Source organism: Corallococcus praedator (genome assembly GCF_003612125.1).
Classification (GTDB): domain Bacteria; phylum Myxococcota; class Myxococcia; order Myxococcales; family Myxococcaceae; genus Corallococcus; species Corallococcus praedator.
In genome coordinates this window covers 1-51,539 of record NZ_RAWI01000022.1, presented here as the reverse complement: position 1 = coordinate 51,539, position 51,539 = coordinate 1, and the positions used below count along the sequence as shown (strand labels likewise).

51 protein-coding genes are annotated in these 51,539 nt (G+C 70.4%); 24 read left to right on the top strand and 27 right to left on the bottom strand.

Annotated elements, in window-relative coordinates:
• Both D7Y13_RS05065 and D7Y13_RS05060 read left to right on the top strand, forming a co-directional pair.
• Positions 1 to 716, top strand: a 716-nt coding sequence (locus D7Y13_RS05065; RefSeq protein WP_439329227.1) for a DnaJ domain-containing protein, incomplete at its 5' end; no start/stop codon positions are given.
• A 27-nt stretch (positions 717 to 743) separates the two neighbouring features.
• Complete coding sequence (locus D7Y13_RS05060) at positions 744 to 1,505, top strand: CvpA family protein (protein ID WP_120532085.1); 762 nt, start codon at positions 744 to 746, stop codon at positions 1,503 to 1,505.
• Here D7Y13_RS05060 and clpX read toward each other — a convergent pair.
• The gene (clpX, locus tag D7Y13_RS05055) at positions 1,495 to 2,568 is read right to left on the bottom strand and encodes an ATP-dependent Clp protease ATP-binding subunit ClpX (RefSeq protein ID WP_120532084.1); all 1,074 of its coding nucleotides are present in this window, start codon (positions 2,566 to 2,568) and stop codon (positions 1,495 to 1,497) included. The two genes, D7Y13_RS05060 and clpX, sit on opposite strands and share 11 nt — an antisense overlap.
• Before the next feature lie 236 nt (positions 2,569 to 2,804).
• Here clpX and speA point away from each other — a divergent pair, with 236 nt between their 5' ends.
• Positions 2,805 to 4,814 carry a biosynthetic arginine decarboxylase gene (speA, locus tag D7Y13_RS05050; RefSeq protein WP_120583016.1) on the top strand — a complete coding sequence of 670 codons (2,010 nt, stop codon included), beginning with the start codon at positions 2,805 to 2,807 and terminating at the stop codon, positions 4,812 to 4,814.
• Between the two features lie 12 nt (positions 4,815 to 4,826).
• Here speA and D7Y13_RS05045 read toward each other — a convergent pair whose 3' ends face one another.
• The 3 genes from D7Y13_RS05045 to D7Y13_RS05035 form a co-directional block, all read right to left on the bottom strand.
• Complete coding sequence (locus tag D7Y13_RS05045) at positions 4,827 to 5,354, bottom strand: hypothetical protein (protein ID WP_120583017.1); 528 nt, start codon at positions 5,352 to 5,354, stop codon at positions 4,827 to 4,829.
• A gap of 134 nt (positions 5,355 to 5,488) precedes the next feature.
• Positions 5,489 to 5,926, bottom strand: coding sequence for an OsmC family protein (locus D7Y13_RS05040; RefSeq protein WP_120532081.1), 438 nt, complete (start codon positions 5,924 to 5,926; stop codon positions 5,489 to 5,491).
• 47 nt (positions 5,927 to 5,973) lie between these two features.
• Positions 5,974 to 7,197, bottom strand: coding sequence for a deoxyhypusine synthase family protein (locus D7Y13_RS05035; protein WP_120532080.1), 1,224 nt, complete (start codon positions 7,195 to 7,197; stop codon positions 5,974 to 5,976).
• A 197-nt stretch (positions 7,198 to 7,394) separates the two neighbouring features.
• Here D7Y13_RS05035 and D7Y13_RS05030 point away from each other — a divergent pair, with 197 nt between their 5' ends.
• Positions 7,395 to 8,222 carry a PHP domain-containing protein gene (locus tag D7Y13_RS05030; protein ID WP_120532079.1) on the top strand — a complete coding sequence of 276 codons (828 nt, stop codon included), beginning with the start codon at positions 7,395 to 7,397 and terminating at the stop codon, positions 8,220 to 8,222.
• Positions 8,223 to 8,236: 14 nt separating this feature from the next.
• Here D7Y13_RS05030 and D7Y13_RS05025 read toward each other — a convergent pair whose 3' ends face one another.
• Positions 8,237 to 9,784, bottom strand: a complete 1,548-nt coding sequence (locus D7Y13_RS05025) for a methyl-accepting chemotaxis protein (RefSeq protein ID WP_120532078.1) — start codon at positions 9,782 to 9,784, stop codon at positions 8,237 to 8,239.
• 242 nt (positions 9,785 to 10,026) lie between these two features.
• Here D7Y13_RS05025 and D7Y13_RS05020 point away from each other — a divergent pair, with 242 nt between their 5' ends.
• Both D7Y13_RS05020 and D7Y13_RS05015 read left to right on the top strand, forming a co-directional pair.
• Positions 10,027 to 10,395 carry an NADH-quinone oxidoreductase subunit A gene (locus D7Y13_RS05020; RefSeq protein WP_120532077.1) on the top strand — a complete coding sequence of 123 codons (369 nt, stop codon included), beginning with the start codon at positions 10,027 to 10,029 and terminating at the stop codon, positions 10,393 to 10,395.
• A gap of 6 nt (positions 10,396 to 10,401) precedes the next feature.
• A complete protein-coding gene (locus D7Y13_RS05015; RefSeq protein WP_120532076.1) occupies positions 10,402 to 10,965 on the top strand; it encodes an NADH-quinone oxidoreductase subunit B in 564 nt (187 codons plus the stop codon).
• Positions 10,966 to 11,048: 83 nt separating this feature from the next.
• Here D7Y13_RS05015 and D7Y13_RS05010 read toward each other — a convergent pair whose 3' ends face one another.
• Together D7Y13_RS05010 and D7Y13_RS05005 are read right to left on the bottom strand one after the other, a co-directional pair.
• Positions 11,049 to 11,417: a PaaI family thioesterase gene (locus tag D7Y13_RS05010; protein ID WP_233595406.1), complete on the bottom strand. Its 369-nt coding sequence runs from the start codon at positions 11,415 to 11,417 to the stop codon at positions 11,049 to 11,051.
• Complete coding sequence (locus tag D7Y13_RS05005; protein ID WP_120532074.1) at positions 11,407 to 13,650, bottom strand: sulfatase-like hydrolase/transferase; 2,244 nt, start codon at positions 13,648 to 13,650, stop codon at positions 11,407 to 11,409. The genes D7Y13_RS05010 and D7Y13_RS05005 overlap by 11 nt, the downstream gene beginning before the upstream one ends.
• A 113-nt stretch (positions 13,651 to 13,763) precedes the next feature.
• Here D7Y13_RS05005 and D7Y13_RS05000 point away from each other — a divergent pair, with 113 nt between their 5' ends.
• The 7 genes from D7Y13_RS05000 to D7Y13_RS04970 all read left to right on the top strand — a co-directional run bounded on the left by D7Y13_RS05000 (position 13,764) and on the right by D7Y13_RS04970 (position 21,736).
• Positions 13,764 to 15,077, top strand: a complete 1,314-nt coding sequence (locus D7Y13_RS05000) for an adenylate/guanylate cyclase domain-containing protein (protein WP_233595407.1) — start codon at positions 13,764 to 13,766, stop codon at positions 15,075 to 15,077.
• Positions 15,078 to 15,247: 170 nt separating this feature from the next.
• The gene (locus D7Y13_RS04995; RefSeq protein ID WP_120532092.1) at positions 15,248 to 15,766 is read left to right on the top strand and encodes an NADH-quinone oxidoreductase subunit C; all 519 of its coding nucleotides are present in this window, start codon (positions 15,248 to 15,250) and stop codon (positions 15,764 to 15,766) included.
• Positions 15,767 to 15,777: 11 nt separating this feature from the next.
• Positions 15,778 to 17,037 (top strand): NADH dehydrogenase (quinone) subunit D, encoded by a 1,260-nt coding sequence (gene nuoD / locus D7Y13_RS04990; RefSeq protein WP_120532073.1) that lies wholly within the window; start codon positions 15,778 to 15,780, stop codon positions 17,035 to 17,037.
• The gene (locus tag D7Y13_RS04985; protein ID WP_120583018.1) at positions 17,034 to 18,926 is read left to right on the top strand and encodes an NADH-quinone oxidoreductase subunit G; all 1,893 of its coding nucleotides are present in this window, start codon (positions 17,034 to 17,036) and stop codon (positions 18,924 to 18,926) included. The genes nuoD and D7Y13_RS04985 overlap by 4 nt, the downstream gene beginning before the upstream one ends.
• A gap of 2 nt (positions 18,927 to 18,928) precedes the next feature.
• The gene (locus D7Y13_RS04980; protein ID WP_120583019.1) at positions 18,929 to 20,374 is read left to right on the top strand and encodes a complex I subunit 1/NuoH family protein; all 1,446 of its coding nucleotides are present in this window, start codon (positions 18,929 to 18,931) and stop codon (positions 20,372 to 20,374) included.
• A gap of 48 nt (positions 20,375 to 20,422) precedes the next feature.
• The gene (locus D7Y13_RS04975; RefSeq protein ID WP_120532070.1) at positions 20,423 to 21,199 is read left to right on the top strand and encodes a NuoI/complex I 23 kDa subunit family protein; all 777 of its coding nucleotides are present in this window, start codon (positions 20,423 to 20,425) and stop codon (positions 21,197 to 21,199) included.
• Between the two features lie 174 nt (positions 21,200 to 21,373).
• A complete protein-coding gene (locus D7Y13_RS04970) occupies positions 21,374 to 21,736 on the top strand; it encodes a (2Fe-2S) ferredoxin domain-containing protein (protein WP_120583020.1) in 363 nt (120 codons plus the stop codon).
• Here the strand turns inward: D7Y13_RS04970 and D7Y13_RS04965 are convergent.
• Positions 21,733 to 24,339, bottom strand: coding sequence for an adenylate/guanylate cyclase domain-containing protein (locus tag D7Y13_RS04965; protein WP_233595408.1), 2,607 nt, complete (start codon positions 24,337 to 24,339; stop codon positions 21,733 to 21,735). The two genes, D7Y13_RS04970 and D7Y13_RS04965, sit on opposite strands and share 4 nt — an antisense overlap.
• Positions 24,340 to 24,446: 107 nt before the next feature.
• On the opposite strand from D7Y13_RS04965, the gene D7Y13_RS04960 reads away from it, so the two are divergent.
• Positions 24,447 to 25,313 carry a hypothetical protein gene (locus D7Y13_RS04960; protein ID WP_199732719.1) on the top strand — a complete coding sequence of 289 codons (867 nt, stop codon included), beginning with the start codon at positions 24,447 to 24,449 and terminating at the stop codon, positions 25,311 to 25,313.
• Positions 25,314 to 25,321: 8 nt separating this feature from the next.
• Here the strand turns inward: D7Y13_RS04960 and D7Y13_RS04955 are convergent, their stop codons facing one another.
• From D7Y13_RS04955 to D7Y13_RS04920, 8 genes are all read right to left on the bottom strand, one after another.
• Entirely contained in the window at positions 25,322 to 26,230 is a 909-nt protein-coding gene (locus tag D7Y13_RS04955; protein ID WP_120532089.1) for a hypothetical protein, read from the bottom strand.
• A gap of 302 nt (positions 26,231 to 26,532) precedes the next feature.
• On the bottom strand, positions 26,533 to 26,841 hold the full coding sequence (locus tag D7Y13_RS04950) for a YtxH domain-containing protein (protein WP_120532068.1): 309 nt from the start codon (positions 26,839 to 26,841) through the stop codon (positions 26,533 to 26,535).
• A gap of 60 nt (positions 26,842 to 26,901) precedes the next feature.
• Positions 26,902 to 27,285: a hypothetical protein gene (locus D7Y13_RS04945; RefSeq protein WP_120583021.1), complete on the bottom strand. Its 384-nt coding sequence runs from the start codon at positions 27,283 to 27,285 to the stop codon at positions 26,902 to 26,904.
• A gap of 35 nt (positions 27,286 to 27,320) precedes the next feature.
• Positions 27,321 to 27,518 (bottom strand): hypothetical protein, encoded by a 198-nt coding sequence (locus tag D7Y13_RS04940; RefSeq protein WP_120532066.1) that lies wholly within the window; start codon positions 27,516 to 27,518, stop codon positions 27,321 to 27,323.
• A 72-nt stretch (positions 27,519 to 27,590) separates the two neighbouring features.
• Entirely contained in the window at positions 27,591 to 27,800 is a 210-nt protein-coding gene (locus D7Y13_RS04935; RefSeq protein ID WP_120532065.1) for a DUF3618 domain-containing protein, read from the bottom strand.
• Positions 27,790 to 28,263 carry a phage holin family protein gene (locus D7Y13_RS04930; protein WP_120532064.1) on the bottom strand — a complete coding sequence of 158 codons (474 nt, stop codon included), beginning with the start codon at positions 28,261 to 28,263 and terminating at the stop codon, positions 27,790 to 27,792. The genes D7Y13_RS04935 and D7Y13_RS04930 overlap by 11 nt, the downstream gene beginning before the upstream one ends.
• A gap of 175 nt (positions 28,264 to 28,438) precedes the next feature.
• A complete protein-coding gene (locus D7Y13_RS04925; protein WP_120532063.1) occupies positions 28,439 to 29,203 on the bottom strand; it encodes an endonuclease/exonuclease/phosphatase family protein in 765 nt (254 codons plus the stop codon).
• A 25-nt stretch (positions 29,204 to 29,228) separates the two neighbouring features.
• On the bottom strand, positions 29,229 to 29,729 hold the full coding sequence (locus tag D7Y13_RS04920) for a hypothetical protein (protein ID WP_120532062.1): 501 nt from the start codon (positions 29,727 to 29,729) through the stop codon (positions 29,229 to 29,231).
• 314 nt (positions 29,730 to 30,043) lie between these two features.
• Here D7Y13_RS04920 and D7Y13_RS04915 point away from each other — a divergent pair, with 314 nt between their 5' ends.
• Positions 30,044 to 31,132, top strand: a complete 1,089-nt coding sequence (locus D7Y13_RS04915) for a M23 family metallopeptidase (RefSeq protein ID WP_370450719.1) — start codon at positions 30,044 to 30,046, stop codon at positions 31,130 to 31,132.
• A 7-nt stretch (positions 31,133 to 31,139) separates the two neighbouring features.
• Here D7Y13_RS04915 and D7Y13_RS04910 read toward each other — a convergent pair whose 3' ends face one another.
• The 10 genes from D7Y13_RS04910 to D7Y13_RS04865 all read right to left on the bottom strand — a co-directional run bounded on the left by D7Y13_RS04910 (position 31,140) and on the right by D7Y13_RS04865 (position 42,488).
• Complete coding sequence (locus D7Y13_RS04910; RefSeq protein WP_120532061.1) at positions 31,140 to 31,922, bottom strand: enoyl-CoA hydratase/isomerase family protein; 783 nt, start codon at positions 31,920 to 31,922, stop codon at positions 31,140 to 31,142.
• Positions 31,871 to 32,650, bottom strand: a complete 780-nt coding sequence (locus D7Y13_RS04905; protein ID WP_120532060.1) for a TetR/AcrR family transcriptional regulator — start codon at positions 32,648 to 32,650, stop codon at positions 31,871 to 31,873. The genes D7Y13_RS04910 and D7Y13_RS04905 overlap by 52 nt, the downstream gene beginning before the upstream one ends.
• Before the next feature lie 149 nt (positions 32,651 to 32,799).
• Positions 32,800 to 33,150, bottom strand: a complete 351-nt coding sequence (locus D7Y13_RS04900; RefSeq protein ID WP_014398120.1) for a helix-turn-helix domain-containing protein — start codon at positions 33,148 to 33,150, stop codon at positions 32,800 to 32,802.
• A gap of 65 nt (positions 33,151 to 33,215) precedes the next feature.
• Entirely contained in the window at positions 33,216 to 35,906 is a 2,691-nt protein-coding gene (locus tag D7Y13_RS04895) for an LPS-assembly protein LptD (RefSeq protein WP_120583022.1), read from the bottom strand.
• Positions 35,907 to 35,957: 51 nt separating this feature from the next.
• Positions 35,958 to 37,454: an AMIN domain-containing protein gene (locus D7Y13_RS04890; protein ID WP_120583023.1), complete on the bottom strand. Its 1,497-nt coding sequence runs from the start codon at positions 37,452 to 37,454 to the stop codon at positions 35,958 to 35,960.
• A gap of 92 nt (positions 37,455 to 37,546) precedes the next feature.
• Positions 37,547 to 38,818, bottom strand: coding sequence for an alpha/beta fold hydrolase (locus tag D7Y13_RS04885; RefSeq protein ID WP_120532057.1), 1,272 nt, complete (start codon positions 38,816 to 38,818; stop codon positions 37,547 to 37,549).
• Positions 38,819 to 38,827: 9 nt separating this feature from the next.
• Positions 38,828 to 40,141 carry a bifunctional folylpolyglutamate synthase/dihydrofolate synthase gene (locus D7Y13_RS04880; RefSeq protein ID WP_199732720.1) on the bottom strand — a complete coding sequence of 438 codons (1,314 nt, stop codon included), beginning with the start codon at positions 40,139 to 40,141 and terminating at the stop codon, positions 38,828 to 38,830.
• Positions 40,142 to 40,160: 19 nt separating this feature from the next.
• Positions 40,161 to 41,012 (bottom strand): acetyl-CoA carboxylase, carboxyltransferase subunit beta, encoded by an 852-nt coding sequence (gene accD, locus D7Y13_RS04875; protein ID WP_120532056.1) that lies wholly within the window; start codon positions 41,010 to 41,012, stop codon positions 40,161 to 40,163.
• Positions 41,013 to 41,080: 68 nt separating this feature from the next.
• Positions 41,081 to 41,836, bottom strand: coding sequence for an MBL fold metallo-hydrolase (locus tag D7Y13_RS04870; RefSeq protein WP_120532055.1), 756 nt, complete (start codon positions 41,834 to 41,836; stop codon positions 41,081 to 41,083).
• Position 41,837: 1 nt separating this feature from the next.
• Positions 41,838 to 42,488 carry a Crp/Fnr family transcriptional regulator gene (locus D7Y13_RS04865; RefSeq protein WP_120532054.1) on the bottom strand — a complete coding sequence of 217 codons (651 nt, stop codon included), beginning with the start codon at positions 42,486 to 42,488 and terminating at the stop codon, positions 41,838 to 41,840.
• Between the two features lie 174 nt (positions 42,489 to 42,662).
• Between D7Y13_RS04865 and purM the strand changes: the two genes are divergently transcribed.
• From purM to D7Y13_RS04850, 3 genes are read left to right on the top strand one after another with little or no spacing between them, the layout of a single operon-like run.
• Positions 42,663 to 43,700 carry a phosphoribosylformylglycinamidine cyclo-ligase gene (gene purM / locus D7Y13_RS04860; RefSeq protein ID WP_120583024.1) on the top strand — a complete coding sequence of 346 codons (1,038 nt, stop codon included), beginning with the start codon at positions 42,663 to 42,665 and terminating at the stop codon, positions 43,698 to 43,700.
• Positions 43,697 to 44,362 (top strand): phosphoribosylglycinamide formyltransferase, encoded by a 666-nt coding sequence (gene purN / locus D7Y13_RS04855; protein ID WP_120583025.1) that lies wholly within the window; start codon positions 43,697 to 43,699, stop codon positions 44,360 to 44,362. The genes purM and purN overlap by 4 nt, the downstream gene beginning before the upstream one ends.
• The gene (locus D7Y13_RS04850) at positions 44,359 to 44,889 is read left to right on the top strand and encodes a 2-thiouracil desulfurase family protein (protein ID WP_233595410.1); all 531 of its coding nucleotides are present in this window, start codon (positions 44,359 to 44,361) and stop codon (positions 44,887 to 44,889) included. The genes purN and D7Y13_RS04850 overlap by 4 nt, the downstream gene beginning before the upstream one ends.
• A gap of 29 nt (positions 44,890 to 44,918) precedes the next feature.
• Here the strand turns inward: D7Y13_RS04850 and D7Y13_RS04845 are convergent, their stop codons facing one another.
• Positions 44,919 to 45,992, bottom strand: a complete 1,074-nt coding sequence (locus D7Y13_RS04845; RefSeq protein ID WP_120583026.1) for an enoyl-CoA hydratase/isomerase family protein — start codon at positions 45,990 to 45,992, stop codon at positions 44,919 to 44,921.
• Positions 45,993 to 46,075: 83 nt separating this feature from the next.
• Here D7Y13_RS04845 and D7Y13_RS04840 point away from each other — a divergent pair, with 83 nt between their 5' ends.
• The 6 genes from D7Y13_RS04840 to D7Y13_RS04815 form a co-directional block, all read left to right on the top strand.
• Positions 46,076 to 46,765 carry an HAD family hydrolase gene (locus tag D7Y13_RS04840; protein ID WP_120532050.1) on the top strand — a complete coding sequence of 230 codons (690 nt, stop codon included), beginning with the start codon at positions 46,076 to 46,078 and terminating at the stop codon, positions 46,763 to 46,765.
• Positions 46,766 to 46,851: 86 nt separating this feature from the next.
• Positions 46,852 to 48,372, top strand: a complete 1,521-nt coding sequence (locus tag D7Y13_RS04835; RefSeq protein WP_120532049.1) for an NAD(P)-binding protein — start codon at positions 46,852 to 46,854, stop codon at positions 48,370 to 48,372.
• A gap of 105 nt (positions 48,373 to 48,477) precedes the next feature.
• Positions 48,478 to 48,669 carry a 50S ribosomal protein L28 gene (gene rpmB / locus D7Y13_RS04830; RefSeq protein ID WP_120532048.1) on the top strand — a complete coding sequence of 64 codons (192 nt, stop codon included), beginning with the start codon at positions 48,478 to 48,480 and terminating at the stop codon, positions 48,667 to 48,669.
• Between the two features lie 17 nt (positions 48,670 to 48,686).
• Positions 48,687 to 49,649, top strand: a complete 963-nt coding sequence (murQ, locus tag D7Y13_RS04825) for an N-acetylmuramic acid 6-phosphate etherase (RefSeq protein WP_120583027.1) — start codon at positions 48,687 to 48,689, stop codon at positions 49,647 to 49,649.
• 65 nt (positions 49,650 to 49,714) lie between these two features.
• The gene (locus D7Y13_RS04820) at positions 49,715 to 50,878 is read left to right on the top strand and encodes an anhydro-N-acetylmuramic acid kinase (RefSeq protein ID WP_120583028.1); all 1,164 of its coding nucleotides are present in this window, start codon (positions 49,715 to 49,717) and stop codon (positions 50,876 to 50,878) included.
• Positions 50,875 to 51,539: GTP-binding protein (locus D7Y13_RS04815; protein ID WP_244222320.1), on the top strand; the 665-nt coding region annotated here is incomplete at its 3' end. The genes D7Y13_RS04820 and D7Y13_RS04815, both read left to right, overlap by 4 nt.

Sequence of the window (51,539 nt, the reverse complement as noted above, 5' to 3'; positions counted from 1 at the left end):
GCCCTGGCAACCGGCCCACGGTGTCACTGCCCGCCATCGCGCCCGCCGGCTCCGCGCGTCCGCCCACGCCGCCGCCCGTGCCCGGCAACGTGCCGTCGGTCGCCGCGCTCACCCCGCCGCCTCCGCCCTCTGCGGCCGGAGGCCCGGCGCTCACCCTGGAGCAGCTCGCGGAGCTGGAGTCCCGCTGCGCGAAGCTGGACCAGACGGACTACTTCGAGCTGCTCGGGTTGGAGCGCTCCGCCGTGCCCTCCGACATCAAGAAGGCCTTCTACCGGGAGAGCCGCGTCTACCACCCGGACCGCTTCTTCCAACTGGAGTCCAAGGCGCTCAAGGAGCAGGTGCACGAGCTCTACAAGCGCATCACCGAGGCCTATTACGTCCTGCGCGACGACACCAAGCGCAAGAAGTACCTCGTGGACATCGCCGGTCCGGACCGCGCGCAGAAGCTGCGCTTCACCGACGCCTCCGAAGCAGAGACCAAGGCCGCGGTGAAGAAGGAGCAGGAAGAGCAGATCGGCACCCACCCCAAGGGCCGTCAGTTCTACACGCAGGCCCAGAAGGACCTGGACGCCGGCAACCCTTCCGCCGCTGAACGCAACCTGAAGATGGCGCTCACCTACGAGCCCTCCAACGCCCGTTACAAGGAAACCCTCGCGGAAGCGCAGAAGCAGACCGCGGAGAAATCCAAGGGCGATTCGTCGTTCAAGATCCGCTGAGCGCGCGCGGCACCGGGAGTCCCATCCATGGTCATCGACCTCATCCTCCTGGGCCTGGTGCTCTTCTTCGGCATCCTGGGCGCCATGTCCGGCGCGTCCCGGCAGGTGGCCAACACCGCGGGCCTCGCGGTGGGCTACTTCGTGTCGCGCAAGCTCGCGCCCATCGTGGGCCCCAAGCTCGCCGTCGCCATGGGCGCCCCGCTGCTCGTGGGCACCCTGGCCGGAACGGTGCTCCTCTTCGTCGTGACGTGGCTCACCGTGCGCTACGCCCTGAGCGCGCTGCTCGTGCGCTTCCTCTCCGGGAGCAACCCGGACGAGCGCGGCCTGGACCGCACCCTGGGCTTCGTCCTGGGCAGCGGGAAGATGGCCGCCATCTTCTGGGTCAGCCTGAGCGCGCTCACCTTCCTGGAGCAGCACGTCGTCGTCGCCGGCAAGCGCGTGGGCGTGTCCCCCATGGGCTCCGTCTCCTTCGAGATGGCCCGCCGCTACAACCTCTTCGAACTCACCCAGTTCGCGCCCCTGAAGGACCTGGTCCGCGTGGCCCAGGCCACCCAGGACCCGGAGCGCGCGCGCAAGCTCCAGGACGACCCGGCCTTCAAGGCGCTGCTCAAGGATCCGCGCTTCCAGGCCGCCCTCAAGCAGCAGGACCTCAAGGGCGCCCTCCAGCGCGGCGACTCCCAGGCCCTGCTGCGCAACGACGCCATCCTTCAGCTCATCCAGGACCCGCAGACGGCGGCGCGGTTGGGCGCCGCCGCTCGGGCCTCGGAGAAGACGTCCGTCAAGCGTTGAGCTCGACGTCGTCCAGGCTGGACAGGCGCGCCTTCACGAACTCCGCGTCCACCGCCACCTGACGGTGCCGGCGCTCGGGCGCCTCGAACATGACGTCCGACATCACGTGTTCCAGGATGGAGCGCAGGCCTCGCGCGCCCAGCCCTCGCGCCACGGAGTAGCGCACCACCTCGCGCAGGCCGGCCTCCGGGAACTCCAGCTCGATGTCGTCCAGGGACAAGAGCTCCTTGAACTCCCGGGTGATGGCATCGGGCGGCTCGGTGAGCACGCGCAACAGCTCCGGCTCTCCCAGCCGCTCCAGTTGCACCATCACCGGCATGCGGCCCAGGAACTCCGCCATCATCCCGAAGTCCACCAGCTGCTTCGTGGAGATGCGCTTCTCCTTGCGCTTCGCGCCCGTCGCGTCCGCGCCGAAGCCCATGGCCCGGCCGCCGTCGTCGCCAAAGTCGTGCAGGTCGCTGAACGTGCCCGCGCAGATGAAGAGGATGTCGCGCGTGTCCACCTGCACGAAGTCGCTCTTGTTCCACGCCTGGGTGACGTTCATGGGCACGTGCACCTCGCGCCCTTCCAGCAGTTTCAGGAGCGACTGCTGGACACCTTCACCGCCGATGTCGCGGCTGCCAGCGCCGTTGCGGGCGCCCTGCGTGCGGCGGGCGATCTTGTCCACCTCGTCGATGAAGATGATGCCCCGCTGGGTGTCCTCCACGGAGTGGTTCGACTTGAAGAGCAGGTCGGACACCATCACCTCCACGTCCTTCCCGTAGTAGCCCGCCTCCGTGTACTCGGTGGCGTCCACGGTGGTGAAGGGCACGTTGAGGATGTCCGCCAGGTTGCGTGCGATGTGCGTCTTGCCGCTGCCCGTGGGTCCGATGAGCAGGATGTTGGACTTCTTGATGAGGGACTGACGGCGCATCCGGCGTGCCTGGATGCGCTTGAGGTGGTTGTGCGCCGCGATCGCCACCGCGCGCTTCGCGGCGTCCTGTCCGATGACGAAGCGATCCAACCGCTCGAAGATCTCCCGCGGGGTCAAAGGTGCTTCTTCCCTGCGTGCGGACGACTCCATGTACCCTCCCCTTCTCTCCACTCGGCCTCCCTGGGCTTCCCAGGTGGAAGGGTAGGAATTGGATGCTGACCGGCCCAGCAGGGCCAGCATTGGAACGGGGGCCCCTGCCCGCCTGCCTGCTCCACGAACAGGCGGCTATTGAATGCCCGGGACGTTTCCGATAGTCCGGCCCCCCTCCCTTGTTCATGGGAGTTTCCATCCGCCGCAGGCCCCTACCCGGAGGCAACGAAACAACGATGGCCGCTACCGCCCCTCAGCACCGCTGGACCCTGGCCGATGCCCATGAGCTCTACGGAATCCGGAACTGGGGCTCGCCCTACTTCGGCATCAACGACAAGGGCCACGTGTGCGTCCACCCGGACGGGCCCACCGCTCCGAGCATGGACCTCAAGGAGCTGGTGGACGAGGTCCGCCGCCGGGGCATCGGCCTGCCGCTGCTCCTGCGCTTCACGGACGTGCTGCGCCACCGCGTCGTCCACCTGAACAACGCGTTCAAGAAGGCCATCGCGGACCAGGGCTACAAGGGCCTGTACCGGGGCGTGTACCCCATCAAGGTGAACCAGCACCGCTACGTGGTGGAGACCATCATCGAGGCGGGCAAGGAGTTCACCTACGGGCTGGAGGCCGGCAGCAAGCCGGAGCTGCTCGCGGTGATGGCGCTCCTGGACAACGAGGACGCGCTCGTCATCTGCAACGGCTACAAGGACGAGGAGTACATCGAGACGGCGCTCTTCTATTCGCGCCTGGGCCGCAACGTCATCCTCGTGGTGGAGAAGCCCAGCGAGCTGCCCCTCATCGCGGAGGTCGCCCGCCGCACCGGCATCGCGCCCCGGCTGGGCATGCGCGTGAAGCTGTCCACGCGCGGCGCCGGCAAGTGGGAGGCGAGCGGAGGCGACCGCTCCAAGTTCGGCCTGTCCTCGTCGGAGCTGATGTCCTGCATCGGCTTCATGAAGGACGCGGGCCTGCTGGCCTCCTTCGAGCTGCTGCACTTCCACCTGGGCAGCCAGATCTCCAACATCCGCAACGTGAAGAACGCGCTGCGCGAGGTGGGCTGCTTCTACGTGGAGGTGGCCCGCCAGGGCGCCCCGCTGAAGTACCTGGACGTGGGCGGCGGCCTGGGCGTGGACTACGACGGCTCCCAGACGAACTTCGCCTCCTCCATGAACTACACGACGGAGGAGTACGCCAACGACGTCGTCTTCGGCGTGATGGAGGCCTGCGACCGCGCGGGCGTGCCGCACCCCACGCTCGTCTCCGAGTCCGGCCGCGCCGTCGTCGCGCACCACGCCGTGCTGGTGGTGGACGTGCTGGGCACGAGCGAGTTCGACCCGACGCAGACGCCCGACAAGGTGGATGAGAAGGCGCCCTCCGTGGTGCGCAACCTCTGGTCCACCTTCCGCGAGGTGACGAACAAGAACGTCATCGAGGCCTTCCACGACGCGCAGGACGCCAAGGAGGAGAGCCTCCAGCTCTTCAGCCTGGGCCACCTGTCGCTGGAGCAGCGCGTGGCGGCGGAGAACCTCTACTGGGCCATCTGCCACAAGATCCTTCGCGTGGCGCGCGAGTCCGGGGAGATTCCGGAGGAGCTGGAGGCGCTGGAGAAGCAGCTCAGCGACACCTACTTCTGCAACTTCTCCGTGTTCCAGTCCCTGCCGGACTCGTGGGCCATTGATCAGCTCTTCCCGATGATGCCCATCCACCGCCTCGCGGAGAAGCCGACCCGGCGCGCGACGCTGGCGGACATCACCTGCGACTCGGACGGGAAGATCGAGCACTTCATCGACAAGCGGGAAGTGAAGGACGCGCTGGAGCTGCACGCGCTCAACAGCGACGACTACTACCTGGGCATCTTCCTGGTGGGCGCGTACCAGGAGATCCTGGGCGACCTGCACAACCTCTTCGGGGACACGCACACGGTGCAGGTGTCGCTGGCGCCGGGCGGCGGCTACCTCATCGACCATGTCGTCGCGGGCGACACGGTCACCGAGGTGCTCAACTACGTCAGCTACAACAAGGACGACCTCGTCGCGAAGCTGCGCAAGTTCACGGAGCTGGCGCTGCGCCAGGGGCGCATCACCCTGGACGAGTCGCGCAACCTGCTGCGCGTCTACGAGGACGGCCTGTCGGGCTACACGTACCTGGAGCGCGAGGTGGACGCGACGTACACCTCCGCCAGCCAGTTGCGCCTGCTGCCCGGGCCCGAAAACGGCGGTGTCCGTCCTCCGGTGTCACCCTCGGGCACCTGATGCCCTGAAGGCTCAGGCCTCCGTCGGGGCCGGCACCTGTTCGCCGGTCTCGACGGACGTGTCCATGAACGCGGCCTCCGTCGCGCGCAGGCGCAGGTTCTGGAGCATGAGCAGCTGTCCGTCCGCGCGCTCGGCCAGGAAGGCGAAGTCGAACCGCGCCAGGCGCGGATCCTTCGCGGCCACCTTCTCCAGGCTCTTCCACAGGGACACCCGGCCGTGGGAGCCCACGCACAGGCCCTCCAGCTCCACCAGCCGGCTCAGCGGGGAGTAGCGCAGCCAGGAGCCATTGAGCTTCAGCCGCGACAGCTTCTCCACCACCCACGCGCCGCCCACCTTCAGCGGATCCGGCTTCACCTCCAGCGCGGACATCACCGCCAGGAGCGTGGCGCGGTCCTGCTCCAGCAGCGGAATCAGCGAGGACAGAGAGGCGCCCACGGGGTTGCTGCGGTTCTCGTGCTCCGTCCTGCGCGCCAAGTCCACACCCACCGTGGAGCCCAGGAGGTGGTCGTTCAGGTAGATGCCCAGTCGCTTCAGGTTCATGCGGCGTGTCCTCCCCAGAGCTTCAAAAAGCTTCAGCCCAGGGTGGGCACTCGGCCGCGCGGCGGCATCTTGAATCCGGGGGCGGGAGGGCAGCCGGCCAGACAGGCCCCCGCCCTCCGCCCCGGCACAGCGGTTCAGTCCGGGTAGCCGAACGACGCCGTCACCTTCGTGTCCGGGTGCAGGCTGCGCGACACCGGACACTCATGGGCAATCTTCTCCAGCAGGGCCCGCTGGGGCGGAGCAAGGCCGGAGGGCATGAGGATGGACAGCACCAGCTCCGCGATGCGGCGCGGCGGCGGGCTCATCCGCTTCTCCACCTTCGCGCTCACCTCGCCCAGGGTGATGCCCTCCCGGGCCGCCGTCAGGTGCATGGTCGTCACGACGCAGGAGGCGAGCGCCGTGGCCACGAGGTCCGTGGGGGAGAAGCTGCCCCCGGTGCCGCCGTTGTCCTTCGGCGCCTCCGTGGGCAGCGTCGCGCCGGACGGGCCGTGCGTCACCTGGGTCTTGAACTGCGGGGCGCTCACCAGGGTCATCACCACGCCCGTCGCGGGCGCTGCAGGCTGAACACTCATCACCGGCTCCTTGGGACTTCGCGGACTGCGAGGAAGGGGGACCTTCTCTAACGGACGTAGGCGTCGTGGGCCTTCGCGTCCTTCTTGGTGGAAGGCTCGGCCTCCTCGACGCTCCAGTCCAGGGTCTTCATCAGCGCCTTGCTGCGCTTCTTGACGTCCGCGTCCAGGAACTTCACGGCGTCGTCCATCTTGTCCATCAGCCGCATGGGCTTGCGCTTGTTCTTCGGCTCGCTGAACAGCGCGTGCGTGAGCCAGGGGAACACCGCCGTCACGTCGCAGTGCACGTACATGGAGCCCGTCTCCACGGCCTCCACGGACACCTTGCCCCACGTGTGGCCCTCACCGGCCGGGCAGCTGGACAGCGCGCCGTTGTCCACCGGGTCCACGCAGAACTGCACGTCGATGTCGAAGCCCGACGTAGGGACGTTGAGGATTTGATCCAGCAGGGGCTCGCCCTGGAGCGTGTAGTTCTTGGGCACGCCGCCGCCCAGGATCCAGATGGCCAGCTTCCCGCTGCCGTTGTGGCGGCAGTAGTGCTGCATCGCGGCCATGGAGAAGACGTCTTCGTTGATGTCGAGCTCGAACTTGAACTCGTCGCCCAGGAGGCGCTTCAGCTTCACGACGTTGAGGAAGATGGAGCCGTCCTGCACCGCGCCCACCCAGATGGGGACGCCGTGCTTGTAGCAGGTGGACAGGAGCGAGGGCTGCTTGACGCCCAGCTCCTTCTCGATGCCGTGGATGGCCTTGCCCAGCAGGTAGTGGAACTCCGGCGTGGTCATCTTCTTCTGGAACTGGGGCTGCCGCAGGATGGCGGAGAAGAGGCGGTCGGTGTCGAGCAGCGCCTCCTCCCAGAAGCCCAGGTCGTAGATGCGGATGATGCGCGCCAGGCGGTACTGGAGGTCGCCCGCGTTGGGGTTCACCTCGCGGATGCCGTGGCCGATGATGCGGTGGGCGTCGTGGTAGAGGTTCGCGCCGGTGGTGGTGATGGCGGAGATGATGCCCTTCTCCACCAGCGGGATGAGGCAGGACTGGTGGAGGCCCGCGGGCGTCATCGCGCCCGACAGCGTCAGGAAGATGGACGCGTCCTGCTGCACCGACTGCTGCATCAGTTCGAACGCGGTGCGCTCCTGCCGGCCCACATAGGCGCTGAACGCGTGCGCGAGCAGCTCCGCCGGCTTCTCCTTGCCGGTGATGGGGCGAGGGTCGGCCTTGCGCGCGTTCGCGTAGGCGGCGCGAAGGGTGGACTTCTTCGGGGTCGGGGTCTTGGCCATGGCGCGGCGATCTAACACCGCCGAGCGGACAAGGGGAGGCCCGGCTTCAACCCAGCCCCTCCCCAAGAGGCAGGCAGGCGACAGGAACAAACCGCTGTCCGTGCTGATTCACACAGGGCCCGCTCTTCCGGCCCCCTGTCGCATGGACATGGCATAAGAGTGCCTGCCTTCCCGCACGGCCCCCTGGAGGGCCCGCCATGATCGACCTGCATTCGCACACCACCGCCAGTGACGGCCAGTACCCGCCCGCGACGCTGGTGGCGCGCGCCGCCGCCGCCGGGGTCACGGTCCTGGCGGTGACGGACCACGACACGGTGGCGGGCCTCGCCGAGGCCCGGGAGGCCGCCCGCGCCCATGGCGTGGAGCTGGTGCCCGGAATCGAGCTGTCCGCCTTCGTCCACGGCAAGGAGGCCCACATCCTGGGTCACTTCCTGCACCCGGAGGACCCGGAGCTGGCGCGCTTCGCGGACCGGCTGCGCGACGAGCGCACGCAGCGCATGGAGGCCATGGTCGCGCGCCTGCGCGAGCTGGGCTTCCCGGTGCGCATGGAGCAGGTGCTCAAGGTGGCCGGGGACGCGCAGTTGGGGCGGCCGCACCTGGCGCGGGTGCTGGTGAACCAGGGCTGGTGCATCGACATGAAGGCCGCCTTCGACCGCTTCCTGGGCACCGGCCGCGCGGCGTGGGTGGAGCGCTTCAAGCTGGAGGGCGCGGAGGCCATCCGCCTCATCCGCAACGCGGGCGGCACCGCGACGCTCGCCCACCCCGGCTCGTCGAAGATGGAGCGCGTGGAGATCAAGGCGCTGGCGCTGGCGGGCCTGTCCGGCCTGGAGGTGCTGAGCGCGGACCACAACCCGGGCCTGCGGCAGAAGTACCTGGCGCTGGCGGCGGAGTTCGACCTGGTGCCCACCTTCGGCAGCGACTTCCACGGCGAGGAGGTGTCGCCGGACCACCGCCTGGGCGTCGCGGCCATGCCCCCGGAGCTGTTCCAGAAGCTGCGCGCCCGCGCGCCGTCCGCCTCGGCCTGAAGCGCCCGCCGCGCTCAGGAGCGCGGTGACTGGGTCTTGAAGCGGCTCGTCACGGCGGTGAGCCCTTCCGCGACGGACTGGAGGTCCTGGGCGATGCGGGTGGTGCGCCCGGTGGCGTCCACGCCCTGCTTCACCAGGTCCGCCACGTTGCGGGCCCCCTGCACCGCCTGCTCGCTGGACTGACGCTGCTGCCGCGTGGCGATGGTGATCTGCCGCGCCGCCTCGCTGGTGCCGCGCGCCAGGTCCACGATGCGCAGGAAGACGGCGGACGCCTGCTCGGCCACCTCCACGCCCCGGTCGCTCGTCGCCATGCCCACCCGGGCCTTGGACGCGGCCTCTTCTCCGGAGTCCTGCACCTTCTCCACGATGCGGGCGATGTCGCGCGCGGACGCGGACACGTTCTCCGCGAGCTTGCGCATCTCCGCGGCCACCAGTGAGAAGCCCCGGCCCACGTCGCCCGCCTTGGTGCCCTCCAGCGCCGCGTTGAGCGCCAGGAGGTCGCTTCGCTCCGCCACCTGGTTGATGACCTGGGCGATTTTCGAGACCTGCTGCAGGTCCTTGTTCAACCCGACGATGGCGTCCGCCACGCCCTTGGACTCGATGCGGATGTCGTTGATGCCGCCCACCACCTGGGCCACCACCGCCATCGCCTCCGCCACCGCGTCGTGGGTGCGCCGGGCGCTCGTCTCCACCACCTCCGTGGAGGAGGAGATCTGCTCGGCGGTGCGGCTCAGCTCCTCGAAGGTCGCGGCGATCTGCTGCGCGTACGCCGCCTGCTGGCTGATGACGTGCTCCTGATCCGCGGAGGCGCCCATCAGGCCGCGCGACGCGCTGGACAGCTGCTCGGTGCGCGACACCAGCTCCATCACCGTGGAGCGCAGCGTGCCCAGCATCTCGTTGAAGGAGGTCGCCATCAGCCGCACCTCGCCGGCGGCGGACACGTCCAGCTCGCCCCGGGACACGTCGCCCCGGGCCACCTCGCGCGCCACCTGCGTGACGCGCGACACGGGGTCCGCGATGGCGCGGCTGATGATCACCGCCAGCCCCAGGCCCAGCACCGCGGCGCCCAGGTAGCCCAGCAGCGAATAGCCCTCCGTCGCGGACATCGCGGCCTGCACCTCCTGGGTGCCGAAGCCCGCGCGGTACACGAGGCCGCCATGCTCACAGCGCACCACCACCGACTCCGGAGGCCGCGCCACCGTGCACCCGCCGGACGGGGAAGCCGCCGGCAGCGCCAGGCTTGCCGGGACCCGGCCCCGGGACTCGATGACCGTCCCGTCCTCGCGGGACAGCTCCTGGAACAGGAGCGTGAAGCCGCCGGACTCCACCTGGGCGAAGACGTCATCGCGCCGCGCGCGGGCCTCCGGCGACGTGTCCGCGAGCGTCATGGCCGGGTGGCGGGACACCAGCGTCCCCACCGTCAGGGCCCGCCGCGACAGCACCTCCAGGGCGGCGGCGTGCTGCCGGGCCGGGAAGTACACGCTGCTGAAGAACACCACCGCGAGGCACGGAAGCAGCACCGCGATCGCCACCTGCATCCGTAAACTCAGACGGCCCCACATGTCGGGTGCTCCCAGGCGATGATCGGAAGCCCGTGACGCTAGGCGTGGCCCCCCCCAGCGTCAAACGCCGCCTGGAGATGTCGCGCCCGGGGCGTGCGGGCGCGGTCGGAGCGGAGCGGCAGGCGGATGAGCGGGCCTGATGGGCGCGGCATTTCGGCCGTCTTCTCAAGGGGTTGGCGCTTCCGGGGCGGGGGCGTTTCCCTTTGACACGGCGCCAGCGGTGTCATTAGGTTCCGCGCCCGATGACTACACCCCTCGCACCGTACCTGCCGCTGCTGGTGGTGCTCCTGCTGGCCGGCGTCCTCGCGATGATCATCCCGCAGGTCACCAGCCGCCTGGGCCCCAAGCGCCCGAGCACGACCAAGTCGGCCCCCTTCGAAGCAGGCTCCGAGTCGAGCGGTCCGGCCCGTCAGCGCTTCGCCGTGAAGTTCTACGTGATCGCGCTGTTGTTCATCGTGTTCGACGTGGAAGCGGTGTTCCTGTACCCCTGGGCGGTGAACTTCCAGGCGCTCGGCTGGTTCGGCTACACGGAGATGCTGGTTTTCGCGTCGACCCTGGTCGTGGGCCTTATCTACGTCTGGAAGAAGGGCGCCCTGGACTGGGAGAGCTGAGACATCATGGCTGACACCGACATTGCTCCGATCATCGCCACCCGCCGGGACGAGGCCACGGGCTTCTTCCAGAAGCTGGTGTCCAAGGGCCTGGGTTGGGCCCGCAAGTACTCCCTCTTCACGTACCCGTACGCCACCGCCTGCTGCGGCATGGAGTACATGTCCGTGGCCGCCAGCCGGCACGACATCTCGCGCTTCGGCGCGGAGTTCCCGCGCTTCTCGCCGCGTCAGGCGGACCTGCTGATGGTGGTGGGCACCATCAACCTGAAGCAGGCCCCCATCCTCAAGCGCGTCTACGAGCAGATGACCGAACCCAAGTGGGTCGTGTCCTTCGGCGTGTGCGCGTCCTCGGGCGGCTTCTACGACAACTACGCGGTGCTCCAGGGCATCGACCGCATCATCCCGGTGGACGTCTACATCCCCGGCTGCCCGCCGCGCCCAGAGCAGGTGCTGGACGGCCTGATGCTGCTGCAGGAGAAGATCGGCAACCAGGTGCACCGCCTGCGCGACACCGGTCAGCCCAACCAGACGGCGGCCGACCACGCCCGCCTGCTCTCCAGCGGCAAGTAGTCCTTCACCCTCACGCTGATCCGAACGGGCCCCGCGCCGCCTCTTGAACGAGGCCGGTGTCGGGGCCCGCGGCGTTCCAGGGGCTACCAGCGGTGGTACGCGGGGTGCCCTTCCTTCACCGCGACGAAGGTGCCCCGGCAGGTGGCCGTCACCTTGCCGCCCGCGGTGAGCGTGGCCTCGATGACGGCGCGGTCGCCCTGGATGTCCACGGGCTTCGCGGACAGGTGCACCGGCCCGGCCATGGGCGTGGGCCGCTTGAGGACGATGGCGTAATCCGCGGTGACGGTGCACGGCGGGGAGTCCGCGCCCTGCGCCTTCATCAGGTGGTAGGCGGCCGTCCAGTTGCTGTGACAGTCCAGCAGCGCGCCGATGATGCCGCCGTTGAGCACGCCGGGGAACGCCTGGTGGTGGTCCTCCGGCGTCCAGTCCGCGACGACGAGGTCACCCTCCACGCGGCTGCGGATGCGCAGTCCCTTCGGGTTGGCCGGGCCACACCCGAAGCAGGCGTTGTGGGGGGCGTACGTTTCCTGGAGGCCGGGGGTTTCGGTCGTCGACATGGCCGGCGACTCTACGTGAAGCGGCCCCGGCGGTGCGCTCGCGCACGTCGTCCAGCCAGGCCGCGAGCGCCTCCGCGTCCGCCCCTTCACAGTCGCCCGAACAGGTCCGCCGCAGGGAGCCGTCCGCCTGCGGCCGGTCCACCCACCAGCGCTCGCCGTCGAAGGCGCCCGAGTCCTTCTCGCGCAGCACCGCCGCGTCGGCCACCTCGCCCATCTCCACCACGCCATCCGGGCGCAGGCGGTACGCGTCGAAGGTGCGCGGCGCGCCGGGCCAGTGGCCGGGGTCGAAGACCTCCGGGCTCACGTGCGTGTAGCCCGTCTCCGCGTACAGCGGCGCGAACGGGCGCTCCTCTCCGCGCAGGAGCGGCGTGAGCGACAGGCCGTCGACTTCCGGCAGCGAGGGCAGGCCGGACAGCTCCAGCAGCGTGGGGCCCACGTCCACCAGGCGCGCCAGCGCATCCACCTGCGCGGGCCCCAGGCCCCGGCCTCCGGGCAGCTTCACCGCGAGCAGGATGCGGTTCTCCTCTTCGCCCAGACGCGCTCCGTGCACGGACGTCGCGCCCGCCAGGTCCGGTCGGTCCGCGTGGAAGCTCTCGCCGTGATCCGACAGCAGCACGATGAGGGCGTCGTCGTAGCGGCCGGAGCTTCGGAGCGCGTCCAGCAGCGTACCCACCTGCGCGTCCGCCTGCGCGAGGAGTTCGTCGTAGAGGCCCTCGGAGCCCTCGCGGTTCCAGGCGCCCTTCGCACCCGGCGTCACCGGGGCGAAGTGCATGCGCAGCCGGCGGTCCAGCGGTTCGGTGGGGGGCACGTAGCGGCGGTAGAACGGGTACACCGGGTCGCCGGGGAAGTGCGCCGCCGTGGCGTGGAAGGCGAAGAGCAGCGGGCCCTCGGAGGCCTCCGACACGAGTCCGTGGGACAGGCGCTCGGCGTAGCCCATCGGATCATGGATGCCGGCCAGCGCGCGGTTGTCGATGAACTCCGGCACCCAGGCGGCGCCCACGGAGTTGTCGGCGAAGAGGCCCAGGGCCCGGTAGCGCAGCTTCTCCAGCGCGAAGTTGAGCGCGCCGCGTGGGGGCTGCCAGCGACGGGTGAAGCCGGAGGCAGGACCCTCGAAGTGGAAGCGCGAGCAGTCGGTGGCGAACACCGTGCGCCAGCCGGCCTCCGAGAACCGGTCCGCGAAGGTGGGTGCCAGCACCACGCGCGCATCGGACGTCAGCGGGTAGCGCACGCCGGTGCGGTACGGCCAGCGCGCGGTGAGCAGCGAACGCCACGCGGGCTCCGTCTGCGCCACCGGCGTGTAGGCCCGGGTGAACAGCGTCGCATCCTGGAGGAAGCGCTCCACGTGCGGAGCCACCCCGCGACCCGTGCGGCCCAGTCGGTCCGGACGGAACGCATCGATGCCGATGACCACCACCAGCGGCTTGCGGTCCGGCTTCGTGGAGGGGCGGACCACGACTCCCGCGCCCAGCGCCAGCGCCACTCCCGCGCCGACCATCCACCAGCCGAAGCCCCCTCCCTGCCCGACGGATGCATCCGACGCAGGAGTGGCTGCCGAAGCAGGCACGGAAGCCGAACCCGGGGTCGGCACCGAAGCCACCTGCCCCGCCCCACGGCGCAACGCCAACCACGCCCGCGCGCCCAGCACCGTCAGATGCACGGCCACCCACGCACCCGCCGCCGCGCGCGCCTGCCATGGCTCGCCGTGATCCACCAACCACGCCAGCACCGGCCGCACCGCCGGCAGATCATCGAAGAGCGCGGGCCGAGCTAGCGCCCGGTCCCAGGCCCAGAACAGCAGCAGTCCCACCCAGTGCAGGATCGTCACGCCCAGCGCCGCCCACCCACCGCGCCGGATCCACGCCCGCGCCAGCACCGCGGCGGCCAGCCCCAGCAGTCCACCCGCCACCAGATAGACAGTGGCCACGCGAAGGACGACGCCCGGCAGCAACGGACGCACGGCCGCCGCGAGCGCCGCGTACGGGCCGTCGAGCGGGATGTCCACGCCCACCACCCCGGCCTTGAGCAACCACGCCGTCTCGGCGGCGAACAACAGGAGCCCCAGCAGGGAGCCCAGGGCCAGGCGCCCCGAACCGGCGCGGAGGAAGGAGGCGACGGACCGCACGGACATGACCCCTGCGTCTACTCTGTCCGGGCATTCCCTGGCCACGTCTGTGTTCCACCGGGCTTTCCGGGACTCCCCGACGTGCGTCGGCATCCCACTCGTTGCAAGATGGCCCTGGGATGTTCCAGGCCGACGCGTCCGTCGGTCGGGGGGACCGCTTGCCATCCACCACCACGCCCAGCGACAGCCTCCAGCAGTCCGTACGCCGCGCGCTCGACGTGGAGCGTCAATCCAATGGCCGCCATCTGGCCTGGGTCCGCCTGGGCGCGGTGAGCGTCCTGTTCGGGATGGCGGTCTACCTGGGTCGCGGGCGCGACCTGCATGACTGGGACGTCTACCTGGGGCCGTTCGCGCTGTACCTGGTCTGCACATCCGTCGTCGCCGTGGCGGTGACCGCCTCCGCGCGCATCGCCCGCTGGGCATCGCTGTCCGTCGCGTTCGTGGACGTACCCGCAGTGTACTGGCTCCAGCACCTGGCGCTGCCGGTGTCCCCCTCTCCGGGCGGAGTGGCCGGCTTCACGCTGGGCATCTTCGCGGCGCTGGTGCTGTTGTCCGCGCTGAGCCTGCGCCGGCCCGTGATGCTGCTCGTCACGGCGATCGCCGTCGTCGCGGAGGTGGCGCTCCAGCGAGAGGCCGCCATCGGGGGTGGGGCCCAGGTGGCCGGCGCGGTGATGCTGGCCATGACGGCGGCGGGCGCGGCCCGGCTGCTCCAGCGGATCCGCTCGCTGTCCGCCGCGGTCACGAACGAGGAACTCCAGCGCGCGCGCCTGGGCCGCTACTTCTCCCCCGCCGTCGCCGAGCGCCTCCAGGACCGCGACTCCCCCACCCCGGAGCTGCGCGAGGTGTCCGTGCTGTTCGCGGACGTGCGCGACTTCACCTCGATGAGCGAACGGCTGCCCCCCGAGCAGGTGGTCACCATCCTCAACGAGTACTACGGCCGCATGGTGGAGGTGGTGTTCCGCCACGGCGGCACGCTCGACAAGTTCATCGGGGACGCACTCATGGTGTACTTCGGCGCCCCGCTGCCGGACGCCCACCATGCCCGGAGCGCCACCCGGTGCGCGCTGGAGATGGTGCGCGAACTGGAGGCTGTCAACGCCGAGCGCGCCGCCCGGGGCGAGCCAGGCCTGCGCATGGGCGTGGGCGTGCACTCCGGGCCCGTGGTGCTGGGCAACATCGGTTCGCCCTTCCGGCGCCTGGAGTACACCGCCATTGGCGACACGGTGAACCTGGCCAACCGCATCGAGCGGCTGACCAAGGGCTTCGGGGTGGCCGTGCTCGTCTCCCAGGCGACCCGCGACCGGGCGGGGGACGCCTTCCGCTGGGAGCCCGCTCCGGTCGCCATCGTCCCCGGCAAGAGCCAGCCGGTGGTGACCTTCGTCCCCTCCACCGACGAGGAAGCGCCGGCCCTGGGAGCAGGCGCCGCGGCCTGAGCGTCGCCGCCTGCCTGTCACCAGGCAGGGGGTTGATCGCGACGCGGGCTACTGGGCCACCTAAGTGGCCTACATGGTTGAGGGTTTACGTTGACGCCTCCCGCGAACGGTCCTTATAAAGCCGCGGTTTCCTCTGTCGTTATTCGAGGCCCCCCTTGAGCATTTTCGCGTTGGACCGGGTCGCCGCCCAGTTTCCCGAGGCGGTCGCGGAGCGCTATGTGGACCGCGCTGGCGGAGCCTGGGCCGTCATCCATGCGGAGTGGCTGCCGAAGGTCGCCACGTTCCTGAAGATGGATCCCGAGCTGGACTTCAAGCTGTTCGGCTCCGCGGACGCCGTGGACCGCCTGCACCTGGCGGAGAACGATCCGCGCTTCGAGATCGTCTACTTCCTGTACTCGCTCAGCCGGAAGGAGCACGTGCGCCTGAAGGTGCGCGTCACCGAGACCCGGCCCGAGGTGCCCTCCCTCGCGGCGGTGTACCGCGGCGCCAACTGGTGGGAGCGCCTGGCGTTCGACTTCTACGGCATCCGCTTCGTGGACCACCCGGACCTGCGCCGCATCCTCCTGTACGAGGAGTTCCAGGGCCACCCTTTGCGCAAGGACTACGCGCTGCGTGACCGGCAGCCGCTGATCCCCGAGCGCCCCATCAAGGACATCTTCCGCGGCCCCGGCACCAGCGGCGTCGCCTGACGAGACCTCCCATGGCCGACAGCCACAACACCGACGCGACGAAGCCCTTCAACCCCGACACGGATGGGTTCGCCCACGAGGAGTCGGAGCTCGAAGCCCATCTCCAGTCGAAGCACATGGTCATCAACATGGGCCCGTCCCACCCGGCCACGCACGGCACCGTGCGGCTGAAGGTGGAGCTGGAAGGCGAGACGATCGTCAAGATCGATCCAGAGATCGGCTTCCTCCACCGCGGCTTCCAGAAGAGCTGCGAGAACGTCACCTGGACGCAGTGCCTGCCGTACACGGACCGGCTCAACTACCTGTCCGCGATGATGAACAACTTCGGGTTCCTCAACGCCGTGGAGAAGCTCATCGGCCTGGAGATCCCCGAGCGCGCCCAGTACATCCGCGTCATCGGCAGTGAGCTGCACCGGCTCACCGACCACCTGACGTGCGTGGGCGCCACCGGCCTGGAGATGGGCGGCTTCGCGCCGTTCCTCTACGGCATGGAAGCGCGCGAGCTCATCCAGGACCGCGTCACGGAGCTGACCGGCGCGCGCCTCACCACCAGCTTCGGCCGCGTGGGTGGCATCAACCGCGACCTGCCGGAAGGCTGGATCCAGAAGGTCCACAAGACCCTCACCCGCACCGAAGAGCTGCTCCAGGAGATGGACGGGCTGCTCACGCGCAACCGCATCTTCGTGGACCGCACCAAGGGCACCGGCGTCATCTCCGCCGCGGACGCCATCGACTACGGCTGGACGGGCCCCGCCCTGCGCGCGTGCGGCATCGACCACGACCTGCGCAAGACGCACCCGTACTGGGTCTACGAGCGCTTCAACTTCGAGTCGGTGGTCGGCGAGCACGGCGACAACTACGACCGCTACCTCGTGCGCCTGGAGGAGATGCGTCAGTCCATCAGCATCCTGCGCCAGGCCATCGACACCATCCCGGCCGGCCCCATCATCGTGGATGACTGGCGCATCGCGCTGCCGCCCAAGCCGGAGGTGTACGGCACCATCGAAGGCGTGATGGCGCACTTCAAGCTGGTGATGGAGGGCATCCAGGTGCCCCCCGGTGAAGTCTACGACGCCACCGAGGCCTCCAACGGCGAGCTGGGCTGGTACCTGGTGAGCGACGGTCGCGGCCGGCCGTACAAGGTCCACGTCCGGGCCCCGGGCTTCCCGGTGCTCGCGGCGCTGCCGCACATCATCCAGGGCAAGATGCTGGCGGACCTCGTTCCCACCTTTGACACCATCAACATGATCGGCGGCGAGGTCGAGCAGTGAGCGACAACGACACGAAGAAGCCCACCGGTGACGCGCAGACGCCCCCCAAGGGCGCTCCCACCGACTCGCCCGCGGCCAAGGTTGGCTCGGAGCCGTCCAACCCGCCCGCCGGGCCGAAGATGGACAACCCTCCGGCGGCCGCCAGCGGCCCCACCGGCACGCCTCCGCCCAAGCCGGCGGGAGCGCCGGCCGGCGGTCCTCCGCCCAAGCCGCAGCCCAAGAACCCGGGCTTCGTGACGGCGGTCATCGACGGCAGGGAGGTCGTGGTCAAGCCGGGGACGAACATGATCGAGGCGGCCAAGACGGTCGGCTCGGAGATCCCCTACTACTGCTACCACCCGCGCCTCTCCATCGCGGCCAACTGCCGCATCTGCCTCATCGAGGCGTCCAACGCGCCCAAGCTCGTCCCCGCCTGCCAGACGCCCATGGCCGAGGGTCAGGTCATCAAGACCACGACCCCCAAGGTCAAGGAGCAGCAGCGCTCGGTGATGGAGTTCCTGCTGCTGAACCACCCGGTCGACTGCTCCATCTGCGACCAGGCCGGTGAGTGCAAGCTGCAGGACTACTACATGAAGTACGACTACCGGCCGTCGCGCCTGGAGGGCACCAAGGCCCTCAAGCACAAGCGCAAGGTGCTGGGGCCCCGCGTCGTGCTGGATCAGGAGCGCTGCATCATCTGCACGCGCTGCGTCCGCTTCATGAACGAGATCCCGAAGGAGCCGCAGCTGGGCGTCTTCGGCCGTGGCAGCCACGAGCGCATCGACGTGTTCCCGGGCAACGAGCTGGACAGCAACTACTCGCTCAACACCGTGGACGTGTGCCCGGTGGGCGCGCTGCTCAGCCGCGACTTCCGCTTCAAGGCGCGCTCCTGGTTCCTGTCCGCCACGCCGTCCGTCTGCACGGGCTGCTCGCGCGGCTGCAGCATCTCCGCGGACTGGATGTCCCAGGACACCTACCGCTACCGCCCGCGTGAGAACGAGGCCATCAACAAGAGCTGGATGTGCGACCAGGGTCGCCTGTCCTACCGCGACCTGAACGTGGGCCGCGTGCTGGCCGCCCAGGTGGGCCGCCGCGCGGCGCCTCGCGACACGGTGCAGCCGGCGCTCACGCGCAAGGATGCCGCCGTGGCCGCGGCCAAGGCGCTCAAGCCGCTCGTGGGCTCCTCGCAGCTCGCGGTGCTGGCCTCGCCGCTGGCGTCCAACGAGGACCTGCTCGCGGGCCTGACGTTCGCCAAGGCGAGCCTGGGCGTGACGACGGTGTTCGTGGGCGGCCGGCCGCAGGGCAAGGCCGACCACTACCTGATGACGGCGGACAAGAACCCCAACCGCCAGGGCCTGGCGCTCGTCGCCAAGGGCCTGGGGCTGTCCGTGAAGTCCTTCGAGGAGCTCACCTCCGCCATCAACGCCGGCAAGGTCAAGGCGCTGTACGCGGTGGGCACCGAGGTCCCCACGGACGCGGCCGCCTTCGCCGAGGTCGCGGCGAAGCTGGAGGTGTTCGTCGCGCAGGCGCAGAACGAGTCCCCCGTGACGGCGCAGGCGACGGTGCTGCTGCCGGCGAGCGCGCACATCGAGGACGAGGGCACGTTCACCCAGCAGGACGGCATCACCCAGCGCTTCCGCAAGGCGTACCCCTCCAAGGGCGACGCTTCGCCGCACTGGAAGTGGGCCACGGAGCTGACGCGCGAGCTGGGGGGCGAGGCTGCCCACGCTTCCGCGCGCGACGTGTGGCGGGCGCTCTCCGGGCAGGTGTCCGAGTTCGCCGAGTTCAACTGGGACAAGGCCTCTCCGCCGGACCGGGAGAAGCCGGGCATCAATCCGTTGCCGTCGGGGGCCGACGGCCGTCCGCCGGGCTACCGTGAATTCGGCGCGCCGCGCGTGAGGGGCATCTGACCATGAACCGCATCTTCACAATGTTGTTCGCCATGGCCTTCTGCATCTTCGCCCTCGCGGGCGGGGTGGCCACGGCGTACCTCGTGGGCGGGCTGGTGGAAGAGCACCTGTTCACGGGCGCCAGCCGCCTGACGAACATCCTCTTCCTGATGCTCACCTTCGTGATGATCATCGCCACGCTCCTCACGCTCGCCGAGCGCAAGTGGAGCGCGTTCATGCAGGACCGCGTGGGCCCCAACCGCGCGCGTCTGGCCATCCCGGGCCTGGGCAACCGCTCCCTGGGCGGCATCCCGCACATCATCACCGACGTGCTGAAGATGCTGACCAAGGAGGACTTCGTCCCCGGCACGGCGAACAAGTTCCTCTTCAACCTGGGCCCCGTCCTCGCGTTCGCGCCGGTGTTCGCGCTGTTCGCGGTGGTGCCCGCCGGCCCGTCCGTGACGGTGTTCGGCAAGCACGTGGACATGGTCGTCGCCACGCCGGACTTCGGCATGCTGTACGTGCTCGCCATCGCGTCGCTCGCGGTCTACGGCACGTCGCTGGCCGGCTGGTCCTCCAACAACAAGTTCGCCCTGCTGGGCGGCGTGCGCGCCTCCGCGCAGATGATCTCCTACGAAGTGGCGCTGGGCCTGGCGCTGGTGGGCCTGTTCCTGGCGTTCTCCTCCGTGCAGATGCCCGCGCTGGTGGGTGACGTGGGCAACGCGCTGGTCGCCGGCACCGGGCAGGCGCGCTACCTGTGGCGCTCCGACGGCGCGTTCGACCTGGGGCTGCCCGCGTGGGGCATCTTCATCCAGCCGCTGGGCTTCATCGCATTCTTCGTGGCGTCCTTCGCGGAGACCAAGCGCGCGCCGTTCGACGCGCCCGAAGGCGAGTCCGAAATCATCGGCTACTTCGTGGAGTACTCCGGCATGAAGTTCGGCATGTTCATGATCTCCGAGTTCATGGAGGTCGTGGTGCTGGCCGGTGTGACGACGGCGCTGTTCTTCGGCGGTCACCACCTGCCCTTCGGCGGTGAGTGGCTGGCGGCGCAGCCCCTGATGCAGGAGCACGGCTGGCTGTACGGCACCATCCTGGGCACGGTGTTCTGGATCAAGGTCGTGCTGCTCATCTGGGTGCAGCTGGTCATCCGCTGGACCTTCCCGCGCTTCCGCTACGACCAGATCCAGAACCTGGGCTGGAAGATCCTCCTGCCGGCGGGCCTCGCGAACGTGTTCATTAGCGGAGCGCTGGTGCTGTGGGATCCGTCCCTGCGCATGCTGGGCATCGTGGGCCTGCTGGAGATCGGCTTCGTCGTGGCCCTGACGATGTCCAAGGGGACCAAGGCGGCGGGCGCGCACGACACGGCGCACGGCCATGGGCACGACGCCCACGGGCTGCCGGCGGCTGGCGGGCACGGCCTGCCGGCGCACGCGGACCCCCACTCCCATTCCCCGGCGGGCGCGCACTAGCGGCGTTCCGTCCGGCACAGCCCTTCGCCGGAAGCGAGACAAGACACCATGGCGTTCAATGCTTCCCAGGACCCGCGCACGGACATCCGCGAGCGGATGTACATCCCGGAGCTGCTGCGCGGTCTGGCCATCACGACCAAGCACTTCTTCCGCAACATGTTCGGCACGCGCGACCCGAACCCCCAGGTTCAGGACCGCACGGGCATGAACCTGATGACGACGGTGGAGTACCCGGAAGAGAAGCCCATCTACCCGGAGGGCTACCGCGGCCTGCACCGGCTGGTTCCGCGCGACGACGGCAAGCCGCGCTGCGTGGCCTGCTACATGTGCGCGACCATCTGCCCGGCGCAGTGCATCTACATCGAGGCGGGTGAGTACGAGACGACGGACGCCGACTCGGAGTCGGCCGTCATCGAGAAGTACCCGACCCAGTTCGTCATCGACGAGCTGCGCTGCATCGTGTGTGGCCTGTGCGTGGAGGCGTGCCCGAAGGACGCCATCCGCATGGACACGTACATGCACACGCCGTCCGAGTACAACCGGCAGAACTTCGTCTACGACATCCCCAAGCTGCTCAAGGGGCCGGCCGTCTCGCACCCGTCGGATCCGTGGAACAAGCGCGACAGCTCCTCGGAGCCGCACCACGTCCACAAGGAAGCGCACACGCGCATCGGCGAGGGCCTGGTGGAGCTGAAGACGCCGCACTCGCTGGGCGGTGGCCACGGCCACGGCGGTGGTCACGGCCACGGCAAGGCGCTGCCTTCGGGTGGGCAGGCGGTGGTGACGCAGCAGGGTCCCATCCAGGTGACGAAGTTCCTCAAGTAGCGTCTGGCAGCACCCTACGGGGCGGGTTGTCCTCTTCCGCCCCTTCGCACGCATCCCGGCCCGCCTCCTTCCTCTTGTTCATGGAAGGGCGGGCCGCCGCCGTTTCAGGGGGCATGTGGTGACGCTGAAGCTCTTCAATGCACGTGGTGCCAACCAGGCGCGTCGGGTCCTCCGATGAAGCGCTACCGGATGTCCGTGTGCAAGGGTTCCAGCTGCCGCGAGGCCGGCTCGGACGCGGTGCACGTGGCGGCGCGCGAGGCGCTTGCGGCGCGGGGACTCCAGACGCGCTGCGAGCTGTACCGGGGCGGCTGCTACGGCTTCTGCCACATGGGGCCCAACGTGGTGGTGCGCGAGGACACGGGCCGCAAACGCGACCCGCTGTCGCCGGAGGACTACCAGCTCATGGGGTGGCCCGGTGAGGTGTACTACTCCGGCATGACGGCGGAGAAGATGCTCCGCGTGGTGGGCGAGCACATCCAGGACGACGCTCCGGTGAAGGAGCTGTTCGGCCAGCCGGACTCCGGCGACGACGACTAACCGCCGTCGGAGCTGCGCCGGCGCCAGCGGATGACGCCGTCCCAGTCCGCGGGCGGCGGCGTCAGGATGTAGCCCTGGCAGCGCTGGATGTAGACGCGGGCCACCGCGTCGCCGTGCTCCACCGTGCAGCGGCGGAACAGCTCCTGGGCCACCAGGAAGTCGCGCGCGTAGTAGGCGGTGAGGGCCTTCTCGTACAGGGCCATGCCGGCCTGCTTCTCCGGGGAGAACTCGCCCTTGCGCCCCAGCAGCTCGTGCACGCGCACGGGCTGCTCGCGGTTGCGCACGAGCACGCGGTCCACCTCGCGGAAGACGTACGCGTCGCTGGCGAGCTGCGCGGTGGCTTCTCCCACCAGCACCTGGGTGCCGTACTGCTTGTTCGCGCCCTCCAGCCGGCCGGCCATGCCCACCGCGTCCCCCATGACGGTGTAGTGGGACTTGAGCTCGCTGCCCATGTCGCCCACCAGCAGGTCGCCCGTGTCGATGCCGGCGCGCACCCACAGCCGGTGACCGAACTGCTTCTCCCAGACGGGCTGGCGCTGCGCGAGCACGGCCTGGAGCTTGAGCGCCGCTTCACAGGCCAGGTGCGCGTGGCGGTCCGTGCGCACGGGCGCGCCCCAGAAGGCCATCACCGAGTCGCCAATGTACTTGTCCACCTGCCCCGCCGTGGCGCGCACCACGGAGGTCATCTCCGTGAGGAAGGTGTTGAGCAGGGGCACCAGTTGTTCGGGCGGGAGGACCTCCGACAGACGGGTGAAGCCCTCGATGTCGCAGAGGTACACCGTCATCTTGCGGCGCTCCGGCCGCATCAGGCTCACGTCGCGCGCGACGAGCCGCGCCACGTCCGGGCTCACGTAGCGGCCCAGCGCGCTGTGCACGAAGTCGCGCACGTCCTGTTCGGTGCGGAAGGCGTAGACGGTCGTCACCAGGAACGCGAGCCCCATGGACCCCAGCGGACCCGCCACGGCGATCCACAGCCGCTCGTTGACGAAGAACCAGCCCGCGCCCGCGACGTAGCCCGCGCCCGCGGCCAGCACCACGCTGACGAAGAGGAAGGCGCCCCACACCGAGCGCAAGAGCCAGCTGAACGACAGCGCCAGGAACGCGCCGATGAACGCGAGTCCCATCGTGGCCACCATGTCCACGCGGGGCGGTGCTCGGACGATGCCGTCCGACGCGAGGATGTTGGCGAGCGCCTGCCCCAGGATGGCGCCGTTGGCGATGCCGGGGCCAATGGGCGTCACCCGCCGCTCCGGCGCGTAGCTGCTGGTGTTGGTGAGGATGACGGCGCGGCCGTCCAGGTCGTGGTCGAACCGGGCGGGACGCTCCGCCTGGATGTCGAAGAGGTTCAGCAGCACGTTCCACGCGCGGATGGAGCGGGCCAGCGGCCCCCGGGCGCCCCGGGTGGCGGACGGGGCCTCCCAGCGCAGCAGGCTGTAGCCGGACGCGTCCATGGGCACGGAGTACGTGTCCCCGATGAAGAGGCGCCCGTCGGCGTACCGCAGCTTCTGCGTGCCCGCGAGGCGCATGGCGGCGGCCAGCGGCAGGGAGGGCAGCACGTAGCGCTCGCCGCCGCGCGGGCTGTACGCGACCAGGTGGGGCACGCCGCGCACCACGCCGTCAGGGTCCGCGGGCAGCGTGGTGGCGCCGTAGCCGCTGGAGGTGCCCAGCAGCGGCGTCACCGGGTGCTGGAGCTGACGCACCTCCAGGAGCTTCTCCGGATCCAACCCCGCCACCTGCACGGAGGCAAGCGCGAGGAACAGGTCCGACGGCGCCACGCGGAAGGCATCGTCCGCGGCGCGGCGCTCCTGGATGGACGCGGCGCCAGAGCCCAGCTGTTCGCCCAGGCTGCGGCCCTCGCCCTCGTCGGCGACGCCGGCCCACACCTCCAGGCCCTTGCCGGCGGGGATGAGGAAGGCGGGACGCTGCAGGGCGAGCACGGACTGGGCCCGCACCCGGGCCTCGGTGGGGCCGGGGTAGCTGCCCAGGCGGACGCGGTAGGGCCACAGGCGGCCGGTGGGCGGCAGGCTGCGGGTGCCCTCCGCGCCCCAGCGGAAGGCGAGCACGGAGTGGCCCGGGTCCTGGTCCAGGAGGGCCCGGAGCGCATCGTCGTCCTGGGACAGGGCGCCCCGGCCGGTGCGGGTGGGGGTGACGCAGGCGCGCGGGCTGAGCTCCGGGTAGGCGAAGTCCAGCATCACCACGGAGGCGCCCTCCTCCACCAGCCGGTGCACCATGCCGCCCATCACCTGGCGCGGCCACGGGTACGCGGCGATGTCGGCGCGGGGGCCCTGCTGGGCCTCCGCGAGGGTGTCATCGTCGATGGAGACGAGCACCACGCGGTCGGAGCGCTCGGAGCGCTCGCCCAGTTGGCGGATGCGCCAGTCGTAGAAGACGCGCTCGCCGCTGTCGATCCACCCGGACAGCATCTCCACGAAGCCCGAGGGCGACAGCAGGGGCGCGGGCGTGTCGTCCGGGCGCACCGGGCGCGAGACGCGTTGGGACACGAGCAGGCCCAGCAGGCAGCCGAACACGGCCGCCTGGACGAGCGAGAAGCCGAGTCGGTGGAGGAAGCGGCGGCCGGAGGAGTGGATGCGGAGGCGTTGCACGGGCGGTGCACAGGATAGCGCGTTGGGGCCGAGCGCCTATGGGACATACGCGCGGTATGGTTGGCTGCCGCATCACCTCGCCCGAGCCCCGTCCGAAAGAGCCGCCCATGAAACGCCTGCTTCTGTCCGCCGCCGCCGTCGTGTCCCTGCTGTCCCCCCTCGCCTGTGACTTGGAGAAGACGGGCAACCAGCTCTCCGCGGACCACGTGATGGTGGGCACGCTGCTGGCCACGCCGCAGGTGGACGTGTCCGCCACCGCGATGGCGGGCTACGACGCGGGGACCTTCGGGGACGGGGGCATGGACGTGGTGTCCTTCCCCGCGCAGACGGCGGCCTTCATGTTCTTCGGGACGAAGTCCGGCGCGAACGCGCAGCCCGAGGGCGTCAGCGGGGCCACCGTGGTGCTCCAGCCCGTGGGCACGACGACGCCCGTCACGCTCAACGGCCAGGGGGGTGGCAGCTACGGCGTGACGAGCGACTCCACCGACGCGCTGACGTACGCGTCGGGGGCCACGTATGCCTTCACGGCCGACAAGGACAACGTGCGGTACGTGGGGCAGGTGGAGAACTCGCCCCCGAAGGAGGCCATCGCGGCGCTGCACCCGCCGGAGGGCTTCGTGCGGCTCAACGCGAACACGGCGTTCGGCTTCGACCGTCCGGCGCCGCCCGCGAACACCGACCGCACGCTGGGCTTCGTCACGGTGGTGCCGTTGAGCGCCAACGGAGAGAAGGGCACGGCCACGTACTCCAACGTGCCCACGTCGCCGGTGGAGTTCCTCCAACTGGCGGCGGTGCCGGCCACCTTCCGGGAGGCGCGGGTGACGATTCCGGGCACCGCGTTCCCGAACCCCAAGCAGACGTACCTGGTCATCTTCCAGGCCGTGCGCATGGGCGGCGCGGAGTCCGACAACCTCTTCCTGGGCAGCGTGCTGCTGGCGGGCACCGCGGAAGTGGGCATCGCCCGGACGAACTGAAGCGTCCGCTACCCGGCCTCGATGTCCAGGCCGATGCGCCCCTCCAGCTTGAGGCGCAGCAGGTGGCCCGCGAAGCGCTCCGCCTCCTCGCGGGTGAGGATGCTGCGGAAGTCCGGGCCCTCCGCGATTTCAACCTCCATCACGGCGCCGCGCTGGAGGAGGCGGAAGAAGTCCTCCCCTCCTCCGGGTCGCGACACCCGCAGGGGCACGAAGCCCTTGAGGGGCAGGACCTCCGTGCTGGCGTCAATGACGCGCAGCAGCCCCTGGGCATCCGGGCGCACGCCGTCCTCGGGGATGGACTCCTCCGGGTAGAGCGGCGCGGGCGCCAGTGACAGGTCCTCGGTGGAGTCGTCGAAGAGGAAGCCGTAGCGGGAGGGCACCCGCTGCGTGAGCAGGTAGCAGAGCAGGACGGCTTCATCCGGCGGCACGCGCGCGACGTGGAGGATGGAGCGCTCCGCCCCCACGCGGCGCAGGAGCAGCGTGAGGTGCGGCTGGAGGCTTCCGAGCGAGCGGCGGACCCGGTCCAGGAGCGTGGCGCGCACCTCCGTGAAGGCGGCCTGGTAGCGGGCCTCGCTCTCCGCCTCGCGCTGGAGCACGGCGTCGCGCGCCTTCGCGAGCTTGGATTCCGCGTCGCGGAGGAAGTCACCGGCGGCGCCCTGCGGCTGGAGGCCCGGGACGGCATTGCCACCTGCGTCCATGCCGGCCGCGCGCACCGCGCCCAGGAGGAAGGTGCCCTGCTGCGCGAGCCGCGCCTGCTCCTCACGGAAGTGGACCACCGCCGCCGCGTGGTCGCGCTTCAGCTCCGCCCAGGCTTCGTAGGTGGACTCCAGCGTCTCCAGCGCACGGAGCTGGCCCAGCGCGGACTCCGGACCGGAGGCCGTCCCGTTCCACGGAGCCTCCGCGCTGCGGGCGGGCAGCGTCGCGCCTTCCGCCTCGGAGGGAGGCTCCCGCACGATGGGCACATCCACGGGCGTGTCATGGCGCAGGCTGCGGCCCGGCGCGACCGGGGAGGCCGCCGTACCCGATGGCGGGGTCTGCTTCGTCCGTCGATTCTTCGCCGCGCTCACGGTGCGTGCTCCTGGTGCGAAGGCATGCCCCGTCGAAACGGGACATGACCGCGCATCCTAGGCCATCCGCTTCCCCACCCGCCGGAAACACGAAAGCCCCTCCCCGTTCGCACGGGAAGAGGCTTCGTGTGGAATCCACCGCCGACCTGGAATCAGGTCGTCCGCGAACCCGGCGGCACCGTGGAGCCCGCGCCCTGCTGCGTGTCCGTGCCGCGCGCGCTGTTGATGGCGCCCGCGAGCTTGTCCTGGCCACCCTGCAGCTTGGTGCGCAGGTCGCCGCGCAGCTGCGTGCCCGGCTTGTCCGCCAGCAGCAGGCCCACGCCCACGCCCACCAGCAGGCCGGCGGCGAAGATGCCCAGCGCGGGCAGCGTCGTCTCCGCGGTGGTGCGGCGGGTCTCCAGACCCACGAGGTCCAGCAGGTCGTCGCGGTCCAGCTTCTTCAAGTCCTTCAGGCTCAGCATGTCCGACTCCGGGGAGGGAGACTTCAGTGGGAAAACAAAGGCGTGCGGCGCGGATGAAACCTAGACGCTGCCCGACGGCGGCGAGCCGCGGCCCGTCTGATAGCCCTGGAAGGCCGACTCGGCCATCCCGACCAGCTCATCCTTCACGAAGGGCAGCGCGGCCAGCCGCACGCCCAGCTTCAGGATGCGCGCCGTCAGCGGCGTGAAGAGCCCGCCGCCCAGCACGTAGCCCACGCCCGCGGCGATGGCCAGGGTGCCGTAGGGGTTGCGCTCCACGCGCCCCTTCAGGTCCAGCGACTGTCCCAGGTCCGCCACCGCGCTGCGCGCGTTGTCGATGAACTGCTGCGCGTCCGAACCCAGCTGATCCACCCGCTGGCCGAAGCCCGCGTCGTCAGCGTGTTCCGCCGCGCTGCCATTGCCCGTCGTGCCCGAATACGTCGTCATGGTCGTGCTCCCTTCCTGCGCCCCCGGAGGGACGGTCAGCGCGAGGCGATCCGGCCCACGAGGAAACCCACCGCGATGGCGCCCAGCAGGCACGTGCCGGGGTTCGCCCGGATGAAGCCCACCACCTGACGGTTCAGGTCCACCAGGTTCTGCCGCGCCTCATCCACCTGAGGCATCACCTGATCCTGAAGCTGCCGAGCCCGGTCCGACATCTGCTGCGGATTGATTTCCATGGAAGCCCTCTGCGTGTGCGTTCGTTCTCGATACGACCCAAAGCTGTTCATCACCGGCCGCCCGCGCTTGCTTCAGCGCCGCGAGCCCACCAGGTAGCCCACGAGGAAGGCGGTCCCCACGCACGCGTAGGGATGACGCCGCACCCACTGGCGCCAGTCGGTGGCCACGGCCACCTCCTCGCGCAGCGCGCTCACCGACGTGGCCAGGTCGGCCCGGGTGCGCTCGATCTCCTCGCGCAGCGCCGCGCTCGTGCGCGGCAGTTGTCCATTGCTAGCGGCCATCCCGCGACTCCTTGAAGACCTTGTCCGTCGTGTCCTTGAGCGTGTTCACCCCAGGCGTCGCCGCGTCCCGCGGCCGTGCCGTGGTGAGCGCCGCCATGCTGCGCGACAGCTCGCTCGCGCTGTCATCCATCATCTGCCGGGACTTCATGCGGCTCACCGCGCGGAAGATGCCGAAGCAGCCTCCGACGAGGTTCACCCCGCCCACCAGCGCCAGCGCTCCCGCCCACCCCAGCCAGGTGGCCAGGAAGGCCGCCAGCGCGCCGCAGACGAACGCGTAGCCCACGAGGAGGAAGGGCACGAACACGGCGATGCTCGCCACGTCCAGGCCCACCGCCTTCGCGTCCTCCGCGATCTCCAGCCGCGCCAACTGCAGGTGCTGCGTCACCAGCCGACTGAAGCCGTCCGCCATGCGCCCGACGAGCGCGGCCACGCCGCGATCCGTCTGTTCACTGCCCACGTGCATGCGCTCTCCGGCCGACGCTCACGTCCTGTGCGCGTGGGCGCCAACCTAGGCACCCCTCTCCGCCGCGACAACCACATCCCGGCGAAACTGTCCGGCGTTCGCAAGCGTCGGCCACTCAACGCGAGAAACCTCCGGACCCCAACACCCTAGCCGATAGCGCCGTCCCGGCGCTGGCCTACCCGATGAGCTGCACCGGCGGCGCCACGGGCGGCTGCACCGCGATGGGCGCCTCGAAGCGCATGACCAGGGGCAGGTGGTCGGAGGCCACCCGGCTGAGCGGCGAGCGGTGCGGCGTCACCGACACCGGCCGCACCCCCGAGTCCACGTAGATGCGGTCCAACCGGAACAGCGGCAGCCGCGTGGGGTAGGTGCGCGCGGCGGCGCCCAGCTCGAACGCGGCGTCGTGGATGGCCTCCCGCACCAGCGACGACACCGGCCCGTTGCCCCACGAATTGAAGTCCCCGCACACCACCATCGGGTCCTTGCGCGCCGCGTCCCGGAGCAGGTCGGCGGACAGGAGCAGCGATTCCTGCCGCCGCCGCTCGCTCACCGACAGGCCCAGGTGGAGGCAGAAGACGTGGAGCTGCTTGCCTCCGCCCAGGTCCAGGTCGCACCGCAGCGCCCCCCGGGGCTCGCGCCCCGTCACGCTGAGGTCGTAGTTCTTCGACTTGAGCACCGGCAGCCGGCTGAGGATGGCGTTGCCGTAGCGGCGCCCGTTGCGGACCACGTTGGGCCCGAAGGCCATGTGCAGGCCCAGCATCTCCGCCAGGTGTTCGGGCTGGTCCTCCCGGGACGTCTTGCCCCGGAAGTCCCCCACCTCCTGGAGGGCGATGATGTCCGCGTTCACTTCACGCAACACCGCGCCCACGCGGGACAGGTCGAAGTGCCCGTCCACCCCGATGCCGCTGTGGATGTTGTACGAGACGAGTGTCAGCTCCACGCGTCGCTCACCCTCCCCTTCGGGTTCAGGCCGGGATGATCCGGCGGGCCGCCAGTCGCACCGCTTCCAGGGGCAGCGTCGCCAGCCGCTGCGCCGCCGACGCCACGTCGCTCACGCCAGTCTGGATGGCCTTCAGTTGACGGCGCGCCTCGTCGACAAGGTCCGTCAGCTGGCCCTGCGAAGACAACTGCTCCTTCGTGGTCGGCAGGGCCCCGATGGGCGCCGTCGTCCCGATGACGGGCGCCGCGGCCGCCTTGGCCCTCTTCGCGCGCGCCGGCTGGGCGTGGCTGAACTTGGCATCGGCCTCCGGACGGGCCAGTTCCTCCAACTGGAGCGCCATCTTGCGCGCCATGAGGATCTCTTCCGTCTGGGCGTGGCTCTTGCCGTAGTGGAGGCCTTCCGCGTCGTCCACCATCACGTGCGAGGACTGGGCAAGCTGCTCCTTGTCACGCTGACGCAGGCCGCGCTTCTGCACGGGCAGCGTCTTGGGAACCTGGAAGTGGTCGAAGCTGTAGGAGCGAGGCATGTGCGCTCTCCTTTTCGAAATCGATGCGCTGCGTTGATGGAGAGAAGCTAGGGAGCCCACCGTCGTCCGTAACGGCTTGACATCGCGGATCGGACACGGCTGCCTGCCGCTCGTCCGGCCGAGAACACGGATTCGCCTCCCAGGGCACGCAAGTACCGACAATGGCACGCATTCTTCGCCTGCTTCCGGGGCGTCCGACCGGGCGTCAACCAGCAGACCTCCAGGCGGGCCCTTCTGGCCGACGCGGCGGGCAACCAACACCTCCGACGCCGGTCCGGGAAGGTTCCGCGCGCGCGTGGTGTAAAGAACGGCCCATGCCCGCCCGGAATCATTCCGCGTCCCGTCTCCTCGTCCTCACCCTGCTCGCTTCCGGGCCCTCGGCGCTCGCCGCCGCCTCGCCCGCCTCTTCTCCCGCCGGGGTGGCGGGGACCGTGACGGGCGCCGCGCCCACGCCCTCCCCCCCGGGCACCCGCGCTCCGGGCGCGCCCACGCCGGGCGCCGTCGTCCAGGGCGAAATGGCGCCCCTGCGGGTGAAGCCCGACAGCCTCGGGCCCGTGCTGGACAGGCCCCTGCTGTCGCTCCAGCCGTCGAGCGCGAAGCCGGGAGACCCGGTGGTGGTGACCGTGCGCGGCGCGGCCGGGCTTCCCACGGGGACGCTCGGGGGCCGGCCGCTGCGCTTCTTCGCGTGGCGCGAAGGGCACCTCGCCCTCACCAGCCTCCCGGTGGAGCTGCCCCCCGGCACGCAGGTCGTGGACGTGATGGCCCCCGGCAAGGGGCTGCCGGTGGCGCTGTCCGGCGCGCTGGAGGTGCTCGCCCCGGGCTACCGCGAGCGCGAGCTGCGCGTGGCCAGCAAGTACGTGTCGCCGCCCAAGGCGGTGAAGGCGCGCATGGAGGCGGACCGCAAGGCGTTCGCCGCGGCGTTCGCGCAGCCGTTCCGCGAGCCGCTGTTCGGACAGAACTTCGCGTGGCCGCGCCAGGACGTGGTGACGGCGCCCTTCGGCGACCGCCGCTCGTTCAACGGCAAGCTGCAGAGCCAGCACTTCGGCGTGGACCTGGACGGGGACCCGGGCGCGCCGGTGGTCGCCGCCAACGACGGCACGGTGGTGATGGCGCGCGACAACTACGCCTCCGGCAACACCGTGCTCGTGCACCACGGCGCGGGGCTCTTCACCGCGTACTTCCACCTGTCGCGCATCGACGTGAAGGACGGCGCGCAGGTGAAGCAGGGCGACGGGCTGGGGCTCGTGGGCAGCACCGGCCGCGTCACCGGCCCCCACCTCCACTGGGGTGTGAAGGCGGATGACCGGTGGGTGGATGGCCAGACGCTGCTCAAGCTGGACTTCTTCGGCGCGCAGGAGACGCCGGGCGTGGCGGTCAGCTCCCCCGAGCTGGCCAACCCCTAGCGGCCGCCTACTGGTCCTTCCACCGCGGGGGGCGCTTCTCCAGGAAGGCCGTCACGCCCTCCGCCGCGTCGTCCGCGAGCACGTTCAGCGACAGCTGCGACGACAGGAACTCCAGCGCGGCGGGCAACGTCAGGTCCTCCGCGGTGAAGAAGGCGCGCCGGCCCAGGGCCAGCACCGCCTGGCTCTTGCCCGCGAGCTTCCCCGCGAGCGCGGCCACCGTGGTGTCCAGCTCCGCGGCCGGCACCACGCGGTTGAGCAGTCCCAGCGCCAGGGCGTCGCGCGCGGGCAGCCGGTCCCCGGTGAGCACCAGCTCCAGCGCGCGCTTGCGGCCCAGGTGCCGCTGCAGCAGCGCCATCATCATCATGGGGAAGAGCCCCACGTCGATTTCAGGCGTGCCCAGGTCCGCGCCCTCCACGGCGACGGCCAGGTCGCACGCGAGCACCAGGCCCAGTCCGCCCGCCAGCGCGTGGCCGTTGACGCGGGCCACGGTGGGCTTGCGCACCTCCTGGAAGCGCGTGAGCAGCCGCCCGTAGGCGCGCCGGCCCTCGTGGGTGGCCAGGAAGCCGCCGTCTCCGGCCATCGCTCCCAGGTCTCCCCCCGCGCAGAACACCTTCTCCCCCGCGCCGGTGAGCACGAGCACGCGCACGGCGGGGTCCGCGTCCGCGCGCTCGAGCGCGTCGAGCAGGCCTTGAATCACGCCCGGCGACAGCGCGTTGCGCGCCCGGGGTCGGTCGATGGTCAGCTGCGCTTGGGGGCCTTGGACTTCGTACCGGACTTCTCCCGCTTCCATGTCGACACCTCCGCAGGGGCCTCGTGCTTCGGTTCCTCGGCCCTGACAGGCTCGGCCGTGGAAAGCTCGCTCCGGGGAGGCTCGGTCCGGGACGGCGCACCGCCGGGGACGAGGACGCCGTGGAGGAAGGAGTCGGCGATCTGCGCCTTGGCGCGCTCCAGCATCACCGTGTCGCGCGCGTCCGCGAGGCCCACGACGAAGGCCGTGAGGCCCATCTCGATGGAGCCGAACAGGAGCGCGGAGGCAAGCAGCGGATCCACGTCCGGGCGCAGCTCCCCGGACTCCTTCGCGCGGGTGAACATCTGCGCGCTCAGGCGGATGACGTCCACGAAGGCCGTCTGCCGGTTGATGCGGGCCCCCGCGGGGCTGCGGGCGATTTCAAGGATGAGGACCTTCACCGCGCGCGGGTCCACGCGGTAGGCCTCGAAGGCCACGTCCGCGATGCGGCGCACCTTCTCCTCCAGCGGGCCTTCGCTCTCCGCGACCAGCCGCGCACGGGAGATGAAGCCGCTCCAGCCCGTCTCGAAGACGGTCTCGAGCAGCTCGTCCTTGTTCTTGAAGTAGTGGTAGACGAGCCCGTACGCGACGCCCGCCTCCTTGGCGACGTCCGCGATGCGGCAGCCGTGGTAGCCCTTGCGGGCGAACACGTCGATGGCGGCACGCAGGATGGTCCGGCGACGCTCGCTCTCCCGCGTCCCGCCTTCCGGTGCCGACTTCTGCTGGCCCACGCGTCCTCCCTACGGCTGGTTGATTCGAAAATCAGCCAACCACGCTACGGACGCGGGGCCCCGGGGTCAATCCTTACGTGGGGCCTTCCGCCACGCCGAGGGGGAGGCGGGCGGAAGGCGCTGGAAGGCGACAGCCTGCCTGGAAGGCTTCAGGCAGCCGAGCCGTTGAACATCACCCGGGCGACGCCCAGGAGGCGGTCCACGTCGCGGGCGTTGAGGCCCCGGGCGCGGGCGAAGTCCGACAAGGGACGCAGCAGGTCCTCCGTCTGGGCGGGCGTCTGCTCCGTGCCCGTGAAGAGCTCACCAAGGCTGACACTGAGGGCGTTGGAGAGCGCCGCGAGCGTCTCGACATGGGGGACACGCTCGCCACGCTCGATCATCGACAGGAAGGACACGCTGATCTGTGCCCGCTCGGCGAGCTCTTCCTGCGTCCATCGCTCCGGGCGCTGCGTGCGAAGCTCGCGAATGCGCTGGCCAATTCTTTTTCCGAGATCCGACACGAAAGACTTCTCCTGGGGGGGGATGTTTCGAGGTGAGTGCAACCCTCGCGTACGGCGGGTGATTCCTAACCCCCCGAACCAAAGGATCCGAAGCCGGCGACGCTGAAATTCACGCCGGCGAATTCCGGCGACTGGTTGCGCCGCAGGATCATCACCCCCTCGATTCGCCAGCAGTCACAGGCGGGCCCGTAGGACACGCCAAAGGTCTGCTGGGCGAGGGGCTGACTTTCCTGGGAAACCGGATCCTTATAGAGGGGCTGCACAAGTGCTTCGTATCGCAACCCGAGCCCGAATCCGAGTTTGATTCGCGTACCAGCAGTGAGTGCCTGTGCCCGTTCGGTCGGAGAGGGGTCGACCTGATCGGTGTGTGACGGCAGGGGGCGGGGTGCGTCTCCGACGAGCATGTCGATGCCCCGGCGCACGAAATCCGGACCTTGTGCGAGCGGATCCAACCCCCGGTCGATGGAGAACTGCTTCACCGCGAGCAGGTCGTCGTAGCGGCCGTAGAGCGCGTTGCCCTTGCCATTGTCGATGGTGAAGTCGGCGCCCAGCTGGGTGATGGTCGCCGTCGTCGGGTCCATGCGCACGACGGCGCCCGCGGAGAGGACCCCGGCGCTGGCGGACAGGCGCGCGAAGGTGTCGCGCAGCACGCCGCCCCGCACCGTGTCCCGTCCGGCGACGGGGGCGTGGCGGGACAAATCAAAACCCTGGCCAATCCGCAGGCGCAGCGGCTCCCGGGTGGTGGGACCCTTGCGCACGCGCAGCGACTGATCCACGGCGACCACGGCCTGGAGGAAGCCTCGCACGCGGCCGTCGGACTGGAGCGGTACCGCGGCGTCCCCTTCGTCGTAGACGAGCGGCACGGTGCCGGAGCCCTCCGCGCGAGCGGCGGTGAGGACGTGGCCCCAGCCTCCGGGCACATAGCGCAGTGTCACCGACGGGGACAGCGTGTGGCGGTAGAGCGTGTCCTTGTCCGTGAACGTGCGGGCCAGCTGGGAGTCCAGCACCAGGTCCGCCATGGGGTAGCCGCGCTGGGAGGTCCGGCCGGAGAACTCTCCCACGGAGACGTCCTGGCGCACCGCCAGCGACGGTGTCAGCCGCGCCCAGGAGCCCAGCCCGTAGGACGTGAACACGCGCGGCAGCAGCGTCACGCGGTCGCGGCCCTCGCGCTCCGTGGCGTCGAAGCGGCCGTTGCCCTCCAGGTCGTCGATGGGCAGGCCGAAGTAGTCGATGTTCAGCGGCGCGGACGCCGGACGCCAGCGGGTGAACGGCGCGTAGAGCGCGTCCCGGCCGTCGTCCGCGAAGGGGCTGCGCAGGGGCGAAAGGCGGCTGTACTCCACCTGCACCCCGCCCATCACGCCGCCGCCGAACAGGGGCCGCTCGGGCAGGGCCAGGGTGATGCCCGGCAGTCGCTGGAACGTGGTGGGGCCATGGGGATCCACGGCGACGTTGCCCGGGGTGGCGATCGCGGGGATGACGTTGGAGCGGAAGAACCGGAACGGGTAGCGCAGGTCCTGGCGCAGCGACACGTCCAGGCCCAGGTAGCGGTCGTCCTTGCGCTGGTACACGACGGCGGTGCTGCGCAGGTAGTTGTTGTTCTGCACCAGCAGGTCGGCGGTGAGGTCGCGCGTGTAGAAGCCGTCCGACACGAAGTACGCGTCCACCCGGTCACGCCAGCCGTCCCCCAGCTCCTGCGTGTGCTGCCAGGAGGCTTCGCCCCGCAGCCCGCGCTTCTCATCGAAGATCTGCGACGTCTGGATGCCCGGCACCTGGCTGTGGTCGTGGACGCGCATGAACCCGCCGGAGACGGGATCCAACCGGGGCCGCAAATCGTAGAGGAAGCCCACCGTGGCCCGGCCCCGCGTCCGGTCGCTGGGGACGTAGCGGAACTCGGTGAGCAGCCGGGGCCCCTTCACGCCGTTGGGGCGGGGCTCGCGGATGGGCTTTTTCGTCGCCGGGTCCAGGAACGACCCATCGATGTCGCCTCCGCCCGTGTAGTAGCCGGGCGTGAAGGTCATGTCGTAGCTCTCCCCCAGCGTGAGGAAGACGGGCACGTCCAGCCCGAAGCCGTTGAGGCCGGAGTTGGACGGGCGGGGAATCAGCAGACCGGAGCGGCGCTCGGCCAGGGGCAGGTACAGCCACGGCAGCGCGAACACCGGCACCGAGCGCACGTACACCACGGGCCAGGTGAGGATGGCCCGCTCGCCCATGACGACGCTGGCCTCCTTGGCCTCCACGCGCCAGCTGGGCTCCCCCGGGCCGCACTGGCACGGGGTGAAGGCGAGGCCGTCCACGGAGAAGGCCGCCTCCCCGGTGCGGCGGATGCGCGTGCCGCTCAGGAGGACGGGCGTCTCCCCCAGCTTGCGCAACTCATCCGGCGTCTTCGCGGCCTGGAGGGCTTCGGGGGTGACGCCCTTCTTCTGCATGAAGAGGCCGCCCTTCACATTGGCCTCGTTGGAGCGCAGGTCCACGCGCACGTCGTCCGCGATGGCGGCCATCATGCCGCTGACGAACATCACGTTGCCGGTGGCGGTGGCCACCTGGGTGGCCTCGCTGTACGTCACCTCGTCCGCGCGCAGCACGTTGGGGCCGCTTCTCAGCTCGCAGTGGCCCCGGGCGGTGAGGATGTCCGACTCGTAGACGACGTAGTCGGCCGCCAGCTCCACCACCTCGCCGGTGGGCAGTTCCACCTGGGTGGCCAGCGGAATCTGGGCCGACACCAGGAGCGTCAATGCGACCGGAACAAGGAAGGTCATGCAGGGGGCGTTGGCAGGGGGCGCCGTGCCGGCAACGGCGCCCGCCCCGTCCTAGCGGCCCGGACGCGGGAAGTCGAGGGTGATGAGCCCGCCGTCCTGGCGTGTCTGGTAGCGAACCCCCTGCTTCAACTGGATGACGACGCGAACGGTGTGGCCCGCGCCGGCGAACGCCTCCACGCGCGACACCGCCGACGGGAAGAAGTGCGTGTCCAGGGGCAGCGTGTTGTTGGACTCCACCACGCGCGTGTTCTCCAGCTCCAGCACCACTTGGTTGCCCGACTCGCTCACCGTATAGCGGACCGGCTCGTTGGTGCGCACGAACACGCGCGAGCTGTCCGGCTGCTGCTGGAAGCCCACCAGCGTCATCGTCTTGCGGCGCGACGACGTCTGGCCCCCACCGCTCTCCCGCGCCGAGCTGCCCTGGCTGGCGGCGCGCGAGGGCGTCTCGCGGGAGGCCACCGTCCGCTGCTGGCGGCTCTCGCGGGCCTCCTCGGCCTTCTGGCGCCGCGTCTCGGCGGCGGAGGCGCGGGCCTGCTGCTGCTCCTCGCGGCGGGCCTGGGCGGCGGCCTGGGCCTCCTCGGCCCTCTGGCGCTTCGCGTCCGCGGCGGCCTGCGCGGTGGCGCGCTTCTCCTCGGCGGCGGCCTGGGCGGCGGCGCGCTTCTCCTCGGCGGCGGCCTGGGCGGCGGCGCGCTTCTCCTCCGCCGAGCTCTTCGCGGAGGCCTGGGCCTGGGCCTGCTGCTGGCGCTGGGCCTCGGCGGCGGCCTGGGCGGCGGTGCGGCGCTCCTCCTCCGCGCGCTGGGCGGCCACGCGGGCGTCCTCCTCCTGGCGCTTGCGCTCGGCGATGGCGGCGGCCTCGGAGGTGCGGCGCTCCTCGTCCTGGCGCTGCGACGCGAGCCGGGCCTCCTCCTGCTTCTGGCGCTCGGCGTCCGCGTCCGCCTTGGCGCGGGCAGAGGCCTCGGCGGCGGCCTTCTCCTGGGCCTCCCGGTCCGCCCGGGCGGCGTCGGCGGCGGCCTTCGCGGCCTTGTCCTGGGCGTCGCGGTCCGACGCGGCGGCCTTCGCGGCGTCCTGGGCGTTGGCCCCCGTCGGGGTGTTGGTCGCGGAGGCGATCTCCGCCGTGCCCTGCGGCTGCGCGGGCGTGTTCGCGGCGACGGCCGTGTTGCCCCCACCCCCCAGGACCTTCACCACCAGCTTGTTGCCGGCGGACTGGATGTCGGTCTCCACCTCGCGCTCGTAGCCGATGAGGATGCGCGCGATGGAGGCGGACTCGGTGCCGTACGTGGCGGTGCGGATGCCGGTGACGGTGCCGTTGCCCACCGGCTGCTCTTCGTCCACGCCCTGGAAGACGGCGCCGGACACGTCCAGCACCAGCCGGGGCGGATCCGTCATGGTGAAGCTGTTGAAGTCCGGCTTCTTGCTGCCGGTGATTTCAACCGTCCCACCATTCACGGTGATGCTGGTGATGGTGTTGAGGTCCGCAGCCGGCTGCTGCGCCAGCGCCACCAGGGGCACGAGCATCCATCCGAGCAGCGACACCGCCAAGGCCTTCATCGACCACTCCCGTTGACGTACGACAGAGGCGCGCGAAATTAGCACGCAGCCGGGAGGCTCCAACTTTTCAGGCCCGCGGGAACGTCCGCGCTTCAACGCAAGCGCGGCAGCGTGGGCGAGCGCGTGCGGTGCGTGCGTGTGTATTCAATGAGGTTCTTGATGTCGTAGCAGATCTGCCGGATGTCGTGCCCCATGGTCAGCTCGACGTGGCTGTTGCCCTTCACCGGCCGCCACAGCAGGTATTCGCTCTTCGCCGCGCGATACACGCTGCGGGTGGACTCCACGGACGCCAGCGGATCCATGTCCCCGAAGATGATGGCCATGGGGATTTCAATCTTCCCGAAGCCGCGCTTGAAGTCGTAGTCCGTGCGATAGCAGACCATCTCGCCCCGGCGGATCCACCGGGCGAACTGTTCAATCACCTTGCGCGGCTCGCGCTCGCCGCCCTCGCGCAGGAGCCAGCGGATGTCGTCGCGGCTGACGCGTTCGGTGTTGACCAGCCGGTTCAGCTTGCGCGTGAAACGTTGATACAACTTCGAGTCATCCGCCTGCGCCAGCTGCCGCTCCACGAACTTCAGGACGACGTCCACCGGCACCGCGTTGAACACGAGCGACTTCGGGGTGTCCGGCGTCAGGCGCTTCTGGAGCGACGGGCTGAAGGCCCCTGCCCCCTTGGACAGGAGCGAGCGTCCGAACGAGCTCGCGCGGCGGTTCAGGTTCACGCCCCCCAGCGCCATGTCCACCGCGCTCGCCAGGAGCGGCGAGCCGTGCGCCAGCATGCGCAGCAGCATGAACCCACGCCCCAGGTCCGCGGGGGCGCCAATGGTGATGAGCCCCTCGAAGTCGTCGTGGATGCCAGCGTAGCCGTAGCCCAGCATGCCGCCCATGGAGTGGCCACAGTAGAAGACGCGCTCGCGGCGGGTGATGCGCTTCACGCCGGAGACGGCCGCGGGCAGGTCGTAGAGGAAGTAGCTGTCCAGGTCCCAGCCGTAGTCCAGGTCCGGGGGAAGCGGGCGCTTGAAGCGCTCGGCGCGCTCCTTTTGGAAGGCGATGGAGCTCTTGCCGTGCCCGCGCAGCTCCAGGATGTGGATGTCCACGCCGAAGAAGAGCAGGTTCTTGACGAACTGGCCGCTCGTCCACGTGTGCCGGTTCTGGGAGAAGCCGTGCACGAGCAACAGCGGCTCACCGAACAGCGGCTGCGCGAACGCCTGTTTCACCGGCCGGTATCGCGTGATGACAAGCGACCATCCGTCCGCCGTCTCCACCACGTAGTTCGTCTTTGAGTACAGCGCCCGGAAGTCGACTTCATCGACGGTGGGCATCGGAGGACCCGGTAGGGCCGATCTCCAGTCCGGCAGGCGCATGTCTCAAAGTTACTGCCGCTGCTGCATCGCGCCAAGGTTTCCTGCGACCAATCGCTTCACGGCGCCGACCAGGAACAATGAACCTGTACAAAGGATCCATCCTTCCGGGCTGCCATCCGCATCGACCCGGGCCCCCGCGAGGGCATCCTCCAGGGAGGCATGGGCGACGACGCGTGAACACAAGGCGCGCGCTTCGTCGGTGTATCGCTCCGGCGCCAGCGAGCGCGGCGTGTCCAGCGGGGTGAGGTGCACGGAGGTCGCCCGCGGCAACAGGGCCCGCATCATCGGGCCCCGGTCCTTGTCCGCCACCACCCCGAACACCAGGTGCAGGGGACGCCCCGCGTAGAGGGCATCCAGGGCCTCCAGCAGCACCGCCACCCCCGCCGGGTTGTGGGCGCCGTCCACCACCACCGGGGGATGGGAGGCCACCTCCTCCAGACGTCCGGGCCAGCGCGCGGTGGCCAGCCCCACCCGGGCGGCCTGGGGCGTCACGGCCACGCCCCGCGCCTGGAGGGCCTCCAGGCAGGCCAGGGCCACCGCCGCGTTCTGCCGCTGGTAGGGCCCGCGCAGGGCGAGCGTCAGGTCACCCAGCGACCAGCCGAGCCCCCGGTACGCCAGCCTGTCGTCATCGTGGACCTCCAGGCCGAAGTCACGGCCCTCCACGTGGACCGGCACTCCCAGCTGTTCCGCCCGGCGCAGGAGCGCGTCCATCGCCTCCGGGTCCTGCCGGGAGAGCACCACCGGCACGCCGGGCTTGAAGATGCCCGCCTTCTCCCCAGCGATGTCCCGGAGCGTGTGGCCCAGGTACTCCATGTGGTCGAAGGACACGGGGGTGACGCAGGTGACGACGGGGTTCGCGGCGCTGGTGGCGTCAAGCCGTCCACCGAGGCCGGTCTCCAGCACGGCCACGTCCACGCGCTCCCGCGAGAAGTGCCAGAGGGCGACCACGGTGCCGAACTCGAAGTACGTCATCGGGTCCGCAAGCGCGGAGGGGTAGCGCTCCAGCACCTCCAGGATGCGCTGCCCGAAGACGTCGTCCGGGATGTCCTCGCCCGCCACGCGGATGCGCTCGTTGACGCGCACGAGGTGCGGCGACGTGTAGAGCCCCACCCGGTGGCCGGCGGCTTCGAGCGCGCGCGCCACGAAGGCGCAGGTGCTGCCCTTGCCGTTGGTGCCGGCGACGTGCAGCGCCGGGTAGTCGCGCTCCGGGTGGTCCAGCGCCGCGAGCGCGTCCTTCACCCGCTCCAGGCCCAGCTTGATGCCGGAGGGGTTGAGCGCCTGGAAGAAGCGCAGGGCCTCCTCGGGGGTGCGGGGCGCGTCCATGGCGGAGGGCGGGACGGCCCTACCCCAGCAGGCCCAGGAGCTGGCCCAGCTTCATGCGCAGGTCCTTGCGGTGGATGATGGCGTCGATCATCCCGTGGTCCAGCAGGAACTCCGAGCGCTGGAAGCCCTCCGGGAGCTTCTGGCGGATGGTCTGCTCGATGACGCGCGGGCCCGCGAAGCCGATGAGGGCGTGCGGCTCCGCGAGGATGACGTCGCCCAGCCAGGAGAAGGACGCGGCCACGCCGCCGGTGGTGGGGTTGAGCATCACCGACACGTAAGGCTTGCCGCTGTTGCGGAAGCGCGCGATGGCCGCGGACGTCTTCGCCATCTGCATCAGGGAGAAGATGCCCTCCTGCATGCGCGCGCCGCCGGACGCGGAGAACACCAGCGCGGGGCACTTGAGCTCGTACGCGCGCTCGAACACGCGCGTCACCTTCTCCCCCACCACCGAGCCCATGGAGCCGCCCATGAACTCGAAGAGGAAGCAGCCCACGGAGACCTGATGGCCCTCGATGCGGCCCACGCCGGAGATGAACGCGTCGTTCTCATCCAGGTTCTTGCGCGTGGACTTCAGCCGGTCCTTGTACTTCTTGGTGTCGCTGAACCCGAGCGGATCCAACGGCTCCAGCTCCTTGTCGAACTCCTCGAAGGAGTCCGGATCCAACGTGGCCGCCAGCCGCGAGCGCGCCGTCCAGGCGTGGTGGTGGTCGCAGTGCGGACACACCATCCAGTTCTTCTCCAGCTCCTGACGGTAGATGATCTCGTCGCAGCTCTCGCACTTGGCCCACAGGCCCTGCATGCGGGAGGGCTGGGGCTCGGCGACAGGCTCGGGGTCGACGGCGATGCGGGGCTTCTTGGAGAACCAGGCCATGTGGGCGCCAGGGGTTAGTCCGCCCGCCGACAGCCGTCAATACCCCCGTACGGCGCGCTGCGGCACGGCTAGAACTGGAAGGTCTCCCCCAGCTCCAGGACGTTCACCGGCAGTGGGGCCAGCTCCTTCTTGAGCTGGGGGATGAAGGCGGGCTTCAGGTGGTAGAGCATCACCTGGGCGCCGTTGCGGTCGAACTTGCGCAGCTCCGAGCCCACGGTGGCCGGCGTCAGGTGGCCGGAGATGTCCGCCAGGGCCTGGAGGCTGTTGGGGAAGCTGGCTTCCAGCAGCAGCGCCTTCAAGTTCTTCGTGGCGTTGAGCGCCTTCCACAGCTTGTCGGTGGGGCCGGTGTCGCCGCTCATCGCGAGGGAGGACTTCCCGTCGGAGATGATGAAGGCGCAGGACTCCACCGGGTGGCTCACCGGCACGCTCCTCACGGTGTAGGGGCCCACCTGGAAGGTGCTGCCGGCGCGGAAGGTCTTGATGGCCAGCACGGGCTTGTGGCGCGTGGGGATGCGGGTGAAGTCCGGCCACAGGGCGTTGTTGAACATGTTCTCGCGCAGCGCCCTGGCGCACTCGCGGGAGGCATGGATGGTGACGGGCTTGTCGCGCCGGCCGATGACCAGGTCGGCGAGCAGCGGCAGGTCCTTCACGTGGTCGAAGTGGCTGTGGCCGACGAGGATGTCGTCGACCTTGCAGAGCTGCTCCAGCGACAGCGTCCCGGTGAGTGCTCCCGCGTCGAGCGCGAGCACGTCGTCCACGAGGAAGCAGGTGCTCCTGCACGTGGGAAGCTCGCCGCCGTGGCACCCGAGGACTTGCAGCTTCACGCTAGAGGTCTCCGAACTTCCACTTCATCTCGAGGTAGTTGAGGAAGTCATGCAGCCGGGCCGTGTCATACACGGTCAGTCTGTCACCGCTGCGCTCGATGAGCCCCGCGCGCTCCATGCGATCCAACATGCTGCGAACGGCGGGCTCGCCCACGCCGATCTGCCGGGGCATCTCCCGCACCGCGAAGTCGATCTCCACGCCCTCCTCCTGCTGCCGGCCCCGCGCCTGGCAGGCCTGGAGGATCTGATGGACCACGCGGCTGGCGGGGTCCCCGTGGAGCAGGTTTTCAATCTGGGCGTCCGCCTCCGACAGGCGCTCGGCCAGCTTCTTGATCATCCTGACGGCGATCTCCGCGTTGCCGCGGATCATCGCCTCGAAGGTTTTCGGATCGATGACGAGCAGCTTCGCGTCGTCATGGACGATGGCGGAGGCGTTCCGGGGCTTGTTGGAGATGATGGCCATCTCACCGAAGAATTCGCCCGGTCCCAGGACGGCCAGGACCTTCTCCACGTCGCGCACGCGCTTGGAGATGGCGATCTTCCCCGACTGGATGACGAACATCTCCTTGCCGATCTCTCCCTCACGGAAGAGCTCGGTGCCCTTGGGGAACTCCTTGCCAAATCTTTGAAAGAGGGTTTCCTCGGCGCCCATCTGGCCCGCGAGTCAATCAGCCCCCACCCCACCGGTCAAATATCCCAGAGCGATATCGCGCGGTGGCGAGGCAGGACGGTCTTCATGCCGGGGGGCACGGTCGCCGCCGCAAACCCGACACGGGGACGCCGAGGCCCGAGACAGGACCCCCTGGGAGGGGTACAAGGCCGGCCCGTGGGAACGACCTATAAGCAGAGCGGCGTAGACATCGAGGCCGGCGACGCGTTCGTCGAACGAATCAAGCCCCATGCCGCGCGCACCACGCGCCCCGAGGTGTTGGCCGGGGTGGGTGGGTTCGGCGGACTGTTCGCCCTGCCGCCCGGCAAGTACCAGGCGCCGGTGCTGGTGGCGGGCACCGACGGCGTGGGCACCAAGCTCAAGGTGGCCTTCCTCGCGGGGCGCCATGACACGGTGGGCATCGACCTGGTCGCCATGTCGGTGAACGACATCCTCACCTGCGGCGCGGAGCCGCTCTTCTTCCTGGACTACTTCGCCACCGGCAAGCTGGAGGTGGACGCGGCGGCGGAGGTGGTGAAGGGCATCGCGCTTGGCTGCGAGCAGGCGGGGTGCGCGCTGCTGGGCGGAGAGACGGCGGAGATGCCCGGCTTCTACGCGCGCGGCGAGTACGACGTCGCGGGCTTCTGCGTGGGCGTGGTGGAGCGCTCGGCCATCATCGACGGCAAGACGGTGAAGCCGGGGGATGCGCTCATCGGCCTGACGTCGTCGGGGCTGCACAGCAACGGCTACTCGCTGGCGCGCAAGGTGCTGCTGGACGACGCGAAGCTGCCGCTGGACGTGACGCCCCTGGGGTTGGATCGGCCGCTGGGCGACGCGCTGCTGGAGCCCACGCGCATCTACGTGAAGGACGCGCTCGCGCTGTGCCAGGCGGTGAAGGTGAAGGGCATGGCGCACATCACCGGCAGCGGCATCCCGGGCAACCTGCCCCGGTGCCTGCCGGACGGGACGCGCGCGGTGCTGAACGAGTCGGCGTGGAAGAAGCCGGCCATCTTCGACCTCATCGCGAAGACGGGCAACGTCGCGCGCGATGAGATGTTCAGCACGTTCAACATGGGCCTGGGCCTCATCGTCGTGGTGGCGAAGGAGGACGTGGCCCAGGCGCTGGAGGTGCTGCGCGGCCGGGGCGTGGAAGCGTCCGAGGTGGGCCGGGTGGAAGCGGGCCAGGGCGAGGCCACGGCGGTCATCGACCCATGAGCGCGAAGCGGGCGCGGCTGGGGGTGCTCATCAGCGGTGGCGGGAGCAACCTGCAGGCGCTGCTCGACGCGGCCGGGCAGGCGGACTTCCCGGCCGAGGTGGCGTGCGTGGTGTCCAACATGCCCACCGCCTATGGGTTGGAGCGCGCGCGCAAGGCGGGCGTGCGCGCGGAGGTAGTGGACCACAAGGGCTTCGCGTCCAAGGCGGACTTCGAGGCGGCGGTGCTCGGCGTGCTGGCCGACGCGGGCGTGGAGTGGGTATGCCTCGCGGGGTTCATGCGGTTGGTGAGCGCGGACTTCCTGAGGCACTTCCCGGGGCGCGTGCTGAACATCCACCCTTCCCTGCTGCCCGCGTTCCCGGGGTTGCATGCGCAGCGCCAGGCGCTGGAGCGAGGGGTGAAGGTGGCCGGGTGCACGGTGCACTACGTGGACGCGGGCACGGACACCGGGCCCATCATCGCGCAGGCGGCGGTGCCGGTGCTCCCGCAGGATGACGAAGCCAGCCTGAGTGCGCGCATCCTCGCGGAGGAGCACCGGCTGTATCCGCTCGCCGTGCGGCTGGCGGTGACGGGCGCGGTGACCCTGGATGGGATGCGCACCCGGGTGGATGCGATCGTCACGGGAGATGGGATGGCCCTGCGCAGTCCGGGTGCCCCGAAGTGACGGTGGTGATGGATCCGGACGGGGCGCGGAGTCCTTCCTCCGAAGCTTCCGCCCGAGATGCGCGACGGCAGGCCCTGCGCGATGCGCCCGTGGTCCTGGTGAGCGCGTGCCTGCTGGGTGAGGCGTGTCGGTATGACGGGCGCTCGCAGCGCTCGGAGCGCGTGCTCGCGGCGCTGGATGGAAAGTCCGTGGTGCCCATCTGTCCGGAAGCCGCCGCGGGCATGGGCATCCCCCGCCCTCCCGTGGACCTGTCCGGAGGCACGGGTGTGGATGTCTGGGCCGGCCGTGCACGGGCCCTCACGCGGGAGACCCGTGAGGACCGTACCGAGGCATTCCAGGACGGCGCACGACTCGCGCTGGATGCCGCGCGGCGGTTCGAGGTCCCGGTGGCGCTGCTGAAGGAGAAGAGCCCTTCATGCGGCAGCCAGCGCGTCTACGACACCGGCGTGCTGCGTCCGGGTGAAGGCATCACGACCGCGCTGCTGCGCGCGGACGGACGCACCGTCGTGAGCGACGAGGACCTGTAGCCCTCCCTCGTGCAGTTCCGCATCACGGCTCAGTCCAACGACGGCAGCACCAGCTCGTCCCCGGGTCGCGGCGCGAAGCACGCCTCCACCTCCGCGTCCGTCACCTCCGCGAGCGTGGCCGGGCTCCAGCGCGGCTTCTGATCCTTGTCCACCAGCACGGCGCGAATCCCCTCCCGGAAGTCCGGCCGCGCGGTCAGCGCCTGGCTCAGCCGGTACTCCACGCGCGCCATCGTGTCGTAGTCCCGACCGCGTCCTTCACGAAGCTGCCGCAGCGTCACCTTCAAGCTCGTGGGCGACATGCGCAGCAGCGTGGCCCGCGTCTCCTCCGCCCACGTCGACCCCTCCCGCTCCAGCGCCGCGAGGATGTCCTCCACCCGGTTCCCCTGGAAGCACCGGTGGATGGCCTCCGCCCGGGCCTCCAGCGAGGAGGTCCCCGGCTCCGCGATGAAGCCCGCGAGCACGTGCGCCGCCACATGGTGCGCCAGTCCGCTCCAGTCCGCGGCCACCAGCGCGCCCAGGACTTCCTCCAGGCGCGAAGCCTCCACCCGGTGCGTCGCGTACCCCAGCCACACCGCGTCCGCCGCGTCACACCGCGCGCCCGTCAGCCCCAGGTACGTGCCCGCCTCGCCCGGGAAGCGCGGCAGGAACCAGCCACCGCCCACGTCCGGGAAGATGCCGATGCCCGTCTCCGGCATCGCGAGCACCAGCTTCTCCGTGACCACCCGGAACCCGCCGTGCACCGACAGCCCCAGTCCCCCGCCCATGCAGATGCCGTCCACCAGCGCGATGAAGGGCTTCGGGAAATGGTGGATGCGGTGGTTGAGCGCGTACTCCGCGAGGAAGAACTCGCTCGACAGGGACCCGCCCCCCTCCGTGCGGCCAACCGACCCGGCCACCGCGCGCACGTCCCCTCCCGCGCAGAACGCCTTGCCTCCCGCGCCGCGAATGACCACCGCCTTCACGGCCGGATCCGCCGCCCAGGCATCCAGTCGGGGGTGCAGCGCCCGGCACATCTCCAGCGAGAGCGCATTGAGCGCCTTCGGGCGGTTGAGGGTGACAAGGCCCACGGCCCCCCGGGTCTCCAGCAGCACGTCCTCGCTCATGCCTCCGGGGATATCAGGCCCGGCCATGCACACATGGGGAGATTCAGGGGTGACAAGCCGACGGAAAACGGTATGGGAAGCAAATGACTTCCGCAGCCGCCCCCCTGCGCGCCGCCGTCTTCGACATGGACGGCACGCTTGTCGACAACATGGACTTCCACAACCGGGCGTGGGTGACGCTTGCCCGGAAGCTCGGGCTGGAGAACCTGACCGCCGAACGGTTCCAGAACGAGTTCGCGGGGAAGAAGAACGAGGAGATCTTCCCGGAGCTCCTGGGGCGCACGCTGTCCGTCGCGGAGCTGGATGCGCTCGCGGAGGAGAAGGAGTCCCACTACCGCGCCATCTACCGGCCCTACCTCGCGCTGCACCGGGGCGCCGAAGGCTTCCTCCACCGGCTGCGCGACGCGCGCCTGCCCATGGCCGTGGCCACCGCCGCGCCGCAGGGCAACCGCGAACTGGTGCTGGACGGGCTCGGCGTGCGGTCGCTCTTCGCGACCGTCGTGGGCGCGGAACAGGTGACCCGGGGCAAGCCCGCGCCGGACATCTTCCTCGCGGCGGCCCAGGCGCTGAAGGTGCCCCCGGAAGCGTGCGTGGCCTTCGAGGACGCCATCAACGGCGTGCTGTCCGCGCGCGCCGCCGGCATGGTCACCGTGGGCATCACCACCACCACCACCGCCGAGCTCCTGAAGAAGGCCGGCGCCCACTACACCGCCACGGACTTCGACACGCTGCCCCCGGAGCTGCTGGCGCGGCTGTTCTCCGCGCGTCCCTGACGGGCCGTCCGGACCCGCCCCCCGGACCGAAACCAACGCGCCAAAAGGGCGCCAGACGCGGTGACGTTGTGTAGTGTTCGACAGCCATGTCGACGTCCGCCGCCAAACTCAAGCTCCCCTCGGGCCCGTCCCGGCACGTGTACGACGTCATCGTGCTGGGCAGCCAGGTCGGAGGCGCGCTCGCCGCCGCGCTCCTGGCGAAGCGCAACCACCGCGTGTTGCTGGTGGAGCACGACGGCATGGGCCCCGGCTACGAGCACGACGGCTTCGTGCTGCCCTATGCCCCCTTCGTCGCGCCGCCCCTCAAGGCGATGCCCGCGGTGGAGGAGGCCCTCACCGAGCTGGGCCTGTCCACCGTCATCGGCCGGGCGATGCGCCCCCACACGCCCGAGCTCCAGCTGGTGCTGCCGAAGAACCGGGTGGACCTGACCACGGACGCCGCGCGCCGCCGCTCGGAGCTGACGCGCGAGTTCGGCGAGGCCGGCGAAGGCATCCAGGGCGCCCTGGCCGGCAGCGCCGCCCAGCACGAGGCCACCGACGCCTTCTTCAAGACGGGCCCCCAGCTGCCCCCCGACGGCTTCTTCGACGGCTGGAAGCTCAAGGGGCTCATCAAGGAGCACCCGGGCCTGGAGGCCACGCCCCGGCTCGCGAGCGAGGACCCCGCGCTGTCCCTGGTGCGCGGCCTGCTGCCCTTCGTGGTGCACCTGGAGAAGCCCTCCGCGCCCCTGACGCTCACCCGGGCCCTGTCCCAGGTGCTCGCCGCGCCCTCCACCTACCCCGGCGGCATGGACGCCCTGCGCGACGTCCTCACCCGGCGGCTGGCGGAGCTGGGCGGGGACGTGCTGGGCCGCGACAACCCGGCGGGCTTCATCGTCGAGGAGCTGGCGTTCGACGGCAGCAAGTTCGCGGGCGTGAAGCTGGTGCGCTCGGACACGCTCTACCGGGCCTCCTGCCTGGTGACGGCCACGGACTCCGGGGCCCTCCGCCGGCTGGTGACGGACAAGAAGCACCACCGGGGCCTGCTGGAGCACCTGGACCAGTCCAACACCAAGTCCCTGCTCTTCAGCGTGAACTGGGTGGTGCCGGAGTCGGCGCTCCCGCGCGGCATGGGCGAACTGGTGCTGGTGGACACCCAGGACCCGGAGCTGGGCCCCATGCTCGTGCAGCAGCACCCGGCGCGCACCACCACCGCGGGCAACACCCGGGACGTGGAGGGCGTGCGCGTGGTGTGCGCGGGCGCCTTCGTCCCGGCCTCCGCGCGCGAACTGGGCGAGGAGCACCTCCAGGCCCTGGCGTCGAAGATCGACGACCACCTGGACCGGCTGATGCCCTTCACGAAGCAGCACCGCGCGCTGCGGTCGGCCCCCTACCTGGACGCCGGGGGAGTGCGCGGCAGCCGCCTCATGCCCCACCCCCTCTACAGCTTCGAAGCGGAAGCCTTCCTGGGCGTCACGGGGTTGAAGCAGCGCACGCCCGCGAAGAACGTGATCCTGGCGGGCCGCGAGGTGCTGCCCGGCCTGGGCCTGGAGGGTGAACTCCTGGCCGGAATGCGGGCCGCGAAGCTGGTGCAGGAGATGCTGAAGAAGAAGGATCCCCTCAAGGGATAGGTTTCCCTCACGGATCCGGCTGGATTTTCGGACTGTTTCTGGTAGGGTCCGCCGCTCTTTTATGGGCTGCTGTAGAACGCCCCAGTTTTCAAGGAGTTAGCAGTCATGGCGTGGAAGTGCGACCTCTGTGGGAAGCGTCCGCTGGTGGGTAACAACGTCAGCCACGCGAACAACAAGACCAAGAAGCGGACCCTGCCGAACCTGCAGAAGCTGCGGGCGAACGTCGAGGGCCGCATCGAACGCGTTCTGGCCTGCACCCGCTGCATCAAGGCGGGCAAGGTGACCAAGGCCGCCTGAAGTCCGGGGTCCTTCCGGTGGGCACGACGCGCGCCCCAAAAGCAGCGCTTCCGCCCACCGAACGGCTCCACCCCCGCGCGGATGATCTGGACCTCCTCCCTGTCGAGGCGGTCGTCCGACGGTTGCATCAAGAAGACCTGATCGCCCTTCGCTCGGTGCGCGAGGCCCTGCCGGCCATCTCGGCGGCGGCCCGGACCGTGGCGGAAGCGTTGCGCGTCGGTGGCAGGCTGCTCTACGTGGGCGCCGGCACCAGCGGACGGCTCGGCGTGCTCGATGCCAGCGAGTGTCCCCCCACCTTCGGCGTGCCGGCCACCTGCGTCCAGGCGGCCATCGCCGGTGGGAAGCGGGCCCTGACGCGCGCCGTGGAGGGCGCCGAGGACGACGTCGAGGCGGGAGCCCGGGCGGTGCGCACCTTCCGGGCGACGGCGCGCGACGTGGTGTGCGGCATCTCCGCGAGCGCGTCCACGCCCTACGTCCGGGGCGCGCTGGACGAGGCCCGCCGCCGGGGGGCGCACACGGTGCTGGTGTGCTGCAACCCACCCGGCAGGCCCATGCGGGCGGACACGGTGGTGCTGGCGCGCACGGGGCCGGAGGTGGTGGCGGGCTCCACGCGGCTCAAGGCGGGCACGGCGACGAAGCTGGTGCTGAACGCGCTCACCACGGCGGCCTTCGTGGCGCTGGGCAAGGTGTACCGGGGGCGCATGGTGGACGTGCGCCCCACGAACGTGAAGCTCAAGGCCCGCGCGGCGCGCATGGTGGCGGAGCTGACGGACCTGCCTCCGGCGCGGGCCCAGGCCCTGCTCGCGGCGGCGGGGGACAGCGTGAAGTTGGCGCTGGCCATGCACTTCACCGGGCTCCCGCCCGCCCAGGCGCGGCGCAGGTTGGAGGACGGAGGCCTGCGAGCGCTTGCCCCTCCCGTGCCCGGACGGACGGCCGTGTCCAAGGCGAACGGAAAAGGCCCCCGGCGCCGTCGGTCCTGAACACCGGGGGGACCCGGGGGGCTGGGGTCCGGCGAGCGTGGGAGCAGGGCTTTAGACTTCAGGGCATGCGCCCCGCCCCACCGACCTCCGCGTTCCTGCCGCCCCGGCTGTGCGTGGGCGTGCTGTCCGGCACCAGCGTGGACGCGGCGGAGGCCGCGCTGTGCCGGGTGGAGGGCACCGGCGCGGACGTGACGCTCCAACTGCTGGCCCACGTCTCACGCCCCTTCGCGCCGGACCTCATCGCGCGGGTGCTGGGCCCCCAGGACGCCCGGAGCCTGTGCGCGCTCAACTTCGAGCTGGGCGAACAGTTCGCCGAAGCCGTGCTCGCCGTCATCGCGCGCGCGGGCGTGGCCCCCGGGGACGTCCACGTCGTCGGCTCGCACGGCCAGACGATGGCCCACCTGCCGTCGGACCTGTCCCCCACGCCCTCCACGCTCCAGATTGGCGAGGCGGACGTCATCGCCGAGAGAACCGGCCTGCCCGTCGTCAGCGACTTCCGCACCCGGGACATGGCCGTGGGCGGCCAGGGCGCGCCGCTCGTGCCCTACCTGGACTGGGCCGTCTTCCGAAACCGCGAGCGGCCGGACGCCACGCGCGCGTTCCTCAACCTGGGCGGCATCGGCAACCTGAGCGTGGTGGGAGCACGCATGGAGGACACCCTCGCGTTCGACACCGGGCCCGCCAACATGGTGCTGGACGGCCTGGCGCGCCGGATGACGGACGGACGGCTCGGGTGCGACCGCGACGGGAGCCTGTCATCGCGCGGACAGGTGCTCCCCGCGCTCCTGGAGGAACTGCTCGCCCATCCGTTCCTCGCGCGGCCTCCGCCCCGCAGCGCCGGCCGCGAGGGCTTCGGGGAGCCCCTGGTGGAGCGCCTCTGGGCGGCGGCACCGGAGCGCCCCCACGACCTGATGGCCACCGCGAGGGCCTTCACCGTGGAGGCCACCGCGAGGGCCTTCGAGACCTGGGTGTTCCCCCGCTTTCCGCGCCTGGAAGCGGTGTACGTCTCCGGTGGAGGGACGCGGAATCCGGCGCTGATGGAGGACCTGCGGGCGCGGCTGGCCCCGGTGCCCCTGGAGCGGCTGGACGTGCTCGGCTTCCCCGAGGAAGCCAAGGAAGCGGCCCTTTTCGCCCTGCTCGCGGCCGAGCACCGGGCGGGGACGCCCGCGAATGTTTGCCCCGCAACTGGCGCGAGGCGCCGAGTCGTTCTAGGTAAGCTGACACCGTGAGCAGCGTGAACCTGATGGCCCGCGAAGTGGCGGCGAAGATCGTCTTCTACGGCCCGGGCCTGTCCGGGAAGACGACGACCCTGCGGAAGATCTACGAGACCGTCCGCCCGGCGCACCGCGGCGAGATGATGTCCATCGCCACCGAAGGCGACCGGACGCTCTTCTTCGACTTCCTGCCGGTGAAGGTGGAGCGCGTGGGCGACTGCTCCGTGCGGCTCGCCCTCTACACCGTGCCCGGCCAGGTCTTCTACAACGCCACCCGCAAGCTGGTGCTCCAGGGCGCCGACGGCGTGGTGTTCGTGGCGGACTCGCAGGCGGAGGCCATGGACGCCAACCGCGAGTCGCTGGCCAACCTGGAGGAGAACCTCCTGGAGAACGGCATCCGCCTGGAGCGCTTCCCGCTGGTGATGCAGTGGAACAAGCGCGACCTGGAGGGCACCCTCTCCGTGGAGGAGCTGCGCCGGGAGCTCAACCCGCGCGGCGTCCCCGACTTCGAGACGGCCGCCACCAACGGCCGCGGCGTGCTGGACACGCTGAAGACCATCACCCGCCTGGTCATCAAGGACCTGCGCGCCAAGCGCATCGTCCCGCCGCCCCGCCCCACCCCGCCGCCGCCCGGCACCGCGCCCGCGGGCGGTGCCGGGCGGCGGCGGGGTGGGGC

Bases quoted from the DNA above. Each gene is read 5' to 3' on its own strand.
- D7Y13_RS05060 (WP_120532085.1), top strand. From the start codon at position 744: ATGGTCATCGACCTCATCCTCCTGGGCCTGGTGCTCTTCTTCGGCATC.
- clpX (WP_120532084.1), bottom strand. From the start codon at position 2,568: ATGGAGTCGTCCGCACGCAGGGAAGAAGCACCTTTGACCCCGCGGGAG.
- speA (WP_120583016.1), top strand. From the start codon at position 2,805: ATGGCCGCTACCGCCCCTCAGCACCGCTGGACCCTGGCCGATGCCCAT.
- D7Y13_RS05045 (WP_120583017.1), bottom strand. From the start codon at position 5,354: ATGAACCTGAAGCGACTGGGCATCTACCTGAACGACCACCTCCTGGGC.
- D7Y13_RS05040 (WP_120532081.1), bottom strand. From the start codon at position 5,926: ATGAGTGTTCAGCCTGCAGCGCCCGCGACGGGCGTGGTGATGACCCTG.
- D7Y13_RS05035 (WP_120532080.1), bottom strand. From the start codon at position 7,197: ATGGCCAAGACCCCGACCCCGAAGAAGTCCACCCTTCGCGCCGCCTAC.
- D7Y13_RS05030 (WP_120532079.1), top strand. From the start codon at position 7,395: ATGATCGACCTGCATTCGCACACCACCGCCAGTGACGGCCAGTACCCG.
- D7Y13_RS05025 (WP_120532078.1), bottom strand. From the start codon at position 9,784: ATGTGGGGCCGTCTGAGTTTACGGATGCAGGTGGCGATCGCGGTGCTG.
- D7Y13_RS05020 (WP_120532077.1), top strand. From the start codon at position 10,027: ATGACTACACCCCTCGCACCGTACCTGCCGCTGCTGGTGGTGCTCCTG.
- D7Y13_RS05015 (WP_120532076.1), top strand. From the start codon at position 10,402: ATGGCTGACACCGACATTGCTCCGATCATCGCCACCCGCCGGGACGAG.
- D7Y13_RS05005 (WP_120532074.1), bottom strand. From the start codon at position 13,650: ATGTCCGTGCGGTCCGTCGCCTCCTTCCTCCGCGCCGGTTCGGGGCGC.
- D7Y13_RS05000 (WP_233595407.1), top strand. From the start codon at position 13,764: ATGTTCCAGGCCGACGCGTCCGTCGGTCGGGGGGACCGCTTGCCATCC.
- nuoD (WP_120532073.1), top strand. From the start codon at position 15,778: ATGGCCGACAGCCACAACACCGACGCGACGAAGCCCTTCAACCCCGAC.
- D7Y13_RS04980 (WP_120583019.1), top strand. From the start codon at position 18,929: ATGAACCGCATCTTCACAATGTTGTTCGCCATGGCCTTCTGCATCTTC.
- D7Y13_RS04975 (WP_120532070.1), top strand. From the start codon at position 20,423: ATGGCGTTCAATGCTTCCCAGGACCCGCGCACGGACATCCGCGAGCGG.
- D7Y13_RS04970 (WP_120583020.1), top strand. From the start codon at position 21,374: ATGAAGCGCTACCGGATGTCCGTGTGCAAGGGTTCCAGCTGCCGCGAG.
- D7Y13_RS04960 (WP_199732719.1), top strand. From the start codon at position 24,447: ATGAAACGCCTGCTTCTGTCCGCCGCCGCCGTCGTGTCCCTGCTGTCC.
- D7Y13_RS04950 (WP_120532068.1), bottom strand. From the start codon at position 26,841: ATGCTGAGCCTGAAGGACTTGAAGAAGCTGGACCGCGACGACCTGCTG.
- D7Y13_RS04945 (WP_120583021.1), bottom strand. From the start codon at position 27,285: ATGACGACGTATTCGGGCACGACGGGCAATGGCAGCGCGGCGGAACAC.
- D7Y13_RS04940 (WP_120532066.1), bottom strand. From the start codon at position 27,518: ATGGAAATCAATCCGCAGCAGATGTCGGACCGGGCTCGGCAGCTTCAG.
- D7Y13_RS04935 (WP_120532065.1), bottom strand. From the start codon at position 27,800: ATGGCCGCTAGCAATGGACAACTGCCGCGCACGAGCGCGGCGCTGCGC.
- D7Y13_RS04930 (WP_120532064.1), bottom strand. From the start codon at position 28,263: ATGCACGTGGGCAGTGAACAGACGGATCGCGGCGTGGCCGCGCTCGTC.
- D7Y13_RS04920 (WP_120532062.1), bottom strand. From the start codon at position 29,729: ATGCCTCGCTCCTACAGCTTCGACCACTTCCAGGTTCCCAAGACGCTG.
- D7Y13_RS04915 (WP_370450719.1), top strand. From the start codon at position 30,044: ATGCCCGCCCGGAATCATTCCGCGTCCCGTCTCCTCGTCCTCACCCTG.
- D7Y13_RS04910 (WP_120532061.1), bottom strand. From the start codon at position 31,922: ATGGAAGCGGGAGAAGTCCGGTACGAAGTCCAAGGCCCCCAAGCGCAG.
- D7Y13_RS04895 (WP_120583022.1), bottom strand. From the start codon at position 35,906: ATGACCTTCCTTGTTCCGGTCGCATTGACGCTCCTGGTGTCGGCCCAG.
- D7Y13_RS04890 (WP_120583023.1), bottom strand. From the start codon at position 37,454: ATGAAGGCCTTGGCGGTGTCGCTGCTCGGATGGATGCTCGTGCCCCTG.
- D7Y13_RS04885 (WP_120532057.1), bottom strand. From the start codon at position 38,818: ATGCGCCTGCCGGACTGGAGATCGGCCCTACCGGGTCCTCCGATGCCC.
- D7Y13_RS04880 (WP_199732720.1), bottom strand. From the start codon at position 40,141: ATGGACGCGCCCCGCACCCCCGAGGAGGCCCTGCGCTTCTTCCAGGCG.
- accD (WP_120532056.1), bottom strand. From the start codon at position 41,012: ATGGCCTGGTTCTCCAAGAAGCCCCGCATCGCCGTCGACCCCGAGCCT.
- D7Y13_RS04865 (WP_120532054.1), bottom strand. From the start codon at position 42,488: ATGGGCGCCGAGGAAACCCTCTTTCAAAGATTTGGCAAGGAGTTCCCC.
- purN (WP_120583025.1), top strand. From the start codon at position 43,697: ATGAGCGCGAAGCGGGCGCGGCTGGGGGTGCTCATCAGCGGTGGCGGG.
- D7Y13_RS04845 (WP_120583026.1), bottom strand. From the start codon at position 45,992: ATGAGCGAGGACGTGCTGCTGGAGACCCGGGGGGCCGTGGGCCTTGTC.
- D7Y13_RS04840 (WP_120532050.1), top strand. From the start codon at position 46,076: ATGACTTCCGCAGCCGCCCCCCTGCGCGCCGCCGTCTTCGACATGGAC.
- D7Y13_RS04835 (WP_120532049.1), top strand. From the start codon at position 46,852: ATGTCGACGTCCGCCGCCAAACTCAAGCTCCCCTCGGGCCCGTCCCGG.
- rpmB (WP_120532048.1), top strand. From the start codon at position 48,478: ATGGCGTGGAAGTGCGACCTCTGTGGGAAGCGTCCGCTGGTGGGTAAC.
- D7Y13_RS04820 (WP_120583028.1), top strand. From the start codon at position 49,715: ATGCGCCCCGCCCCACCGACCTCCGCGTTCCTGCCGCCCCGGCTGTGC.